Raw genomic sequence first — 48,733 nt, forward strand, 5'->3', positions numbered from 1 at the left:
CGCCGCCCGCACGTAGTCGTTGGCCAGCCCCACCGCCTGCGAGGTATCGACCGCCTGCGGCGAATCCATCTGCTGCGGTGCGGTGTCCGGCATCGGCACCTCGGGCATGTCGAGATCCTGCATCTCGCTGCCCCCGCCTCCACCGCCGCCCGCTTCCAGGTTCACCATGATTAGCTCGCGTCCGCGCTGCTCGTGCACCGTGATGATCAGGAACAGCAGCGCGAGCACGTGCAAAGCCACCGAGAGCGGAAACGGGCCTATCATGAGACGCAGCGCATCGCGGATGGACTGATACCGCGTCACGTCGGCCTGGTCTTCGTCGCCGTGCTTTTCGGCTTCCGCTTCCCGCTTCGACATCACGCGGTACAGAATCAGCGCGACGACGAAAGTTGAGATGATTAATAGAATTGCAATTAAGACGATCATAGAAAGGTGTGCTCCCCGCTCAGAACGCGCTCGCGCGCGGTCCCGGGTCGAGTTGCCGGCCTCCGTTCATTAGGCTCCTCCTCCGCTCGGCGCCCCGCCACCGCCACCTGAGGGCAGCTGTGACACCGCGATCGCGATCGCTTCCGCTCCCGCGCTCTTTGCGATGTCCAGGATGCGGACCATGTCACCAAGAATTACCTTGGGGTCGCCCTGGAAGATCACGATCTTATCGGAAGACTGAAGCGGTGCCAGCTGCTGCGAAAGCGTGGTCTGGAGTTCGGGTTCGGTAACCTGCTTGTCACCGACCATGATTTGGTGGTCAGCGGTATAGGTCACGATGATGCCCTTGGGCTTGTCGGTCGTCTGTGACGCCTCGGCCTTGGGCAGATCCACATGGGCCGCCGACTCGATCGTGACCGCGGTGGTGACCATGAAAATGATGAGCAGAACGAGGAATATATCGGTCAGCGGGGTGATGTTGATGTCGGCGAAGACCCCGCCGCCCCGTTCTTCTTTCTTCTTTGCCATTTACGATTCCTCTGGGCCGCGCGCTGACGCGTTTGCAACGCCGTGCCTATCCTCCCGACGCATGGTTAGCCAGCTGCGCCTCGGTAACCCGCTTCGCAGCGATCGCGATCGTTACCGCGCCGGCCGACTTGGCGATGTTCAAAATTCGCACCATGTCGCCCAGCAGTACTTTGCGGTCGCCCTGGAACACGACGATCTTCGCATCCACCTTGCCCAGCGCTTCGCGCAGGCTGGGCAGCAACTCGCGTTCGGGAACGTCCTTCGAGTTCACGAACAGTTCGTGTTGCGCGGTATAGGTGACAATTACGCCCTTGTTCTCGGGATTGGTGTTGGTTGCGTTCGGGAGATCCACGTGCGCGGCCGACTCGATGGTGACCGAGGTGGTCACCATGAAGATAATCAGCAGCACCAGGAATATGTCGGTCAGCGGGGTGATGTTGATGTCGGCAAATACACCGCCACTCTCACCGTGAGGGCCACTAATGGCCATGCGCCTGCCTCCCCTGGAGCGCCGCGTCGATCAGGCGATCGGCGTTGATATGGAGGATGGCGTTGATGTTCTCGACCTTGACCGAGAAGTAGTTGTAGAAAATAACTGCGACGATCGCGACCGCCAGACCAAGCGCGGTCGAAATCAGCGCTTCGGAGATACCGGCAGCGACGACTGAGAAACCGCCGGTGCCCATGATCGCCATCGACTGGAACGCGACCAGAATACCGACCACGGTGCCGAACAGCCCGATGAACGGGGCGGACGCGCCGGCGGTGGCGAGCACCCAGATATAGCGCTTGAGTTCCAGGCTTTCCTGGTAGCGCCGTTCGTCATCCAGATCGGCTAAATGTTCGCGGTCTAGCGTCTGGGAAGCGGAGATCAGCGTGTGATACACGCGCTCAGACGGGTTCGAGCGCGCTTGGGTCGCCTGCAGCGCTTCGTTGAACTTGCCGCCACGCAACTGTGGGATCAGGGAATCCGCGGTCCTTGCGGCCCGTGGTCCGATCCCCCGCAGCGCCCACAGGCGCTCAAAAATGATTGCCAGGCATACTACGGAGATGAAGAGCAGCGGGTATGTCGCATAGTAACCCTGCTGTATCATCGACAAAATGCCAAACTGAGTCTGCATCGCCTATCCTCACAATGTGGTTAGAATTTGAGCGGCGTAACTTGGTTCCGCTCGAACCTCGCTAACGGAGTCAAACTTCCTGCTGCGGTTCTCCCCTGAACCGGCCGCGCTATGCTTGTCCATTCCTTCTAGACTTCGGATCCCACCAGCCGGTTAAGATCCTTGGTAGCGGAGACGGCGCGGAGCCTTTGAATGCAATAAAGACCGATCTTTGTCAAGAGCGACCTACGCGGCACCAAACAACCATCTCCTCGGGAACGCATTTTGCGGGGCTCCACGACGTGATGGTTACGGTGTTTCGGTAAGCATGAGCTTAGTTCTGGGACTGGGACAACGCAATTCAAACTTTGGCGCACGGGCGGAGGCGGGGGCGCGACCATGCCCGCAGCTCGGCGGCGATAAACTGCCGCGCCAACTGCGGCAATTGATGACCACCAGGATTGTCTTGACTTCTCTTTCCTGCGAGTCTATCCACCACTTGACCGCCGGGCGGTCTTTTTTTCTGACTCGGAATCTTTCTGCTTACCATGCGGCCACTTAAAATGACGACGCGCACCCCTTCAATGTTCATTCGCCCGAAGGGCGCCCTGGTGTGCCATTACCTGCACTACTTGCTATCGGCTTGCGTGGTCGCATTTGTGCTGGTGTCTCTGGCTTCCTGCAAGTCTGCGCCGCAGCCTCCGCAGACCGCTGCCGTGCCCCAGGACACCCGCAGTAATCCCGACGAGCCGACCAAGAGCATTCCGCCCGATCTGTTCAAAGAACTGCCGATCTACCCGGGCGCGACCGTCGAACACGTCCACAAACCCAAAGGCGCGATGCGAGAAATCGCGTTTTCGACTCCCGCGCAGCTGAACGAGGTGGTCGAGTTTTTTAAGGAAGGGCTCAAGAAGAACGACTTTCACGTTACCTCATCGCTGATCATGCCGGCGCGCAAGACCTGGTCGTGCGATTTTCACAAGAACGGGCGGCCGGCGACCATTCTGCTGTACCCCGACGATCACGATAAATCCAAAATGGTGATCGATTTGATCTACGAGATGCCGCCAAAGGTTGACCCTTCGATGGAAGAAGCGGAGGAGACTTTTGACGTTATCGGGCCGGGCGAAGTCGCCCAGCAGGCCCCTGATTCGAACGCGAACGCAAAGAGGAACTAGTACGATGGCACTATTGGATGGAAAAGTAGCGGTTATCACAGGCGCCGGCCGCGGTATCGGCCGCGAGGAGGCCCTGCTGATGGCGAAACACGGATGCAAGATCGTGGTCAACGATCTCGGCGGACACTTCGACGGCACCGGCCAGTCCCGCTCCCCGGCGGAAGACGTGGTCAAGGAAATCCGCGCAGCGGGCGGCGAAGCGGTCGCCAATTTCGAGAGCGTCACCGACTTTAGGTCCGCCAAGCGCATCATCGAATGCGCGACCGACAACTTCGGCAAGCTCAGCATCGTGGTGAACAATGCCGGAATACTGCGCGACCGCATGGTCTTTAACATGAACGAAGAAGACTGGGACGCGGTGGTCGGGGTGCACCTGAAAGGCAGCTTCAACGTCGCGCGCCATGCCTGCGCTTATTGGCGCGAACAGCATAAGGGTGGCAACGTGCTCAACGGCAGGCTCATCAACACCAGCTCCGACTCCGGTATTCTCGGCAACGCCGGACAGTCCAACTATGGGGCCGCCAAAGCCGCGGTGGCCGCGATGGCGGTCATCGTCGATCGCGAGATGCAGCGTTATGGCGTGACCGCCAACGCGATCGCTCCGGTCGCACGCACCCGCCTCACGGTCGATGCGACTCCGCAGACTGCCGCGGGCATGCCGACCGCCAAGGCGGGCGAATGGGATGCGTTCACTCCCGCGCACGTGGCGCCTCTGGTTGCATGGCTCTCCAGCGACGACGCGAAGGATGTCCACGGCGAAGTGTTCCGCGTCGGGATGGGCACTGTGTGGCTGATGCGCGGATGGCATTCGGCGGGCAAGGTTGCCAAGAAGGGCTCTATGTGGGATCCGGCGGAGCTCGGCGGCAAGCTGAAGGAAGAACTTGCCAAGGGAGCCACCGCCAAAGAGAACATGGGCCAGGTGATGGCGGGCAACGTCTGAGCGCGTGAGTCAGCACACCCACAAGACCGCAAGCGCGGCTCCTCGAGAGCCGCGCTTTCGTTCCGTCCTGATAATCTGTGCGGCCAACACCGCGCGCAGCGTCATGGCCGAGCACATCTTGAAGCGCGAGCTGGCGCAGCGTGGCATGCTCGCGGTCGTGCGGGTTGCTTCCGCGGGAATCGCCCCCTACGCGCGCGACGGCGCCCTGGTATCGCTCGATACCAGGCTCGCGCTGCGGGAGGACGGAATTCACATCGACGAGGACATGACCTCGACCGATTTGAAACGGCACCCGGAGCTGTTGAATGAGGCCGATCTGGTACTCGCGATGACTGAGGAGCAGGCGCGCAACCTGATGGAGAAGTTTCCGTCCGCGGTCGGGCGCACCGTGCATACGCTGCGATCCTTTGCGGGTGAACGGGGCGACATCGAAGACCCCTACGAGAAGGGCGACCAGGTGTTTGCGGCCTGCCGCGAGGAAATCAAGCGTCTCGTCCAGGCGATCATCGACCGACTGTTCGAAGGGTGACAGCTTGTAAGGGAATCTGGGGGGGCCATGGCCACCTGGAACGAATTGACACCCGGGGTTGGGGCAGGCAGTGAAGTAGATAGAGGTGCTACTATGCCGTTCGCTAACCCACCGGACTCGGAGATACGCTCGATCCTCTCCAATCCCACCACGGTCGCTGTCATCGGATGCTCAGACAACCTCTCACGAGACAGCCTGAAAATTGCGGTCCTGCTCAAGTCGCGCGGGTTCCGCGTCATCCCGGTAAACCCTGCGCTCAAACCCGGCGCGCTGATGGAGGCGCTGGGCGAGCGCGTATATCCCGACCTGGCCTCGATCCCCTTTCCGGTCGAGATCGTCGACGTGTTCCGCCGGCCCGAGTTCCTGCCCGAGATCGCCGAGCAGGCAATTGCGAAAGGGGCTCGCATCCTCTGGGGTCAACTCGGCGTTGTCAACTTGGATGCCGCCCGGCACGCTCAAAAGGCTGGGCTCACCGTCGTGATGGATCGCTGCCCGGCGATCGAGTACGGCCGCCTGTTCTAGTCCGCGGTAAACCGAAGTCCCGACAGCCTTTCGTGTGGTGAGGGGGTTGCGGAGCCCAGAGTTGGACTATGGGACCCGTTCGCGTTGAAAGCTTGATCTGCTTCGCGCGCGGAGACCGGCTAGGAAGATCCTTTGCTTGCCTTCCAGCGTGAGACGACGTCGAGGTGCGACCGTCGTCTTTCCTCCAGCAGCCTGAACCATTCGTCACACATTTCGTGAATTCGATGTAGTTCCCGTCCGGGTCAGTGATCGCCGTACTTATGAAAAATCCCGTGTCGTGCGGCGGGTACAACGGTCTCACGCCTTTGCTTTCGAGCTTTTCGACCAACGCATTCAAGTCGAAGACATTGAGCGCCAGCTTTACCGCGCCCGCGGCCGTGCCGCCGATCCGGAAAGCTCTCGAGCGGATGAATCGCGAAGTGCAGGTCGCCGAGATTGCATCCGTAGTGTGCGCGGCTGGTTCCGTGCGCCTCGTCTTTCAGCGGAACGCCGACCACCTCTCGATAGAATTCGGCGAGCCGCGCCGGGTTCTCTGAAACGATCAAAACTGCGGACAAGAATTCGATTTGTTCCATCGCACTGCTCCGGCCGAAGGCATTTCTGAGCTGATGCCTTTATGGTTTATTTGTCCGGGTAATGAAACCTCGCCGCTGGAATCTGATCGAGACCGAAATCGTCTATCGCACTCCCATTTTCGATCTTCATCGCCGCCATAGCGGCCATCCGCATCGCGGCCGGCGCGACTTCTTTGTCATCGACGCTCCCAATTGGGTGAACATCATTCCGCTCACACCAGACGGCGCGGTAGTGATGGTCAAACAGTTCCGCCACGGGATCCGCGGGTTCACGCTGGAAATTCCAGGCGGCATGGTCGATGCCGAAGATGAAACGCCGAAACACGCGGCGCGGCGCGAGATGGTCGAAGAGACCGGCTACGACTCCAAGCGCGTCTCATTCCTCGGGCGAGTTCATCCAAACCCTGCTATAGAGGAGAACTACTGCTACACATTTCTCGCCCGCGAGGTCCGCATGGTTGGTAAGCCTAAACTGAGCGGGGCGGAAGAGACCGAAGTGGTGCTGGTGCCGCTGCGAACGATTCCCCGATTGATCGCTTCGGAAAAAATCACCCACGCGCTTGTGATCGCCGCATTTTCATTCTTTCACGTATACAATCCGCCACGCCAAGCCTAGACTTTCTTCGCGTAAATGGCCCTCCATACCACTTACGTACCAGTTACGTCTTTGAAGCACCCGAGACATTCCCCGAGGGTCAACGCAACGTCAGACCCGGTGAGCACCCTTATGTCCGGCGTGAGAGCGTCATCGCTTATAAATTCGGCGAGTTACTGCCGCCCCGTTACATCGAGCGGCTCAAGAGCCTTGCCCCGAGAGACCACGGACCGGTGACTCAGAGCTGCTACGGCGCATACAGCAGGCTGCGCTCGATTCCCCTGACACAATTCCTCGGCTACGAAAGATCATTCGAACAATTCTCCAGCCTTCTTAGAGATCCCGGGCTGCTCGCAGCGCATGGAAATAGAGCGGAACGCGGATTAGGCTTCTGAAATGACTTGGCTATTTTGCCGCTTCTCATTGTCGCATCAGACGCGCTTTTGCTCTGGATAACCTATAGCATCGAGGAGGGGTTCATGGAGTTGAAACGGCGCGCGAAGAGCCTCGAGTCCAGGTTAGAAGACCTGGAATGAAAAGAATCGCTCATCTTCTCGCCCTGTCGCTTCTCATTGTGGCGGTATACGAATCGCAGGCGGCGAAAGCCTACGGAGAAGAGCAGGCCATCCAAACAACGCCGGCCAAGCCGACGACAACAGTATCCTCGGTGATCTCATCGCGGCAGCCGGGTTCCAAGCCCGAATGGTTATTGATCGTCCCGCCCGAGGAACCACGCCCGTTTGGCCGGACCAGAGCGGTGACCGAGGCGCCACTAAGCCAGTGGATGGTCAAGGAGACCTATCCAACGGCAGCTGACTGCGATGGCGTGCTACACCCCAGACGTTCCCCCCAGGACACGCATTTCTTCATTCGTAGCACTCGAACTGCGCCAACGGGGCTCCAGTGCATCGCCAGCGACGATCCCCGCCTGAAGCAGTGAAATAGGGGTGGGTCTCGATCGGGAAGAGGACCCAAACCATGGTGACCAATCCGCACCACTTATCGTACCACTTAGAACGACGTACACGGCGGACACGACGCACAGGTTTGCCGTGCCCCATAGACCCGGAGCGCCCATAATTACGGAATTATGTAATAGATATGCGGCTTGCTCTCGGCGCCCATGCTCTAACTTTCACGTGTACAATCCACCCGCGATCAGGCGGGGGAATCGTTAACCGTAAAATCGCGCTGTCCAAGTTCTAGGCCCTCAGACCGCGGCGGACCCTGGAATCGGTCGAATTGTAAAACTTGCTATTCCGCCCGCGTAAACGAGACCCTGCAGCTCTCCAAAGGTGTGCTAATCTCGCCCTAGTTTTCCCTCCATAAACGGCACATGGTTTGCTGTATCGCGGGATTGATGTGCAACCTAGGCAGAACGCGAATTCGGAGGTAACGATGCCAACCAGCCACAATGTCCATGAGGCAGCAAAGCAACCTGCTATGCTGCGCGTTCTTCAGCTGATGCGAGGCGGGGGCATTGGCGGGCGGGATGGTCGTTTTTGGAACGCGGTCTCGGCGGTGGCTTGGATCTTCGGATCCGCGGTTTTGCTTTTTTCCGCCAATGGGTGCCTCGCCACCCGAAACTGGGTTCAGGCGCAGTTGAACCCTATCGGCGACCGGCTCGGCCAGCAGCAAGCCCAGCTGAAAGAGACCGACGCCAAGGCGGACCAGGCACTGACCGATTTGCAGAACCTCCACCTCGAGCGGAAGCTGGTTTTGGATGATTCAGGTCATGGGCCGACGTTTGCGACGGGGTCCGCAGTGTTGACCCAGACCGCCAAGAGCGAGATCGATGGATTTTTCCGAGACCTCGAGGGATCGGCCAACTCCGGGACGACGTCAGGGCGCCTCTTCGTTGTTGCCGGGCATACCGACAGCGTCGGCTCCGAAAGCTACAACTACGAGCTCGGACAGCGGCGAGCCTCGCGGGTCGCCGGATACCTGGTGAGCAGGCAAGGGGTCGACCCAACGCAACTTCGGGTGGTTTCCTACGGAGCGAGCAAGCCCGTTGCCGACAACAGCACACCGAGCGGGCGGCGAAGCAATCGTCGGGTTGAAATTCTCGTCTACCAGGAGAAGGTCGTAACCGGGAGTTGAGCGGCTTGCTAAAATGCCGTGTAAGTCACTCTGGTATAGCCGCTAGTCTTCCTGACGTTTCCCTCCTTCGGCAACCGGAATTCTTGCAGGCGTTCTAACCAGCTATGGGGTTAGGCCGAATTGCCGCGTCCTGTGTCAGCCGCGCGTCCGATCCCCGACGGCCATCTTCGCTGCGATCGCTGATTAACTGCGTGTCACGTTTGTCTTCGACCCCGCCGAAGAGTTCGCATTAATGCCGTCAAAGGGGTATTAGGCACGGAGTGGGGAGGGTATGAGTGCACCCTCCCAGCTTCTGGCGTCACGGTTAGGTTCTGGGGCCCCCAACCCTTTCCGTGACGCCTGCTTTTTTAGGAGTTCTTCTCTTGGTTCCCGAGCCCACCAAGATCCCACCTGGGGCAACGCCGGCAAGCCCCCGCTGCCGCGTGCACCATCACGCCTTGCGACCCGATCTACAACCCCCCCCCCTCGCCGCAGAAGTCCGCAGATTCTGCGGATCACGAAATTCAGTCCCCCAGTTCTGCTTGGGGTGCGGGTGTCTGATTCTCTATCCGATTAGTTCCAGCGCACGCGCGAACATCTGCGGCGCTGAAGGTCCGATTCGCTCCCACTCCGGGTCGTGTCGCTTGCCGCGTCGATGCAGCATCAGATTGAAGCAAGTGATCACACCAAAGCGAAAGCCGGCGAATGCGCGGAACCACCGGACCTGCTCTTCGGCGACTGGGTAGCCCGCGCTGGCGGTGTAGATGTCGACAATTTCGTCGGGGCTAAGCGGCGCCGGTGAGCTCTGCGAGCGGTCTTCAAGAAAGCTGGCCGGATCGGCGAAGAAACAGATCCATCCGAGATCGAGCAGCGTGGGCCCGAGCAGCGAGATCTCCCAATCGATCACCGCTACCACGCGACCAGGGTTGAACATGATGTTGGAGAACTGGTAGTCGCCGTGCACGATTCCAATGCGCGCATCCGGAATGCTCGCGCGCAGCTTCTCGCGCAACTCGGGGGCGCGCCCAACCGACACCGGATCGAGGGTCGGGCGATCGAGCAGATGGTCGAGGCGCCTCATCTCTTCCGAGAGCGGGGTCGGCGCACCATCGCCGCCCCACGCCTCCCGACGCGCTTTCCAATCCACCCGATGCAGCGCGGCGAGTTTTTCGACTCCTAGGCGCGCAAGCGCGCGCATCTCCTCACGTGGCATCCGTGGAACGTCAACCAGACGAAATCCTTCTACGAAACCCGCCACGAAATACGGCCGCGCAAAAAAATCCGTCTCCTCGCCATACCAAATGATCGCCGGCACCGGCACTTCGGTGCCGGCGAGCGATTCCATGATTCTCCCCTGCCGCACCACGTCGGCTGGGCCGGCGATGCGGGTCCCTTCCGGCGCGACCCGCAACACCAGCTTGCCGGCCACGCCCCCCGCCGTGGTGCGATCGAGAACGAAGCTGTAGCCGAAGCCCGCGTGACCCGGCAGCGGCGAGATATCGTGGACGGTCGCGCCAGCGTCCCCGGTTTTTGCGCGCACCAGCCTGGTAAGCTGGGGGGCAATCTGTTCGGTTCCAGAAGCCAAGCCAGCCCTACCCCTTCATCCCGGTCTGCGCGGATGCCGGATGCAAACTGGCCTTCGCGCTCGGACGCGCTTCGACTCGTTTGAACCACGCATTGACGTTCTTGAGCGAGGGATCAATTTTCTGCCCTACGCCGGCGCCGAAATCGAGCGCGCAGTAGAGGATAATGTCGGCCACGGTGAAGCGCTTGCCGGCGACAAATTCCTTACCCTCTAGCAGTCCGTCCAGCCATTTGAGATTGTCCTGCACGGTTGCTTTCATGCCGGCGGCTCCCTCCGGGATGAGGCGCATACGGTCCTTGAAAATCTGCGCACCTTCCGCGAAGCGGAACCCGTTATAAAGAAATTCCGTGATCTTAAGCTCGACCCGCCGCTGCCACTGGCGCGCCTCGGCGCGCTCCTCGACAGTGGCGCCGATCAGCGCCGGGGTCGGATGCTTTTCTTCGAGGTACTCCCAGATGGCAACCGTCTCGCCGAGACAGTTGCCGTTATCCAGCTCGAGCGCCGGCAACTGTCCGCCGGGATTCCGTTCCGTATATGGAGGACGGCGGTTTTCCGCTTTCATCAGATCGATCGGCTTTGAGGGAATCGTGATGCCTTTCTCGGCCAGGAACATCCGCATCGCGCGCGGATTAGGTCCAAAAGAATCGTACAATTGCATGGAGAGCACTCCTCGGAATTTTCCGCGATCGGTTCGGTCGCGCGACTATACAATATCGCAGGTGCGAGCATAAACCCGCGCCTAGGTGTGTTGCGCGTACGAGAGAACGTCAGCTAGGAATTTGACGATGAAATTCTGTCCGCAATGCGGTACGGCGCTGATCGCGGGGGCCAAATTCTGCGTGGAATGCGGTGCCGCGTTGGGAGGTCCGGGCCCCGGAATGCCCTCGGCCGAACCTGGGATTAATCAAACTCTGCGCAACTTGCCGATCACGACCGCGTTTGTCGGCGTCTTTCTCGCGATCATGATCCTTGGATTGCTCGCAGCCGGATGGGTGATGCTGCGCAAGCCCGAGACCGGCGAGACGGCGTCGCGGTCCGCGCCCGAAGTCGCTACGGGTTCCGCGGCGAATTCGATGAGCGGTACGGCGGGCAATGCCGCCCCGGGCCAGCTGCCGCCCGGCCACCCGAAAATTCAGCTGCCAGCGGAAGCACGCTCTTTTATCGACAAGCTGCAAAGCGACGCGACCGCACATCCCGGGGATATCGCGAAATGGAACAAGCTCGGCGGCGTGACCATGCGCGCCGCCATGTTCGATGAGTCGTACTTCGCGAAAGCCTCCGAAGCCTACGGACACGTTTTAAAAATCGACCCAGACGACCTCGAAGCGCTGCGTGGAATCGGCGACGTCGACTACGACAGCGAAAAGTACGACCAGGCGATCGCCGCGTACGAACACTACTTAAAAAAGAGACCCGAAGACCCCGAGGTGATCACCGATCTCGGCACCATGTACCTCTACACCGGCAACGCCGATGCGGCCGTCGCGCAATACCACAAGGCGCTCCGGCTTAAACCCGACATGTTCCAGGCGTACTTCAACCTCGGGGTGGCATACGCGCAGCAGGACAAGCCGGCGGATGCACAGGCGGCGCTCAAGAAGGCCGACGAGCTGGCGCCCGACGAAAATGCGCGCAACCAGATCAGGGAAGTCATCGCGAAAATCTCCGGGCGCGCCGCTCCGCAGAGCGGGTCGGGCGGCGAGAAGGCACCTACGGCGCCGACGTCCAGCTTTCAGGGTGAGGTCGAGCAGGTGGTGCGCGGGCTGCCTATCGCGGGACCAAAGGTCAGTGCGGTTCAATGGCCCGACAAGACCGTCGCGAAGGTCATGATGAACGACTTCCCGATGGACCAGATGCCGCCCTTCGCGAAAGAGAAATTCATGACCGACCTGAAATCCGGCATCGACTCGGCCAAAAAAAACTACCGAGTAACCGACAAGGTCCGGGTGGATCTGGTTGACGCAGCCAGCGGCCGGGTCATGGAGACCGTAAGCGAATAAGAATTGCGCAGATCGCGGAGACTTAAGTATTCGGGAGCTAACCTCGTTCTGCGGCAGCGTCCGGCGCAATCTCTGCTTGCGCCGGCGGAATACTCCACTTCGTGCCTCTAGACCGGTGCCTAGGGTTCGCCGGCTTCGGCTTTGCTCTTTAGGCTTTCGATCCAGTTCTGATGGCCACGTTTAAGCATCGGGCCGAGGTACCACCACGCGAGTCTGGGGACGATTCCATTCTGGGTTTCTTCGGTGATCACGCGACTTCCGGCACCATCCGGCTCGATGAGCCATCCGTGATACGCGGAGAGCAGCCCGTGTGCATCCCAGCCGAGTTCGTGGGGCGGCTCGAACACCAGCACGCAGCTGGTGATCATCGCGCCGAACGTCTTCCATCGAAACCGAATACCCGGCGCAAGGTCCGGAGGACGTCCGGAAAGGAAGGTCACGTTGGAACTGTTCGTGTACCAGTCCGGCCACCGCGCCGCGCGGATCAGCCAGCGCCAGACGCGGTCCGGCGGTGCAGCAATCGCGATCTCGTTGTGTGCAAAGACTGGGGATTGATTAGGCTCACAACCCGAGGGCCATTTCATAGAAAAGGTGGCTATCATTGTGCATGGCCAATACCCAGCAAGGCTACCAGCGGTGGGCGAGCCAGAGCTCGATTCGGTGGCAGGCGCGCAACCATCGGCACAGCTACACTCTCTTTCGTAAACTGGTGTGAACGCTGCAGAGGCTCGAGTGCGACCATCCTTCGAATGCCTTCGTTACCGGGCCCGAAATATTGGGAGGGGCGGTGTTACCACCGCCCCTCCCCGTCACCACATCCGCCACCCCACCACCACGCTGTGCAACGGAGCCCGCGCTCCGTTCGTCTTGGGTGGGCTCTTAAGGAACCTCAGCCTCCAGCTATGATCGGAACCTGCCTCAATCTCCTCCAGCCGCCACCGCCGCACACGATCCCGCCGATTCCTCTCCGGGACGCCGGTCCAATCAATTCTCTATCCTCCCCTTCCACAGAGCCCCTCGGTCGTCGAGCGCCCACTAGGCGCTCGCCACTGCCTTGTGTTCCGCCGCATGATCGAAACGATCCGAGCGAATCTTCTCTAGCAGATGCCATCCACCGTCACTGTGAAACTCGAAAGTCGCACCGCACTTCGAGCACTGTACTATTGCGCGATCCGGCTCCTCGCCACGTCCTGCGACGATCGTGAAGATGCTAAGCGCAGTGCCGCGATGCCGCTCCGCAAGAATCTCGAACGCCTCTGATTCGCACAGCTTCCCCGCCTGCTTCATAGCTTCCGCCCTCCCCGCTCATGAGCATCCGCTGGTCGCTCCGCAATTCATGCATTTGTAGCAAGCACCGTTACGTACCATTATCGAACCGCAATCCGGACACGGCGGCGCGTCGGCCTGGTTGATGAACGCCTGGCGCATCCCGCCGCCGTCCTTGCCGTCGTGCAAACTCGCTACCGGCGCGGGAGGATCCTTGCGTTCGGTCGACGGGCTGTCCTCCATCACCACTCCGACTTCGCGCTTGGCGTCCTCATCAAGGAACTTCGATGCCATCCACCGAAACAGGTAGTCGACAATCGACTTGGCGTATGGAATCTGCGGGTTCTTGGTGAAACCCGATGGCTCGAAGCGCATGTGCGCAAACTTGTCGACCAGGAACTGCAGCGGCACGCCGTACTGCAGCGCGTACGAAATCGCGGTCGCAAATGAATCCATCAGACCGGAAATGGTCGAGCCTTGCTTCGACATCGAGACGAAAATCTCGCCCGGCGATCCGTCCTCATACATCCCGACCGTGATGTAACCTTCGTGGCCTGCGATATCGAACTTGTGCGTGAGGGCCTTGCGCTCATCGGGCAGCTTGCGCCGCGACAACCGCTCGTCGGGCCCGGCCACCGATGCCGCTGCGCGGAGCGCCTCGCCAGCCGCGCGATCTTCTTTTTTGCCGGTGTTGAGTGGCTGCGTGCGCTTGGAGCCGTCGCGATAGATCGCGACCGCCTTGAGTCCGAGCTTCCACGCCGACACATACGCTTCCGCGACTTCATCGACCGTCGCTTCGGAGGGCATGTTGATGGTCTTGGAGATAGCGCCGGAGACGAACGGCTGCACCGCGCCCATCATCTTGAGATGGCCGTTGTAGTGAATGGTGCGCGAGCCGGAGCGCGGCTTGAACGCGCAATCGAAAATCGGCAGGTGCGCGTCGGACAGGTGCGGCGCGCCTTCGATGGTCTCGTGGTCGTCGAGGTACTCGACGATTTCCTGGATTTCCTTGGAGTCGTAGCCGACCCGCTTGAGGGCTCGCGGCACGGTGCCGTTGACGATCTTCAGCATCCCGCCGCCGACCAGCTTCTTGTACTTGATCAGCGCGATGTCCGGCTCAATGCCGGTGGTATCGCAATCCATCATGAACGCGATGGTGCCGGTCGGCGCGATCACGGTCGTCTGTGAGTTGCGAACTCCGCTCTGCTGGCCCAGTTTGAGCGCCTCGTCCCACGAGTCGCGCGCCGCGCGCAGCAGATCGAGCGGAACGTGGGCCGGTTCCAGACGATAGGCATAACTGCGATGTCGCTCGATAACCTTGAGCGTCGCGTCGCGATTGGCCTGGTAGCTCGCAAAGGGTTTCATGTGCTTCGCAAGCCGCGCCGATTGCAGGTACGCCTCCCCGGTCATCAGTGCGGTCACCGCGGCGGCGTAGCTGCGGCCCTGCTCGGAGTCATACGGCATCCCCAGCGCCATCAGCAGCGCGCCCAGGTTCGCGTAACCCAGCCCCAGCTCCCGGAACGCGTGCGCGTTGCGCTCGATCTCCTCGGTCGGATAGGAGGAATTTTCGACCACAATATCCTGCGCGGTGATCATCACATCCACCGCGTGGCGGAATGCTCGCGCGTCGAACTCGCCGCGATCGTCGACGAACTTCATCAAGTTGAGCGAAGCGAGGTTGCAGGCAGAGTTGTCGAGATGCATGTACTCGCTGCAGGGATTCGATGCGTTGATGCGTCCCGAGTTCGGGCAGGTGTGCCAAAGGTTGATGGTGGTGTCGAATTGCATGCCCGGATCGCCGCAGGTATGTGCCGCCTCGGCGATCATGTGCAGCAGATCACGCGCCCGGTACTCGGCAGCCACCTCCCCGTTGGTGACGAAGTGGGTCCTCCAGTTTCCGCCTTCGATCACCGCGCGCATGAAGTCGTCGGTCACGCGCACCGAGTTGTTTGCGTTCTGGAAAAACACCGAACTGTACGCCGGGCCATCGAGCGAACTGTCATAACCCGCATCGATGAGCGCCCAAGCCTTCTTTTCCTCCTCGACCTTGCACTTGATGAAATCCACGACGTCGGGGTGATCGGCGTTCAGCACCACCATTTTGGCCGCGCGCCGGGTCTTGCCGCCCGACTTGATCACGCCCGCCGACGCGTCCGCGGCTTTCATGAACGACAGCGGGCCCGACGCGGTCCCGCCCGAAGAGAGCCTCTCTTTGCACGAGCGCAAGGCGGAGAGATTGACTCCGGACCCGGAACCGCCTTTGAAAATCATTCCCTCGTTGCGGTACCAGCCGAGAATCGAATCCATGTTGTCGTCGACCTTGAGGATGAAGCACGCGGAGCATTGCGGCTTGGGGTCGATTCCGACGTTGAAGTAGACCGGACTGTTAAACGATGCCTTCTGGTTCAGGAGCAGATGTGTCAATTCGGCGCGGAAGGTTTCCCGCTCTTCCACCGCACTGAAGTAACCCTGGCGATCGCCCCATCCCGTGACGGTTTCAACCACGCGGCTGATGAGCTGGCGCACCGAGCGTTCACGCTGCGTCGAGGAGGGATGCCGCTTCTGATCCGCGACGCCGATCGGTCCGCGAAAGTATTTGGATACGACGACATTGGTCGCGGTTTGCGACCACCCGCGCGGCACCTCCACCTCCCCCTGTTCGAACACCACGCGTCCGTCTTCGCCGGTGATGACCGCAGTGCGCACCTCCCAGTCGACTTCGTTCATGGGGTCGCGACCGGTAGTGGTGAAGAATCGCTCGAGCCCAAGGGCCAGTTGCAAACTTCCCGGTCTGCGATCTGCGTTTTTCAGTGCCACGTTGTCCAAGTCCGGTGCTCCCCCAGCCATCGTCCCACCTCCCCTGGATTTCGTCCGCGTTACCTCAAGCGCTGCCCTTTCGAGTGCTTAGCGACCCGTTGTTGATATCCCACAGGAAAGGCAGTTCATCTGCACCAACGGGCGCCAATATGCTCGCAGCTTGTGGGGGATGTCAAGCCTCCAGACCCAATATATAGTGTTCATTACCTTGTGCACAACCCATATATTATGCTGTTGACAGGTTTTCGACAAGTCTTCGCTTTCGAAAAATGACTTCACCTATTCTCTCCAAAGGATTAGTTCGGCTTATGTCAAGTCGGTCCGACATTCGCGTCCGCGCATGAGTCGGCGCGGTCGTTTTGCGGCGTCATTCATGGGCAGAAAGATCCGCGCTATCGTGAGCACCCGATGCCATCGAAGATTTTGAAACCTCCAGTGAAGATCAGCGAGGCGTTGCAGCCGCTTCTTGATCGCTTCGACACCGAAGGGCAGTTTGGAATCGTACGGCTCACCCGGCTGTGGCCGGAGATGGTCGGCGAGACGATCGCGCGCCGCACCCAGGTGTCCTCGCTCAAGTTTCATACGGCTGTGGTTAAAGTGTCGGGCGCGATGTGGATTCAAGAACTCAACTTGATGAAGCCGCAGATTCTTGCGCGGCTGCACCAGAAGATCGACCCCGACATCGTACGCGATCTGCGTTTTGTGCAGGGTCGCCTCTCGCGTCGCGAGCATTCACAGCTGCACGTGGTGCCGCGCGCGACGCGTCGCGCGATCGAACTGCCGGAAATGAAAAATCCGGAATTGAAGCGCGCATTTCAACGATTGATAGAAGCCTGGGGCCGCGCTCCCAGGTGAAGGGCGTCCCCGACTAACCCAAATATCTGGACTAGACCATGGGGCCCCTGACCCAGAAGTCGGATCCCGGGGCAGCTTTTCCGACCTTCCTGCCGTGGTGGGTTCCGTGGTCGGGGTCCGATCTGTGTCTCTGCGGCTTGTGGATGGCCTCGAGATCGCGCATAGCGCTATTCTGTTTTCTTTGTGACAAGATTTCGGAACAGATATTTCTCCCAACACGGGGGCAATCAGCACGATGGCTCAAGAGATCAAAAGCAAAGCGCTCGACCTGGCGCTGAGCCAGATTGAAAAGCAGTTCGGCAAGGGCTCGATCATGAAGCTCGGCGAGCAGTCGATCGATGAGAATATACCCGTCGTGCCGACCGGCTCGCTTGGCCTGGACATCGCGCTGGGTGTCGGCGGTCTGCCACGGGGGCGGGTGGTCGAAATTTACGGCCCGGAATCGTCCGGCAAAACCACGCTGGCGCTGGAATGTATCGCCGAAGCGCAGAAGGCCGGTGGAATTGGCGCGTTTATCGACGCGGAGCACGCGCTCGACGCGTCTTACGCACGCAAACTTGGGGTCAAAGTCGAAGACCTGCTGATCTCGCAGCCCGACAACGGCGAGCAGGCGCTCGAGATCACGGAAACTCTAGTGCAATCGGGTGCGATCGACATCCTGGTGATCGACTCGGTCGCCGCCCTGGTCCCGCGCGCGGAACTCGAGGGCGAAATGGGTGAACCGCAGATGGGTCTGCAGGCGCGCCTGATGTCGCAGGCGCTGCGCAAACTGACCTCGGTGATCGCACGCTCCCACACCATCGTGGTGTTTATCAATCAGATCCGCATGAAGATCGGGGTGATGTTCGGTAATCCGGAAACCACCACCGGCGGCAACGCGCTCAAGTTCTATTCCTCGGTACGCATTGATATCCGTCGCATCGGCACCATCAAGACCGCAAACGACGTCATCGGTTCGCGCACCAAGGTCAAAGTCGTCAAGAACAAAGTAGCGCCGCCGTTTCGCGAAGCAGAGTTCGATATCCTCTACGGCTCGGGAATTTCCAAGGAAGGCGAACTGGTCGATCTCGGCTCTGAACTGGGCGTAATCGAAAAACTGGGCGCCTGGTATTCCTACGAAGGGGAACGCATCGGGCAGGGCCGCGAAAATGCCCGCGACCTGCTGAAGGCAAATCCAAAGCTCGCCGAAGACGTCGAGCAAAAGATCCGGGCCAAACTCCAGACCCGACCGGTCGCGCCCCCCGTAGCCTCCAACGGAGAAAAAGAACCACCCCTTCCCGCGCCCCCTGCAGCGAAGAAGAAGGGCTGAGAGCTGAACCGTGGCACGGACTCTCGGCTTGGTTACAGCGAGGGTCCTCGGCAATCTCTCCACTGTGCAAGCGTGCGTCGTCTTAGTGCCTTAAGGTTCCTTTCCCGCTCGGTGAAGACAGTGGGCAGCTTTGCGGCGCTTGGATAGAATGATTGTTCGATGCGCTGGACTACCGCCAACATACGGCAGTCGTTCCTCGACTTCTTCAAAGAACGCGGCCACACCATAGTTCCCTCCTTCCCGATGGTCCCCAAGGGGGACCCGACACTGCTATTCGTCAATGCAGGGATGGCGCCGATGAAGGATTACTTCCTCGGCGTCCGCACTCCACCAAGCCGCCGAGTGGTCGATTGCCAGAAGTGCCTGCGCATCTCCGGCAAGCACAACGACCTCGAAGCGGTCGGTCGCGATAGCTACCATCACACCTTTTTCGAGATGCTCGGCAACTGGTCATTCGGCGATTATTACAAGGCCGAAGCGATCGCGTGGCATTGGGAGCTGATCACCAAGCTTTGGGGAGTCGATCCCGGGCTCCTGTATGCGACCGTCCACAAAGATGATCAGGAGTCAGAACAAATCTGGCTCAAGCTGGGCGTCCTGCCCAGGGAGCGCATCATGCGCTTCGGTGACAAGGACAATTTCTGGGAAATGGGCGAGACCGGACCCTGTGGACCCAATTCCGAAATCGATATCGACCGCGGGGAGCGGGCGTGTGACGGTAGCGGGCATCGACCGCTGCGTTGCGGTGTGAACGTGGATGGATGCGAGCGCTTTGTCGAACTCGGCAATCTGGTGTTCATCCAGTACAACCGCGACGCCTCCGGAACGCTCACGCCGTTGCCGCACCAACACGTCGACACGGGTACCGGACTCGAGCGAATAGCCGCGGCGCTGCAGAGTCTCGAACGCGGCGACGGAAAAATTCTCGGCAACTACGACATCGACCTGTTCCAGACGATCATAAAAAAAATCGACACCGCGGCGGGCGAGCTGGGCGATGGAAGTCACTACGGGCAGAACCCGGCGGCGGACATCTCCTTTCGCGCGATAGCAGACCACGCACGAACCATGGCCTTCCTGGTCGCCGAGGGCATAAATCCCGGTAACACCGATCGCGAATACGTCCTGCGCCGCATCATCCGGCGCGCGGCGCGGCACGGCCGCTATCTGGGGATCCATCGGCCGTTTCTGGCGACCGTGAATGACGGGGTAGTCGCCGCGATGGGTGACGCTTATCCCGAGCTTCGCCGCCAGGCAGGCAAAATCGCCCAGGTGATTACTGCCGAGGAAACTCGCTTCGGTGAAACCCTGGACCGGGGTCTTGAACTGATCGACGAGGAGAAGGCGCGGCTTAGGCAGGCTGGTGGACGGACCCTCTCCGGCGCGATCGCATTCAAGCTCTACGACACCTACGGGTTCCCCCTCGATCTCACCCAGGACGTCCTGCGCAACGAAGGAATCGAGGTGGACCTGGCGGAGTTCGACCGTCTGATGGAGGAGCAACGCGAGCGCGCACGCGCGGCCCGCAAGGACGAGTCCGCGGCACCCGAGATTCAAATCGCCACTGGGACTTCCTCGCGTTTCACCGGGTACCACCGCTACGACGCGGGGTCCGAAATTCTCGCCGTGGGGACGCAGGATGGCGGCTCGGTCGCGATCGTCGTCGCGGAAACTCCCTTCTATCCAGAAGGCGGCGGCCAGGTCGGAGACCGCGGGGTAATCGAAACCGAATCGGGGGCGCTCGCGGAAATCAGCGAGACACGCAAAGCCGATGGCTCGATCGTCCATATCGGCCGTATCCTGCAGGGCGATGTCGCGGACTTTCGGCGGGGTGCGCATGTCGAACTCAGGGTGGATCGCATCCGGCGTGATTCGGCGATGCTGAATCATTCCGCGACTCACATCCTTCACTACGCGCTGCGCGATATCCTCAGCACACAAGTACACCAGGCGGGATCGCTAGTTACGCCGGAACGGCTTAGGTTCGATTTCAGCCATCAGGGTCCGGTCGATGCCAACGCGCTTTCCAGCATCGAAGAGGAAATCAACGCGCGCATCCGAGAGAACGCTGAAGTGACGGTCGAGGAGATGCCCTACGACGATGCCCTCAAGGCGGGCGCGCTCGCGTTCTTCGGCGACAAATACGGCGACGTAGTTCGGGTGGTGCGAATGGGCGATTTTTCCGTCGAGCTGTGCGGTGGAACCCACGTGAAACGGACCGGAGACGTCGGGTTCTTCAAGCTGCACGGCGAATCCGGGGTAGCTGCCGGAGTCCGTCGTATCGAGGCCGCAACCGGCCAGGGCGCGCTCGATGCTGTCCGCGAGCAGGAGAAGCTGCTCGGGCAAATCGGTGCGAAACTCGGCACCAACGACGCCGCTGCGCTCGAACGCCTGGAGAAAGTTCTTACGCGCGAAAAGGAACTGGAAAAAAGATTACGCGCTCTCGAGCAGAAGCTGGCGAGCGGCGGCGGATCCGATGGCAGCGCGGCGGAGACCGTCCGCGAGGTAAACGGAATCAAGGTGGTAACCCGTCGCGCGGACGGAATCGATCCGCGGGCACTGCGCGAGTTGGCGGATCGGCTGCGACAGAAATACTCCTCGGCGGTGGTCGTGCTCGGCTCCGATCTCGGCGAGGGCAAGGTCGCCCTGCTGGTCGCGGTCACCGCCGACCTGACGGACCGCATCAAGGCCGGCGATATCATCAAGCAAATCGCACCGATCGTTGGCGGCTCTGGCGGTGGGCGTCCCGACCTGGCGCAGGCGGGTGGCCGCGACGCAGAGCAGCTCGACGCGGCGCTTGCGAAAGTCGTAAGCCTGGTAGTTTAGAAACGGATTTTTCGTCACAAGACACCGCGCAAGTCGAAACCTCAGGGTCGCAATCCACGGTCCGGGTTTGCTGCCGCGTGCTGAACCTTCCGTAGTGCGGAGATTCGGCCCTGCCTTCCGCTTTCAAAGTCCGGCCGGTTTCGCATACGATGATTGGAGGCAACCCGAGGTATCGACGGCCATCAGCTCTTCACCCAGTCAGGCAATTTCCGAGCGACCCAGCGAAGACGCGCTGGAACTCCACTTCGACGATTCCCGCCTCATCACTGACCTGCTCGGTCAGCACGACGCGCACATCCGCACTCTGGAGCAGGCGCTTGGCGTTCGGATTGACGTCAACGGTACCGCGATGCGCATTGCGGGGCCTCACGCCGAACAGGCACTGGCAGGGAAGGTTCTCGGCGAGCTCTACGAACTGCTGAAACGCGGCTACCCGGTCTTTCCCAGCGACGTCGAGTACTCGGTCCGTATTCTGCGCGGTGATCGCAACGCCGAACTGAAGGACATCTTTCTCGACACGATCTATGTCTCCGCGCACAAGCGGGTCATTTCGCCCAAGAGCATCAATCAGAAGCTCTACATCGATGCGATCCGCTCGCACGACATTGTGTTCGGCATAGGACCCGCCGGCACCGGTAAGACCTATCTCGCGATGGCCATGGCGCTGGCGGCGTTGATGAAAAATCAGGTCACGCGCATGGTCCTGTGTCGGCCCGCGGTCGAGGCCGGCGAGAAGCTGGGGTTCCTCCCCGGCGACCTGGCGGAGAAGGTCAATCCCTACCTGCGCCCGCTCTATGATGCGCTCCACGACATGGTCGATTTTGATCGGGCGCGGCGGATGCTCGAGCGCGGCACCATCGAGGTCGCGCCGCTCGCGTTCATGCGCGGGCGCACCCTCAACGATTCCTTCATCATTCTCGACGAAGCGCAGAACACCACCTCGGAGCAGATGAAGATGTTCCTGACCCGGCTGGGCTACAACTCCAAGGCGGTGATCACCGGCGACATAACCCAGATCGATCTGCCGAGCGGCAAGCTCTCCGGACTCAAGGAAGCGCGTACCGTGCTTGCGAACACCGAGGGCATCAAGTTCGTCTATTTCACCGATCGCGACGTGGTGCGCCATCGCCTCGTGTCTGCCGTAATCACCGCCTATGAATCCTTTCAGCGCGAAGGCGTTGTACTCCCGGGCGACGGCAGCGGAAATTCCTGAGGACTGCTCCTGGTGACGGTCGCGCTCCGTGTCGCATGCGCGCGTGCTCGCGGCTATGCCCGGGGGCTGCGCGCCGATGCCGACCGCCTGCTCTCGGCGCTCGGCCTCAGGCGCGCCGAGCTTTCGGTGATCATGGTTGACGATCCGACCATCCAGGGACTCAATCGAGAGTTTCGCAGTACGGACTCCCCGACCGACGTGCTGTCGTTCTCCCAGATCGAGGAACTTGGCCCTAACGCCTCCAATCTTGATCAGCTATTAGTCGACCGTCCAGACACCATTCTGGGTGACGTCGTCATCTCGATAGACACGGCACTTCGCCAGGCATCGCAGTACCGAATGACACCAGCCGTGCGTCTGCGAACACTCCTCATCCACGGCACCCTTCACCTGATTGGCTACGACCACGAACGATCCCGCGGTGACGCGCGACGGATGTTCGCGCGCGAGCGCGAGCTCGCAAAGGCGCTCGCGCGAGGGGCCACAGGCCGCCGAGCGGCCAAAGTCACCACGCGCCGTTCCGGAAAGCGCGCCGAGCGGTGAGCCGAATCTTTCGGAATCGCCCTCGACAGGCGCTATGCTCGCAGTATGCGAGCTCTGCGGAAGCCAGCCCCGTGGCGCTAGACCGTCGCCCTCGTCAGAGCATTAGCGCATGAAAAGAGTGAAGATTGATAGAAGTCTGCCGCTCGACTCGACCTTCGAGCGCGAACGTAACTGGCGGGGTGGTCCGCAGGGTCACCCCGAGCCTTGCCTAGCGTCGGTTGAGGAGTGCCGTCCTCGGGAGCAAGTTTGTGCCGGCCGCCGCGGGCATCAGCCGGACGGGATCGCGCTTGGCGAGCCGCTCGGAACCGGAAGATGAACCTGTCCAGCTCCTTGACCCGCGCTGCGTTGTGCGTGGCCAGCGGATTAGCGCTAGCACTCGCGTTTCCAAAAATCGACTTCAACCTGTTCGCCTGGGTGGCATTCGTTCCGCTGTTCTATGCGATCGAGGGTGAGAGGCTCTGGCACGTCCTGGGATGGGCGTGGCTGGCGGGCTTCTCCTTTTTTGTCGGCTCGATGTACTGGATCGCGATTCCGTTGCACGATTTTGCGGATGTCCGCATGGCAATCGCGATCCTGCCCATGCTGCTGCTCGCCGCCGTGCTCGCGGCTTATAGCGCTATCGCGATTTGGGCAGGCGAATTCTGCGCCCGGCGACTCAGAATTCCGATGGTGGTCACGATGCCGATTGCGTGGGCTGCGGTCGAATGGGTCCGCACCTATTTTCCAATCGGGTTTCCGTGGAATCTGGTTGGATACGCTGCGTACAGTTATCTGACCATCATTCAGTTCGCCGAAATCACCGGGGTCTACGGAATCTCGGCGCTCATAGTCTTCTTCAACGCCGTCGCGTACGTGGTTTTCTTCCGGCGCGGCAATTCGCGCCTTCAGGCCATGAGCCTGAGCGCGCTAACCCTGGTCATGCTCCTGGTGTTCGGGTTCGGCATTTATCGACTGCAGGAACTCAAGAGCGCACCCCCGCAAGGCTCGTTCCGGGTCGCGATGGTACAAGGAAATATTCCGCAGAGCCTCAAGTGGGACCCGAACTTTCTGCCGCAGAGTTTCAAGGTCTACCAGGACGAATCAATCGCTGCTGCCAAGCATGGCGTCGACCTGGTCGTATGGCCGGAAGCGGCGGCGGCGTTTCCGTTTCAGCCCGACGATCGCTATCCAGCTTCCCTTGCCGAGGACGCGCCGTACCGCGATGCGCTGCTCAAACTCGCCATTGCGATCCGGGCCCCCGTCCTGTTCGGAGCCCCGGCGCTGGTGGTGCGCGACGGACGGTTGGGGTTCTTCAACCGCGCCGATCTGGTTTCGGCACAGGGCGAGCTGGTCGCGCATTACGACAAGATCAACCTGGTGCCGTTCGGCGAATACATTCCCGCGCACCGGATACTCGGCTACCTCGTAAATCGCGTGGTCGAGGGATTCGGCGACCTGATTCCCGGTACCGAGCAAACCCTGTTTGCGGAGAAAGGCGCTAGGTTGGGAGTGCTGATCTGCTACGAGAGCGTTTTTCCAAATCTCACCCGTCTGGAGGTGAACAAGGGGGCGGACGTGCTGGTGAACATCACCAACGATGCCTGGTACGGCGACAGCTCCGCGCCCTACCAGGCTCTGGCGATGGCGGCGATGCGCTCGGTCGAGACCAAGACCCCGATGATTCGCACCGCCAACACCGGGATCAGCGCAATTATCAGGCCTAGCGGAGAAATCACCGACCGGACTCCGCTGTTCAAGCGCGGCACTGAGATCGAAGACGTCTCGTGGCGCCCGGTCCGCACGGTGTACACGGTAGTCGGTGATGTGTTTTCGGAAATCTGCTTGGTGCTGACGATATTGGCGGTGCTGGCCGCCTGGTTGCGCCCGCGCCAGCCCAGTCAACTGGAAACGGTAGTCGAACAAATTCTCGCCGCCAACGGTAGCGGCTCGCGACGCGAAGCCTCCTGACGGGCGGCGAGCCGTTGCTTATATTCGTTGGGCTGCCGTCCCCGCCAAGGTCCTCCCCGCGCGCCTGCGTGCGGTCCCCGGCTCGCGGGTGGTGCGCCAACGGAGAAGCTTTCCTGACTGCAGTCCGCAGTTAAGTCGTTCCGCAAGTTGTGCCACAATGTCCGTCATGCTCAGCGATATGCGACAAGAACTATTCGATTTTGAACAGCGCAGCGACCAGCTCGGGAGGCGTCTTTGACCTTGCCAGCCTGACCGCCCGCCAGGACCAGCTTCTCGAACAATCAAGCAAGCCCGACTTCTGGGACCGGCCGGAAGCTGCGCAGGCTGTGCTCAAGGAGCAGGACCGGGTGCGCGCTCAGCTTGCAGGCTTCGATCGGCTTAAGAAAAGTCTAGAGGAGTCGCGCGTGTTCCTCGGAATGGCTCTGGAGGAGGGTGCCGAGGACTCCGAGGCTGCCGGCGAAACACAAGCTGCCCTAAACGCCGCGCGCGAGGAGCTGGAGCGCCAGGAGCTGCAGGTGATGCTCGGCGGCGAGTACGATCGCCTCGGCGCGATCGTGTCGATTCATCCGGGAGCCGGCGGCATGGAGGCCCAGGATTGGGCCGAGATGCTGCTGCGGCTCTACCTCCGATGGGCGGAGCGACGCGGCTTCAAGACCGACCTCGCCGACTTGCAACCCGGCGAAGGCGCCGGGATCAAAAGCGCCACCTTCGAAGTAGATGGCGACTACGCATACGGCTATCTGAGAGCTGAGGCCGGCATCCATCGCCTGGTCCGTATCTCGCCATACGATGCCAACGCGCGTCGCCATACCTCGTTCGCCTCAATGTTCGTGTTCCCGGCGATTGACGACAAGGTCGAGGTGGTGATCAATCCCGCGGACCTGCGCGTCGATACCTTTCGCGCCTCCGGTGCCGGCGGGCAGCACGTCAACAAAACCGACTCGGCGGTGCGGATGACGCATATCCCCACCGGGATCGTGGTGAGCTGTCAGAACGAACGCTCCCAGCACAAGAATCGCGCGATGGCGATGAAGATCCTTCGGTCGCGGTTGTTCGAGCTCGAGCAACGCAAGAAAAAGGAAGAGCTGGAAAAATTTAGCAAGGACAAAAAAGATATCGCGTGGGGCAGCCAGATTCGATCCTATGTGCTGCAACCCTACCAGCTCGTGAAAGACCATCGGACGGGTGTCGAGATCGGCAACACTGCGTCGGTGCTCGACGGCGCGATCGATCCATTTATTGAAGCTTTCTTGATGGGGGTTCGCAAAGGCGACGCTGACAAGGAACCCGAATAAGAGGTAGCGGTCGCATTTGCGACCAGTTTGATCCCTTGAGGCCGGTCTTCCGACACTACAGGTGCTCTAAAGTTCCAATGCCCAACCACGGAGTCCATCGATGATCGACGTATATTTCTGGCCCACGCCCAACGGTTACAAGGTGAGCGTGATGCTCGAAGAGCTCGGGCTCAAGTACAACATCGTTCCGGTAAACATTGGTAGGGGTGATCAATTCAGGCCCGAGTTCCTGAAGATCAGCCCCAACAACCGCATGCCGGCAATCATCGACTCAGAAGGCCCCGGCGGGAAGCCGTTTGCGATTTTCGAGTCGGGCGCCATCCTGATGTACCTGGCCGAGAAGTACGGCAAGCTCATGCCAAGCGAAACACGCGGCAAGTACGAAGTGATCGAGTGGCTGATGTTTCAAATGGCGAGCGTCGGTCCCATGCTTGGGCAGGCGCACCACTTCCGTCTCTACTCGCCCGAAAAGCTGCAGTACGCGATCGACCGCTACACTAACGAAGCGCGCCGCATTTACAACGTAATCGACAAACGTCTGGGCGAGGCAGCCTATCTGGCGGGGGAGTACTCGATTGCGGACATAGCCGTGTACCCGTGGCTGGTGCCGCATAACATGCAGGGTCAGAATCTCGACGATACTCCCAATCTCAAGCGATGGTACGAAGAGGTGCGCAACCGCCCCGCGGTGCAGCGCGGCTTTGCGGTCATGGCTGAGGAAGTCGCGAAGATGCGCGAGGCCGCCGCGGCTCGCCAACGGCCCCACGATCAAGAGTCGTGGAACAATCTGTTCGGGAACAAGCAGTTCGAAAAGAGATAGGAAAAGGTCCCCGAACGACACAGCTTAACAGAGTGCGATCGCCGCTGGACTGGGGAGCTACGCGGTCCGCGTACCGTCCAGCAGCCTGAGCAGCGCGTATACCGCTTGCATCGCGGGCATCTGAAGATGGTGTCGCCGCGCCGCCCGCACCACCGCGCCGGCCAGCGCTTCGTATTCGAGCCGCTTGCCCCGCTCGAGGTCTAGCTGGGTTGAGGTTTTGAGCTCGCGCAAATTCTTCCGCGAGTGCTCTAGATAGCTGTCTATGCGCTCGTACCCGATCTGATAGTCTTCCGCCCGCGCAGCATCGATGATTTCGCGCATCAGCTGGCATACCAGCCGCAGGCCTTCCGGGTCATCAAGCAGAGCCCCAACCCTTCGCCGGGTCAGCGTCGTGACGGTATTGAACGCCCCGTTCCACACTAGCTTGTCCCACCTAAGCAGCATGATGTTGTGGCTGAGCTCGCCCATTATTCCCGCCCGGCGGAAGATTTCTGTGATCGCCTTGGCGCGATCGGATTCGCGGCCGTCGAGCTCGCCAAAGTCGATATGACCTCTGCTCGGATGGACCAACTTGCCGGGCTCGACTATTTCGACCCTGACCCGCGCGTTGCCGCCCAGGACTCGTTCGCGGCCGAAAATCTCGCTCAGGCGCGCTTCGTTCTCCACCCCATTCTGCAGGGTCAGAATCGCGCCGCCTTCTGCGAGACATCCGCGCATCGCGGCAGCGGCCTGGTCGGTGTCATAGGCCTTCACGCAAAACAGGCTCAGATCATACGGCGCGCAGTCACACGGACGCTCTGTAGCGCCGCGACCCACACGTCGCCGCTAATACTTTTTACCGCAAGCCCCTGCTCGCGCATCGCGCGAAGGTGATCGCCACGCCCGCAGAGAGTCACGATTTCGCCCGCAGCCCCAAGCCGCCCGCCAAAATAAGAGCCCACCGCGCCAGCACCCATCACCAGGATCTTCATCGAAGATTTCGCTCCTAGCCGCGGCGGAATCCTAGCACGACCGGTCACCGACGGCCGCAGCGCGTTCCGAGGGGTTGTGGGATGTGTTTAAACTGGTTTTCCGATCTTATGCAGTCTGAACCCGACGGCCGACAGTCTTCCGCGATTGGGTCCGGTTACGAAGTCTTGCTTGCCCTGGCGACCCTGACCCTGTGGCCGATCCTCGATGAGCGCGCGGTTGGAAGTCCCGCGCAGCGCGCGCGAGCCCTGGTTTTCACGCCCATCATCGGATTCTTCGCTGGCGTGCTGCTGGGCCTATTCGATCACGCACTGGCGGGGAAAGTGACTGTGGGGACGCGCTCGTTTGCAATAGTCACCGCCGCGTCGCTGGCGATGCTATTTCTGCAGTGGCGCGGAATTGCGGACCTCTTCGAAGCATTGCGCGCCGGAGCCCGGCCCGCTTCGACCGGACTCGCGCGGATCGGCCCTGGTGGCGTCACCGTGGCGATGGCGGGCTTTGCACTTGAGGTATTGCTACTTACTAGAATCAGAGAGCCCGCGAGCCGGACGGCAGCGCTGGTGATGTCCTCTATGCTCGCGCGATGGTCAATCGTCCCCGTAGCCTATGGTCTCAAAGCTGGAGAGCGGTGGGGGCTGGGCCTGCCGTTCGAGGGCGGTATCGAGTTCCGTGAATTCGCGATATCTAGCGTAATCGCTCTCGGCTTGACGCTCGCACTCTATGCGGACGTCGGACTCGTTGTAACCGTGGTGGTCGCGGTGGCGATTCTTGGACTGCGGTTCCTCTTAAGCCGCCGGTTCGGGGGCGTTCCTGGTTTCGCGCTGGCCGGGGCCAGCGCGATTATCGAGATCGCAGTGATTATGACAATTGCCACGCTATCTACTTGATTCACCGAGGCCGAACTATCCCCCAGATTTAAGCGGAGTGCGGGAGCCCGCCTCCCTCGATTGGAGAACAGATTGGGCCTTGCGCTCAGATTCGGAGAGGCTGCTATGGTTGCCAGCCGCCGCCGCGCAAGTGCATGGGCCACTACCCGTCGCGGCGCAGCGCATCCCTCCACTGCCGGCTCACCTCCGCGCGCAACTCGTCGAGCGTTCCGGCGTTGCGTATCACGACCTTCGCATGACGGATGCGTTCCGAATCCGGGAGTTGCGCCCGTATCCGTGCTTCGGTCTGTTCGGGCTTCATTCCGCGGTCGCGCTCGACGCGGGCGATCACGCGATCGCGTGGCGCGGTGACGAGCCAAATCTCGTCGAACAATGGCATCCAGTTCGCCTCGATTAGAATTGCCGCCTCGACCACGATGGGGAGCTTTTCGCCTTTGGCGCGCATCTCGGTCGTCAGCTCACGGATCCGATCCATGGTGCGGGGCCACACGATAGAGGTCAGCTTCTTCAACTGGGCGGGATCTGCGAACACCAGAGGTCCGAGCTTGCTCCGATCGATTGTCCCATCGGGGGCGACGATTTGCTCACCGAACGCCGCCACAACCTCGCTATAGGCGCCCGCCCCCGGCGTGTAAGTTGATTGTGCCACCTTGTCCGCATCGAGAATCTGCGCGCCCAGCTCCGCCAGCATCTTCGCGACTACGCTCTTGCCCGAACCAATTCCCCCTGTGAGCCCAATTGTCAGCATCGCTTCCTACCTCTGAGCAGCTAATCGAAAACCCGGAACTTGCGCAACGAAACCCCGAGACGATTGTGGCCGTCACCCGGTTTTGGGGATGCTTGACTGACCCGCCTTCTAGTCGGGACAATTCCTCGGTGATGGCGGCGGGGGGCCCCGCCGACCGCTCCGCCGCGCGGTCACTCGCTTGAGCAACTCTCAATATAGCTGGCTGGGAACCGCCACGCGGCGGTTCGAAGAGCAGACCCGAACGCATGGCTACATTTTCGCGCCGTGGCGCGTGCTGGTTAACTCGGTCCAGAACTTTTTTGAGAATGACGACTTCCTGCGCGCATCCGCACTGACCTACACCTCCACGTTATCCATCGTTCCGATCCTGGCGCTGGCCTTTTCCGTGCTAAAGGGTCTGGGCGAAGCTGATCAGGTTCGTCCGTTGGTATCGCGCTATCTCGCGTTGGGCTCACAATCCACCTCGGATCAGCTCATGGGTTTCGTCGAGAACGTGAATGCCACCGCGCTCGGCGCGGTAGGCGCCGCGTTTCTACTGGGCACCGTGATCTCCACGCTCGGCAACATCGAGCAGGCGTTCAATGGAATTTTTCACGTGCCTCGCAGCCGGAGCTACCTGCGTCGCTTTTCGGATTATTTGAGCGTTCTTTTCACCGTGCCGCTGTTGGCCGCAGCAGCTCTCGCGTTCACCGCGATGGTACAGGTACGGGTGTCCATGTTTCCGGTTATCATCCATCTCGTTCCCTATGTCTTCGTTTGGGCGGGGTTCTTCTTTCTATACGTTTTTTTTCCTTACACGAAGGTGCGCTACACTCCCGCATTGCTAGGGTCGGGTATAGCCGCGATCCTCTTCCAGCTTGCGCAGTGGGGGTACGTCAGGTTCCAGGTCGGGATGGCCAACTATCGTGCGATCTACGGCGCGCTCGCGACGCTGCCGATTTTTCTGCTCTGGACCTACATCGCGTGGGCGGTGATTCTGTTCGGTGCCGAAATAACCGCTGCCGCGCAGCGGGGCGGAAACATTCCGCTGCTTCGTCCAGCCTCTCCCGATTTCCCGTGCGCTGCCACCTTGCACATCCTGGTAATGCTCGCCCGTCAGCAACTCCTGCGTGGCCGCGGCGTCACCATGTTGGAACTTGCGCACTGGCTCGGCGTTTCGGTGGGGGCAATCGATCCGCTTCTGGTCCGGCTAAAGGACGATGGGCTGGTGGTCGAGGGTTCCGAGGAACATCACGGCGGACACGGTGGCCCGCTTCACCTGGTGCGTGCGCCGGCTTCGATAACACTGTCTGAGGTAGTTCGCACGCTTCTCGAAGAAGATCCGGCGGATGCAGGAGAGTCGCGCGTCGCGGAGCTGATGCGTTTCATCAGAAAGGCGCAAGTGGAAGCCGTCGGTCAAACGACCCTTGCGGATCTGGTCACCGACCAGACCTCGCACGCGCAGATCGCGTCAGCTGCCCGCGGCCAGCTGAATCCCGCCAGCTGAGAGGCCGGCAGCGCAGGTCCGCACCGATTTCTTTCGGATCCCAGCTCGCCTATCATCGGCGGACATTTGCTCAAGGGAATCACAGCGTGCCTGAAAGCGGCGATCTGTCGATCAACGGAATAAGGATTCGCTACTACAACTGGGGCGGTAGCGGTGATCCGATCGTGGTACTCCATGCGACCGGTTTCCACGGCCGCGTGTATCGTCCGATTGTAGAGGCGCTCACGAAAATCGGACACGTATGGAGCTACGACCAGCGCGGACACGGCGACAGCGACACGCCCGACGAACTGGAGAACTACAACTGGGCGTTGACCATGGAGGACCTGGGCGGGTTCATCACGGCTAAGGGGTGGAACGGTGTGCGCGCATTCGGCCATTCCGCGGGTGCCACCGCCATAGGTTCGCTGGCCTACGAGCGGCCCGAACTGATTTCGCGCGCGGTGCTTGCCGAGCCCGTCATCTTCGAGTCGCCCGACGCCCCGGAACTCGGATGGCGCAACCCGTTTGTCGAGCGAACCCTTCGGCGCCGCCCGACTTTCGACAGCGTCGATGCCATGTTCGCCAATTTCTCTGGTAAACCCCCCTACGATACCTGGGACCGAGCAATGCTGCGAGACTATTGCGACTTCGGCACCCGGGAAACCGGCGACGGTAAGCGGGAGCTTAAGTGTCCCCCAAAGGTGGAAGCGCGCTTGTACGAAACGGCGCGTGACTTCGATGGCTTGGGCAGAATCCTCGCGGCCAAGTCCCCGCTGTTGATCATGTTCGGCACCCGCAGCGACTCTCTCGGCACGACCTTATCGCCCCGCGTTGCGCGCGAGCGCAAAGCCGGCCGAGTCATCGACGTGCCCGACTCCGGCCATTTCCTGCCGATGGAAAAACCTGCTCTCGTATCACAGCTCGCGGTTGACTTCCTGAAATAGGAAGCCGCAGACAGAGCATGACCCTGGAACCTTCTGGAAACGGCGGCTACCTCCCTCAACTGGATGTCCCGTTGACAAGCGACCCCGTCTCAGACCCGCCCCAATAGGGTTCGCACCTCCTCCGTGTAAACACCCGCGCGCTCTTCCAGCGCGAGTGGCGGTTCGATCGTTACCTCGATACCGCCGTTGGCGCGCGCTTCGATCATCACCGATGACGCTGGCAGCTCCGTGCGCGGATGGACGAAGCGCATCCGTTTGGGTTCCAGCCGGTTCGCGCGCAGTGTCGAGATCAGTTCGGTGCTGCGCGCGGCGGCGAAGATGGTCGCGACTCTTCCACCAATTGCGCACCTAGCGGCGCGCCGCCGCCGCGAATTCGGCCAGGGACGCGCCGGTGTCGCCGCGAGCGTGCCCGCCGGCTTCGATTGGGGCTTTGGCGTCCCGCGCCGCGCGCGTGAAATGGCGGGTTGCAGACCACCAGGTCGAAGCTTCCCTGGTGGACCCCCGGAATGTGCGCGGCGCGAATGTCCGCACACTTGCAGTGGAGGTTCGGAAACCCGTTACCGGGCGCGTTGCGCGCCGCCAGTTGTGCCATCCGCGGCTGAATCTCGAGTGCAATGGTTTCGCGCGGTCGCGCGATCGCCGTGATAACCATCGAGATCACGCCGCATCCCGCGCCTAGCTCCAGAACCCGATCGCGACTGCGTATGGTCGCGAAGCGCGCCAGCAGGATCGAGTCGACCGAAAACCGATAGCCGTCGCGTGGCTGGACGACGCTGAGCGCGCCACCTAGGATCGGGTCGAGAGTCTCGTCACTGCGGATCGTCATCATGAACGCTTCAGAAAAAGGTCAGCGCTACGCGCGCATCTTTCGCAAAGCGGGAATCTTTCTTGGCAAAGGCAACATAGCGCGCGCCGTAGACGTCCTGAAGCAAGGCCAGTCACTGGCCGAGCAGCTCGGCGACAGCTCAATGGCGCGGAGATTTGCGGCGGAAATCGTGGCCGCGGCAAAAGCCCCATCCCCGCGCTAGCCGCCGCTTGAGTGTCCGAAGCTTTTCCCTTCCCTATGCTGCAACTTGACGTCGGCCGAATCGTACTTACGTTTGGTCACGTGGGAAGCGTGGCAACGGGACGAAACCTGAAAACTCCGCGGCCGCGCGAACCCGTAAATTTGGAATTCGTCCGGCGCTGATGCCGGCAGGAGGGTTCGGATGGAACTGAGGGTTACTAACGGATACACGCCGAACGGATGGCTTTATCGGCCATGGAATCGACTTTGGGAAGAGCTCGAGAACAGCCCCCAGAGTCTGGCGCCGCGGGCGGATGTCATTGAGGACAGCGAGGGGTATCACTTCACCTTTGAGATGCCCGGACTGAAGAGCGAGTCGGTCGATGTACGCATCGATGACCAGTCTTTGATCGTGGAAGCGGAACGTTCGCGCCCGGAGCGGCCGGAAGGCGTTTCGGTTCATGTCGCGGAGCGCAGTTATGGCAAGCTCCACCGCTCGTTCACTCTTCCCGAGGACGCTGTGCAGGACAATATCCGCGCCGCATACAAGGATGGCGTGCTGGAAGTGACGGTACCCAAGCGCCCCGAGGCGAAGCCCGTAAAGATCAAGGTCGAGCTGAACTAACGGCGTAGTTCGAGGCGGCTTATCACTAAGCGAGGAAGCAGGGCCGGCACCGCGAGGTGTCGGCCCGTGTCGTTTCAGGGGGGGACCAAGCGCGCCGAGGAGAACCCTATGGGTTACATAATGCTGCTCATAGTCGCTGCGATCGTCGTGTGGGCCATCGTCGCGTACAATTCGCTGGTACGGCTGAGGAACGAGATCGATGGTTCCTGGCGGCAAATCGACGTCCAGCTCAAACGCCGCCACGATCTGATTCCCAACCTGGTTGAGGCCGTCAAGGGCTACATGCAATACGAGCGCGACACCCTGAACCAAGTGGTCGAGGCCCGCGCCAAGGCGCTCACCGCTTCCGACCAGGGAAGCCGGATCGCCGCCGAGAATCAACTCAGTTCCGGGATCGGGCGGCTGCTTGCGGTAATGGAAAATTACCCGCAGTTGAAAGCCGACGAAAACGTGCTGCGCTTGCAGGAAGAATTGACTACCACCGAGAATCAGATCGCGTTCGCGCGCCAGTCCTACAATGACGTGGTGCTTTCGCTCAACACCCGAATCCAGACCTTTCCCTCCAACCTGATCGCCGGCAATTTCGGTTTTCACGCGGCCGAATATTTCAAGGCCGCGCCGGAGGATCAGGCGGTTCCCAAAGTTGACCTCGCGATGGGCGCGCCGCGCGTACAGCAGTGACCCGGGGCGGACCCAACACGGACTGACGAACCATGACTGCGGCGAGCGACTTCCGCGCCCTGGAAGCGACCAATCGTCGCGAGACCGCGGTGCTGGTCGCGGCGATGATCGCCATCCTCGCCGCGCTCGGATTCGGTCTGGATGTGTGGTCCGGCTCGATTCGAATTACTGACGGCAGCGTCAGCGGCTTCCCGCTGCTCACGATCTTCGCGCTCATATTCGGAGCGGTGCAGGCGCTTATTTCCTTTTATGGGGGCACCCGACTGGTACTGCTTTCGGTTCACGCGCATCCGCTTACCGCCGACACGATTCAGCATCAGAGAGTACTCGACACCATCAATGAGATGGCCATTGCCGCGCGAATGCCGACCCCGCGCGCTTACCTGATGGACGACCCCGCGCCAAACGCGTTTGCGACCGGACGTGACCCGGCTCACTCGGTCATCTGCGTGACCCAGGGACTGGTCGACACCATGGATCGCGAAGAGATGCAGGGCGTCATCGGCCACGAGATGTCACACATCCGCGACTACGACATCCGCACCATGATGATGGTCGCGGTGATGGTCGGCGGCATCGCGATGCTCAGTGACTTTTTCTTCCGGATGATGTTCTACTCGGGCGGCAGACGACGTTCGAGCAATGACAAGAACGGCGGCGGTGGCGGGATCTTGGTAATATATCTGGCGACCCTCATCCTAGCCGCCGTCGCTCCCATTGTTGCGCAGCTCGTCGCGATGGCTATTTCGCGTCAGCGCGAATACCTGGCCGATGCCTCCTCGGTCGAATTCACCCGCAATCCGCACGCTCTGTTGCGCGCGCTGGAGCAAATCGCCAAATCGGAATCTCCCCTCAAGGCGGCGACTTCCGGTACCGGCCACCTTTTCATCGTGAATCCGCGCGAGGGCGTGCGAGAAGACCGGGAGCGGTTTTTCGATAATCTGCTGTCAACCCACCCGCCCCTCACTAAGCGAATCGAGCGCCTGCGGGCGATGTTGGGCGCGCCCGGCCAGGCGACGGCTGTTCGGCAATCCTGAACGATCGCTTGTGCACGGCGCGCGAGCAATCGCGTACGAAAAGGGCACCGTCTCCAACTTTAGTTGTACGCGCCGGTGGGCTTTTAACCCACCATTCTGGCGTTGTATTTGCACTACAGAGCCCGGTTTTTCCGCGCCGCGGGCAACTCTGGCCTTGCCCGAGTCGGCGTGAAAAAGTCGTGAGACTATGAGGGCGAGGGATTTCACGGAACTCGATGTTAATGTCGCGCGCGGGCGGGTGGTGCTGTCGCTGGTCGCCATTCTCTCGGTCTATATCGACCCTGCGGCCGGGGGGATCTTCTATCTGAGCCGCTATGCGCTGATCACCCTGAGCTCGCATCTGGTCTACAGCATCGGCGCCTATCTCGCGGTGAGCCGGCGCTTGGGGCTCAAGTACCTGCCCCTGCTGTCGACCACCCTGGATGTGTTGTTCGCGGCAGCGGTGGTTCTGGTGACCGAGGGTCCGACCAGTCCTTCGTATATCTTTTTTGTGTTCGCAATAATCGCGGTAGATTGCCGGACCGGGTTCCGAGACACGGTTACGGTCACGCTGTGTAGCGGGGTACTTTATTTCCTGCTCCTCGCGTTTTCGGCGGGGGGCGCAAAACACCTTTACGCAATGCGCGCGGCCTACCTGACCATCACTGGATATCTGATCGGCTTCATCGGCCAGCAGCGGGCCAAATTCGAAGTACGCATCCGCGAACTCGAGACCAGCGCCGAACGCCATCGCATCGCGCGCTCGCTGCACGACGGCTACGTACAGGCGCTGGCCGGTGTCACCCTGCGGCTAGAGGCCTGCCGCGAATTGCTGGCGCGCAATCGCGGTGCGGAAGCCTTGACCCAACTCACTGAATTACAGGGGGGAGTCTCCCGAGAGTTCGACCAGGTGCGCGCCTACGTGCGCTCGCTCGCGGATCTCGATCAGAGTCTCGGCGGCTCGATCTCCGCCGTGCCGGATACGCGGTTTCGAATCGAAGCCGGGTTTGCGGCCAACGGTCTCATCGTTGAGCAGATCATCCAGATTATGCTGGAGGGAATGCGCAACGCGCTCCGCCATGGAAAAGCGCGCAACGCCCTGATTAACGCCCAGGAGAGCGACGGACACATTCGAATTACCATCGAGGACGATGGCGTTGGTTTCGCCGCGGCGGCAAAAGCGCCTTGGGCGATCGCGTCGCGAGTTGAGGAATGCGGAGGAAGCCTGCGGGTCGCAGCAGGCCAACATCCAGGTGCTCACCTGGAAATTGAAATGCCAGCGGGATAAATGATGCCGATTCGATTGTTGATTGCCGACGACCATGCACTGTTTCGCCAGGGTCTCAAGTCACTCCTGATGCTCCAGCCGGATATCGAGCTGGTCGGCGAGGTCGAACGTGCAGCAGATCTCGAACCTGCCCTGAACCAGGCCGCAGTCGATGTGGTGCTACTCGACCTCCAGATGGATCGCTGGATGGGCAACGATATTGAAGCGCTTGCCCAGCGGGTCAGCGTGGTAGTGCTGACCGCCAGCGAACGCATCGAAGATGCGCTCGCGGCGATACGCAAAGGAGCACGTGCGATAGTCCAGAAAAGATTCGCGGTCGAAACCCTGATGGAGGCGGTTCGCAGCGCCGCCAACGGCTTGGCTTGGCTGCCACCCTTGTTGCAAACCGAGCTGGCAGCGCAGATGGGAAGCGCATCCGACCAGCGGCTGACCGCGCGTGAACATGAGATCGCCCGCTACGTCGCTGAGGGCTTGCGCAATGCGGAAATCGCGCAACGTCTCGCGATCAGCGAGAGCACAGTCAAAACGCACCTGAACAACATCTTTCAGAAACTGCACTTGCGCGATCGCGTTGAGCTTGCGCTTCATGCACTTCGGGTTGGTCCGGCCTCTCGCGCCTGAGGCGCTTCGCGCGTGCGGCGTTCCGAAACGATTTCGGCGGAGTGTCGCGGCCGGTGAATTCCCGGCACCGCCCGGCGAGCGCCGCTGTGTGACAGGTCACCAGTGCTCGCCGGGGGCAAGGGAATACGATAGTTTCAGCGGTCCTTAGGTACGCAGCTTGAAGACCCAGCCCATCACCGATTCTATCGACCGGCACAGGCGGACGCTGTCAGGCATCTTCATCGGGCCGCCCCGCGACGTGAAGGATCCCAGCATCCTTCATTCAATGTCGCTGGTGGCGTTTCTGGCCTGGGTCGGACTGGGTTCCGACGGACTCAGTTCCTCGTGCTACGGCCCCGAGGAGGCATTCCTGGCCCTGGGGCAGCATCAGTACCTCGCGGTGTTTCTGGCGATGCTGATGGCGCTGACCGTCTTCGTCATTTCGGCGTCATATTCGCAAACCATCGATGAGTTTCCCTCGGGCGGCGGCGGTTACCTGGTCGCGACCAAGCTGCTCGGTCGTCATGCCGGTCTGGTTTCCGGATGCGCTCTAATCGTCGACTACGTTTTGACCATCTCGATCTCAATCGCCAGCGGGGCCGACGCGATCTTCAGTTTTCTGCCGGCCGCGTGGTTCGCCTACAAGCTCCACTTCTGCATGGTAATCGTGCTCTTGATGGTCGCGATGAATCTGCGGGGCATCAAGGAATCGGTGCTCACGCTGCTGCCGATCTTCCTGTCATTCGTTGTAATGCACGTCATCCTGGTGACCTATGCATTCCTCTCGCGCGCTCCGGAGTTACCCGTGATCGCGCACGATGCCGTGCGCGAGGTGCACAACGGAGTCAGCACGCTGGGTACGGTTGCACTCGCGATTGTCTTCCTGCGCGCCTACAGCATGGGTGGCGGTACCTATACGGGTATCGAGGCGGTCAGTAACGGACTGCCCATCCTGCGCGAGCCGCGTACCGTGACGGGGAAACGCACCATGCTCTACATGGCGATTTCGCTCGCTTTCGTGGCGGGCGGAATTCTGGTCGCCTACCTGCTCGCCGACGTTCATGCGGTGCATGGCAAAACCCTCAACGCGGTGCTGTTCGAAAAGCTGACCGCCAACTGGCAGGTCGGCGGAGTCAGGGTCGGCCTGCCCATCGTGACGTTCACGCTGATTACTGAAGGTGCGCTGCTATTTGTCGCCGCGCAAACCGGGTTCATTGACGGTCCGCGGGTGCTCGCCACGATGGCGACCGATCGCTGGCTGCCGCGGCGCTTTGCAAACCTGAGCGCTCGGCTGGTCACTCAGGACGGGCTGCTCGCGATGGGCCTCACGGCCGGCGCGATCCTGCTTGGAACCCGTGCTCGCGTCGGTCTGCTGGTGGTGCTCTATGCCATCAACGTGTTCGTGACCTTCACGTTGTCGCAGCTCGGGATGAGCGTGCACTGGTGGAAAGAGCGCAAGCGAGAGCCGCGCTGGATCCACAAGCTGGCCGTCAACGGGATCGGCTGTCTGTTTACGGCGCTGATCCTGGTGGTAACCGTCACGCTCAAGTTCGACGAGGGCGGATGGGTCACGATCGCGATGACGGGAGGCGTGGTGACCGCCTGCTACCTGGTGCGCCGACATTATGAGCGAGTTGCACGCGCGATCGATCAGCTCGAGGTCGAGATTCTTCCGCAGCTTTACAACGCCGCCGCCAAGGAACCATCGCCGCGCGATCCTCACGCTCCTACCGCAGCGTTACTGGTCAATGGCTTTAACGGGCTCGGTCTCGCAACGCTCACCACGCTCTCGCGGCTATTCGACAATCAGTTTAAAAACGTGGTCTTCATAAGCGTCGGCGAAGTCGATTCCGCGCTGCTCAAGAGCCCCGCCGAAGTGCAGCAGCTCGAGTCCAAAGTCGCCGACGATCTGATCGAATACTGCCGGCTTGCGGCCGACCTGGGATTCTCCGCCGAGTTGCGGACCGCGATCGGCACCGACGTGGTGCTGGAGCTGAAACGGCTCTGCTTCGAGGTCGCTTCGCAATTCACGCACACGGTTTTTTTCGCCGGTCAGCTCGTTTTCGGCGAAGAGATTAACGGCTTCGTCAGTCGCTTTCTGCACAATCAGACCGCTCTCGAAGTCCTGCAGTGGTTGCAGTTGCACGGCCTGAGCCTGGTGATCCTGCCGGTCCGCGTCTCGGCGGCCCAATCTCCCCCGACGCGCGAAAACGCGCCCAAAACGATCGCCGCCTGACCTGGGTCGGGCCGGCGGCTTCGGGTTTCCGCCTTGTTTGAGAGAAATCTGTTGATGTTGCCGGAGGTCAGAAACTCGGGCCCGCCGTCGATTTACTGGCCGGAAGCCCGGTTTTTCTTCAGCCGGAGAGCACGTGTGTCACTAAGATTTTAAGTCGAACTGCTAAAACAAACATGCCTATTGAGCAGTGGCTAAGAAGGCACTCCCGGAAGCGGGCGAGACGGTAAAGGCGGTCGACGGACCGTTTCCGGACTTTGAGGGCACCGTCACAGAAGTAAAGCCGCAGGAAGGCAAGGTACGGGTCTTGATCTCGCTTTTAGGACGCGCGTACCCGCTGGAACTGGATCTCGCGCAGGCCGAGAAGACCTGACTCTGGTTTTCCGCGGGATCCTCCGTCTCATTCCCGTTTTAATGCACGCCGGATCTCCTGCAGGTCTTCGCGCCGCTTCTTGTCGACTTCCGGATACCGCAACATCAAGCCTTGCAGCGTCTTGATGATGATGCCCGCGACCGCGATTCGCGTGAAGGGCTTGTCATCGGCGGGAACGACGTACCAGGGCGCCCACTCCGTGCTGGTGTGATTGAAACAATCCTCGAATACCTCACGATATTCCTTCCAGAATTTGCGCTCCCGGACATCGCTGGGCGAAAATTTCCAGTTCTTCTCCGGACGATCGATGCGAGCGAGAAAGCGTTGCTTCTGCTCTTTGCGTGAAAGGTTCAGAAAGAATTTGAGTATGATGATGCCGTTCTGAAACAGGTATTTCTCGAAATTATTGATTTCCTCGAACCGCCGATTCCAGATTTTTTTGTCCTTCCATTGCCGCGGCATCTTCTGCCCATCGAGGATTTCCGAATGTACCCGAGTAATTAGTACTTCCTCGTAGTAAGAGCGATTGAATATTCCGATTTTGCCACGCTCCGGCAGTCTCAGCATGCATCGCCATAGATAGTCGTGGCGGAGCTCCGCGGCCGAGGGTTGCTTGAATGAATACACGTCGCAGCCCTGCGGATTCACTCCCGACATCACGTGTTTGATGGTGCCGTCTTTGCCAGCTGCATCCGCGGCCTGTAGGACGATCAAGAGCGCATACTCACTCTGCGCATAGAGCTGATCTTGGTACTCGGCCAGCAGCTCCACGCCCTCTTGGAGCAGCTGCTTCATTTGCTTCTTATTGTATTGCGACGGCATGAACCCGGGATCGTAGTCCTTGCCCAGTGAGATCTTTTTCCCCGGCGGGACCATGAGCAGGTCTTTCAGTTCCTCGACATGTTTCAACGAAGCCTTAAGATCGACAGCCATAAGCGACCCTCCCCTGGTAAGTGCAGAACGCACAAAATGCGGCCCTCAGCCTGCGTTATTTCGCGCTCATTGTCCAAGTGCAAAGTATCCGGCGCAGGAATCAGTCCGCCCGATCCGCGCGGGCCTCGCTATTTTCCTCACTTGCGCCACGTAGAGACGGCGATATAGTTGGCCCCGAAACCGGAGCACCGACCGGTGGGGTCCTTTCAAACCCCGGAAAAGGAGTTCTTATGGCCGAATTCACGATGACGATAAACGGCAAGGCGGTCGCCGGATCCAAGACCGTCGGTGTAATCAACCCCGCTACTGGCAAGACCTTCGCGCAGGTACCCGACTGCAGCAAGGCCGAGCTTGACCAGGCGATGGACGCAGCACAGAAGGCCTTTACCACCTGGAGCAAGGACATCAACCTGCGCCGCAAAGTGCTCGGCGAGTGCTCTGCAGCGTTGATGAATCCGCCCGAGGGACTGGCGCGAACCCTCACCCAGGAGCAGGGCAAGCCGCTCGACAAGGCCGGCCAGGAAGTCATGGGGACCGCATTTTGGGCGCAATACACCTCCACGCTCGAGCTGCCGGTGGAGGTGGTGCAGGACAACGCGCAAAGCCACATCGAAGTGCGGCGCAAGCCGCTCGGCGTGGTCGCGGCGATCACACCCTGGAACTACCCGATCATGCTGGCGATGTGGAAAATCGCGCCGGCTCTGTTGGCCGGCAACACGGTCGTACTCAAGCCGTCGCCGTTCACGCCGATCACGACCCTAATGCTGGGTGAGATTCTGCGCGACATTATTCCGCCCGGTGTGCTCAACGTCGTCTCCGGCGGTGACGACCTTGGTGCGATGATGACCTCGCATAAGGTGCCGCGGAAAATTTCGTTCACCGGTTCGGTCGAGACCGGAAAGAAGGTGGCGGCGGCTGCGGCACCCGACTTGAAGCGCGTGACGCTCGAGCTTGGCGGTAACGATGCAGCTATCGTGCTCCCCGATGTCAATCCGAAAGAAGTTGCGCAGAAGATTTTCTGGGGCGCGTTCGAGAATTCCGGCCAGATCTGCAGCGCGATCAAGCGCGTTTATGTTCATGAGAAAGTGTATTCAACCGTGCTCGAGACCCTGGGCGAAATCGCGCAGGGCGTGAAGGTCGGCAATGGCCTCGATGCGGGAACCCAGCTTGGGCCTCTGAACAACAAGCCCCAATTCGAACGCGTAACCGAGCTGGTGGAAGACGCGAAGAAACACGGGGCCAAAATCGTCACCGGCGGCAAGCGTATCGGCAATGAAGGCTACTTCTACGCGCCTACCATCGTCAGCGAGATCTCCGACGGCGTACGGCTGGTCGACGAAGAGCAGTTCGGCCCGGCCTTGCCGGTCATGCCCTACAAGGACGTCGACGAGGCGGTGCGGCGCGCGAACTCGACCACCTATGGGTTGAGCGGCTCGGTATGGGGAACCGATTCGGACCAGGCCGCCGAGGTTGCCAAGCAGCTCGAATGTGGCTCTGCGTGGGTAAACCAGCATCTGGCGATCGCACCTAACCTCCCCTTCGGCGGCGCCAAGTGGTCAGGCATCGGCGTGGAAAACGGACCGTGGGGTCTGCTCGGCTTCACCGAAATCCAGGTGGTGAACGTCGCAAAGCAATAGGTAGATTGTTTCCGCCTTAGCGGGCTGCCGGAACTGCTGTTCCGGCAGCCTGTTTCTTTTGGACTCCACCGCTTCGCACTCGCTCCCGAGAGTGGGTGTCGCCGACTTGTTGAGAAAATGACCTGTCGTCATTCCAAACGAGGCTTCCGGCGGAGCCGAGGAATTTCACGTACCGACGCGCACTCGGTCAAAGAAGAGTTGCTATCCTCAAAGGCAACGGGCGGCTTGATCGTCTTCGAACGGCGGACTAGAGGCATTCTCATGGGCAAGATCAAAGCGTGGGGACCGGAATTGCTTGCGGTTGCCGTGCTCACCCTTTCCCTGATTGCCTGCGCACCGCAACCGCCATCACCACAACCGCAAGAGCAGCCGACGCCCTGGCGCACTCCTGGAGCGCTAGTCCCGCCTCCGGGGGCTCGTTACGCGCCGGCGCCCCCGCCAGGCGGTGGGCCCTAGGCGCCAGCCTTCTGCAAGCTGCTGCCGCGGTTTAGCTTCCCCGACCTCTATAGGTCGACTCAGGGCTGCTGTACGCAGCAGTTTTGAATCTCCGACTGCGCTTGGTCGTCATCGACTGGGTTCAACTCCGGGCGCCCCACCAGCAATCCCCAACCCATGCGCTCCCGCACGTAGTAGACGCGTGGGTCGGCATCGATATCGAGCAGATCAGCGGTCTCGGTACTAGTGCTGCAGGTTACACGGCCCGCTGGGACGACAAACGCGTGATAGCCGCCCGGTTCGATTACCGCGCTTTCGTTTCCGCAACGGACGGTCGGATGCATCAGCGACCCGAAAAAGCTGTAGGGGCGGTATACGTAGATGGTCGCGCTATTGGATGGCGCATTCGCACGTTCATACGGCTTCCCCTGAGCCGCGCATCCCGCGGTCAGCAAGGACAGGCCCAGCAACACCATCCTCGCACCGCACCGTTCATTCGCTTTGACCAGATGCCGCCGCCAGACGCGCCGAATCAGCATAGAGCTCCCGATCGATTTTTTCGCGCACCGCGACCCGCACGGCGTCGTCCAGCTCCCGGTGCGTCGGCTGCGCATACATACTGTATGGTTTCGTGACACGACTCTGGGCCTTGTAATCGCCAATCAGATGGCGGCCAGAGAAAATTGAGAGTGATGCCACCGCAGTCACGCCGTATTCGCCCATCGGATACCCGGCGTAGGTGAGCGGATCGATCGCCGACAGGATCATCGGGACGTGATGCTCCTCGTGGGTTAGTTCTTCGCGGTAGGAGAACGTTATCTGCGACTGGTCGGTAAGCGACATCGCCACCACCGGCGGCAGCTGAGCGGGATTACCATCGAGCAGCATTCCTTTGAAGGGCAGTGGCCGCGCCGGCGTGGACGATTGCGCCGCAGGCACTCCAGCCGGGTTACCCGCGTAGGCCGTCGAAGTTGCTGACGCCGCTCCAGGAACAGCCGCCGGCTGCACGGCACAGGCCTCAAACGCCACCGCTAGCAGAGCGGATAGCGCCAGCGTACGCGAGCCTGTGGCGCATCGACGAAACCCGGAGGTGGGAGATAGGCCGGCGATCACAGGTTCTATTTCAGCGCAGCTGTCTGACCCTTCACAAGTTCGGCTGGGTCTTTTTTGCGACTCACGGTTTATTGATCGAGAGGGCATAATCATTGCGCTTGAGAGTGACTTAGCTCACGATGCTTTCGCTCGCCATGGCCTTCTTACGCATGTGGCGCGGACCGGATCTTGGTTCGCAGAGCAGCAGATGATCGCCGATTGGATCTACAACAATCCCACCTGGCTGTGGGGCACTATCCTGGTGGGTTTGGCCGCGGTAATTGGCGGCCTTGGACTGCTGGTCGTTCACCGGCTGGTGCATATAGAAGTTCGCCGCGCCCACAACGAGCTCGCGGGGTTTCTGGTCGCGGTGATCAGCGTTACCTACGCGGTGCTGCTGGCTTTCATCGCGGTCGCCACCTGGGAATCGTTCAGTCACGCGCAAGATATCGTAGACAGCGAGGCGGACTACGTCGGCAGCATCTATCGCGACACACAGGGACTGCCTCCCGCCGTGGGCCAGTCGATCCGTGACGACCTGCAGGAATACGTCACAGCCATCGTCAACCAGGAATGGCCAGTGCAACGCGAGGGGAACACTCCTGACCAGGGCTGGGCGCCACTGCGCAAACTGCACTCCTCCATCGTAACCATTGAGCCGACGACGATGGGCCAGGAGGTCATACAGGGTGAGCTGCTTAAGGTGTTGAACGAACTCTATAGCGCGCGGGCCAGCCGCCTCTCGGCCGTGCAAGGGCACATTCCGGACGTCGTCTGGTGGATCATTTTTTTCGGCGGCGTCATTACGGTTGGTTTCACCTACTTGTTCGGCTTTCACGATTTTCGCATGCATGTGGTAATGACGATGACAGTCGCAGCTTCGCTAGCGCTGGTAGTGGTACTGATCGTCGCGCTGGATTGGCCCTTTCGCGGCGAGGTCAGCATTTCTCCGGATGCGTATATCAAAACTCAGAAGTCGTGGGGCGATTTGCCGTTCAAGACCCAACTGGGCCGAACCGGCGATGCTCCAGAAGCGGTGAGAAAGTAGCGTGGAACCGATCAGAAAACTCAGTCGTTCAGTGGCAGAGCGAGCCGTGCTGGTTACTGGCGCGGCCAGTGGGATGGGCCGCGCGACGGCTCACCTGTTTGCGCAGGAAGGTGCCCAAGTAGCGGTCACCGACATAAATGGTGCGGGAGTATCGGCGGTGGTCGATGAAATCAGTTCGGCCGGTGGCAAAGCGGCGGGATGGCGGCTCGACGTCTTCGATCGCACGCAAATCAAGCGCGTGGTTGAAGAAGTTGCGGGGCGTTTCGGACGTCTCGACATCCTCATCAACAACGCGGGCTTCGGTGCCTTTCGCCGAATCGATGAGGACGGCTACGACGAGGTTTGGACCCGTGCGCTGGACGGACTCCTGACTGCTCAGCAGCTTCTCATTCGCGCCGCGCTGCCATATCTGCGAAAGTCCGACGCGGCGCGCATCGTCAATATCGCGTCCACCGAAGGTTTGGGGGCTACTCCGGGCGACAGCCCATACGTCGTCGCCAAGACCGCGGTCATCGGTCTCACCCATGCTCTCGCGGTCGACCTTGGCCCCGAGGGCATAACCGTCAACTGTATCTGCCCGGGGCCCATTCGCACCGCGCTCACCGCGGAGATTCCTGACGAGCACAAATTAATCTTCGGCAAACGCCGGACCGCACTGAAGCGCTATGGGTATCCGGAAGAGGTCGCCCATATCACCTTCAGCCTGTGCCTTCCCGCGGCCTCCTACATCACCGGGGCGGTAGTTCCGGTAGATGGCGGCCTAACCATCAGAAACGCCTGACCAAGAGGAAAGAGCGGGAGCAAGTTATGAGTATCACCGAAAACAAAGAACTGGTCCTTGGCTTCTTTGATGACATCGCCAAGGGCAACATTCAGGGAGCGCTCGACCGGATGGCGGAAGACCTGCGCTTCACGCTGATTGGCACCACTAGATTTTCGGGCGTCTGCAAAAGTCGCAAGGAATTTGTCGATCGCATCCTGGCGCCGTTGGGAGCCCAACTCGAAGGTCCTCTGACCATCACGACGGACAACCTGATCGCGGAAGGCGACTTCGTCGTGGTCCAGTCGCATGGCCGTTCTACCACGCGCAAAGGCGTGGCTTACGACAATACCTATTGCCATGTGTTTCGAGTCGTGGGCGGAAAGATTCGTGAGGCCAGCGAGTATCTGGATACTGAACTGGTCACCAGGGCCTTTGGCCTGAAGTGAAAATTCTCTTCCACGCAGCTGTATGCTGACCGCTGCCGTGGAAGCAAGATTTTCAGAGTTCCGTGTCACCCTTGAGGAGCCGTTGCACCACCGTTCGATTCAAGATCTCGTTGGTGCCGTCGGCTACATTCACGATTCGCAGCGCGTGCCATGCGTGGTAGAGGCCCAGCTCGTTGGTAAAACCCAGCGCGCCGTGGGTCTGCATCGCGCGGTCGACGGCCTTAAAGCCCACCTGCACCGAGTAACCCTTCGTCATCGAAAGCTCTTTCACCGCCGGCAGGCCCCTGTCGAGCAAAGTAGCGGCGTTGAGTCCCATCAGGTGCGCCGCGTGGAGTTCCGCAGCTGACTCGGCCAGCGGAAAAGTGACCCCCTGATACTCCGCGATGGGGCGGCCGAATGCTTGCCGCACTCGCGAATATTCCAGCGCGCGCTCGAGCGCCCATCGACCGTAACCCACCGCGCGTGCGGAGTTGTAGATTCGGCCCAGCGACACGCCATACAAGGCGGCGTCGAAGCCGCGATTGAGTTCCCCGACCAGCTGCCATCTCTCGACATTAACGTCCTCGAGTCGGAGTTCCGCTTCGTCTCCCCCGATGTGCCCGAATAGTCGGATTACCCTCTGCACCTCAAAACCTGGAGAAGCAGTCGACACCAGGAAAGCGGAGATTCCGCCCGCGCGCGTCGACGCCAGCGCGGCATCGGTGACCGCGAAGATGATGCAGTAGTCCGCAATTGGTGCATTGCTGGTCCAGATTTTGCGCCCGGAGATGCGCCATCCATCCCCATCTTGCACAGCCTTGGTGGACAGCGCCGCGGCATCGGAACCGGCTCCTGGCTCGGAGAGACCGAAACACATCGATGCGTCCCCGGCCATCATGGGTCCCAGGATTCGTTCGCGAGCCTGCTCAGTGACCCGTTCAAGCAGCCGGCTCGGACCGAATGCCCAGTGACTGATTACATAGAGCATTAGCCAGTTCTGCGGACCACATAGATGGAATAGTTGCTCCCAACCTGCGTAGTAGGCCAAGTGACCGAGTCCGCCTCCTCCCAGCGCCTGAGGAACGCACATCGAATAGAATCCTGCCTTCGCCGCGGCGCGCCGCACCTCGCGAATGAGCGCGACCGCCTGGTCCGAAAAGCGTCCGTCCTCGCGGTAGAGCCTACGCGGATCCTCCAAGAGGGCGCGATGTTTTTCATGGCGGGGCATCACTTCGGCGCGCGCAAAGGCCTCCAACCCCGCACAGGCTTCGCGCACCTCCGGCGGCAACTCGAACGCGATCGCGGACATATCAAGCACCAGCCTCTTGTGAATCTGGATTCGCGTGTACACTGGCGACGCCCGGTTTGCAAACCGGGTGGTCAACCCGTTGAGTCAATGGGCGCTTGCCGTGGCGCTGGCGTGCGACAATATTTGGAAGAGGAGAACCGCAATGAAGGTAATTTTCGAAAAACACGGCCCGGTGGCACGCGTGACTATCAACCGCCCTGAGCGGCTCAATGCTTGCGATTTTGAAACCTACACACGCCTGACAGAAATCTGGACTGAATTTCGCGACGACCCGACCCTGCGAGTCGCGATCTTCACGGGCACTGGCGACCGCGCGTTCTGCGCGGGCAGCGACATCAAGGCCAACTACGTGGAGAAGATTGGCGTGGAGGGGGCGCGCACCCCGTATACCGTGATGCTGGAACTAACCAAGCCAATCATTGCTGCGATCAATGGACATGCCAATGGTGGCGGCCTCGAACAAGCGCTCGCCTGCGACATACGGGTAGCTGCCGAACATTCCCAGTTTGGCCTCGGCGAAGTTCGCCTCGGCTGGCTCCCCGGCGGGGGCGGCACTCAGCGCCTGCCGCGACTTATTCCGCTTGGCCGCGCACTGGAGATGCTGTACACGGGCAAACGCATCAATGCGCAGGAAGCGCTCAAGCTCGGCCTGGTTGATTACGTGGTGCCGATGCCGGAGCTAATGAGCAAGTGCGAAGAAATCGCCGCAGAAATCTGCAAGAGCGCGCCGCTCGCGATCCAGAAAATCAAGGAGGTCGCGCTGCGCGGGCTCGATCTCCCGCTCGCCGGCGGTCTGCGCCTCGAGCGTGATGCGTACGAGTGGCTGACGAAGACTTATGACGCAAGCGAGGGCGCGAGAGCCTTCGCAGAAAAACGCGCCCCGGTCTGGCAAGGTAAATAATGCGGGGCCCCAAGTAACCGCTTGCACGCGGCCAGGTTGCCGTGAGGTTGACTACCAAACCGTCGAAGGAAGCAGACTCGGTTCGAGAAAGAAGCCAATCTAAGGAGACTGACGTGGCGTTTGATAAGCAGAGCCAGAAGAATGCCGGGGCGCGACGCCCCGGGCCCCAGACGCCGGCCGACTCCCGTCGTGCCCGCCCGCTACGCATCGCCCAACTGGCTTCGCTCTACGAACGAATCCCGCCTAACTTTTACGGCGGCACCGAGCGCGTAGTCTCATACCTGACCGAGGAACTGGTGCGCCGCGGTCACGAGGTGACCCTGTTTGCGTCCGGCGACTCGATTACCTCCGCGCGGTTGGTATCGGGTTTTCCACGCTCACTACGGCTGGCCGGTTTGTCGTCT

At 60.7% G+C, this 48,733-nt stretch carries 52 protein-coding genes; 33 read left to right on the forward strand and 19 right to left on the reverse strand.

What is annotated here, in order from left to right; genetic code table 11:
- The 4 genes from VGI36_04905 to VGI36_04920 all read right to left on the reverse strand — a co-directional run.
- Positions 1 to 426, reverse strand: a 426-nt coding sequence (locus tag VGI36_04905; protein HEY2484462.1) for a hypothetical protein, incomplete at its 3' end; no start/stop codon positions are given.
- 69 nt (positions 427 to 495) lie between these two features.
- Positions 496 to 954: a biopolymer transporter ExbD gene (locus tag VGI36_04910; protein ID HEY2484463.1), complete on the reverse strand. Its 459-nt coding sequence runs from the start codon at positions 952 to 954 to the stop codon at positions 496 to 498.
- Between the two features lie 46 nt (positions 955 to 1,000).
- Positions 1,001 to 1,444, reverse strand: a complete 444-nt coding sequence (locus tag VGI36_04915) for a biopolymer transporter ExbD (protein ID HEY2484464.1) — start codon at positions 1,442 to 1,444, stop codon at positions 1,001 to 1,003.
- Entirely contained in the window at positions 1,434 to 2,075 is a 642-nt protein-coding gene (locus VGI36_04920) for a MotA/TolQ/ExbB proton channel family protein (protein HEY2484465.1), read from the reverse strand. Before VGI36_04920 ends, VGI36_04915 begins: the two co-directional genes overlap by 11 nt.
- A 542-nt stretch (positions 2,076 to 2,617) precedes the next feature.
- Here VGI36_04920 and VGI36_04925 point away from each other — a divergent pair.
- The 4 genes from VGI36_04925 to VGI36_04940 all read left to right on the forward strand — a co-directional run bounded on the left by VGI36_04925 (position 2,618) and on the right by VGI36_04940 (position 5,223).
- Positions 2,618 to 3,232, forward strand: a complete 615-nt coding sequence (locus tag VGI36_04925) for a hypothetical protein (protein ID HEY2484466.1) — start codon at positions 2,618 to 2,620, stop codon at positions 3,230 to 3,232.
- Between the two features lie 4 nt (positions 3,233 to 3,236).
- Positions 3,237 to 4,172 (forward strand): SDR family oxidoreductase, encoded by a 936-nt coding sequence (locus VGI36_04930; GenBank protein ID HEY2484467.1) that lies wholly within the window; start codon positions 3,237 to 3,239, stop codon positions 4,170 to 4,172.
- A gap of 4 nt (positions 4,173 to 4,176) precedes the next feature.
- The gene (locus VGI36_04935; protein ID HEY2484468.1) at positions 4,177 to 4,701 is read left to right on the forward strand and encodes a hypothetical protein; all 525 of its coding nucleotides are present in this window, start codon (positions 4,177 to 4,179) and stop codon (positions 4,699 to 4,701) included.
- 93 nt (positions 4,702 to 4,794) lie between these two features.
- Positions 4,795 to 5,223 carry a CoA-binding protein gene (locus tag VGI36_04940; protein ID HEY2484469.1) on the forward strand — a complete coding sequence of 143 codons (429 nt, stop codon included), beginning with the start codon at positions 4,795 to 4,797 and terminating at the stop codon, positions 5,221 to 5,223.
- 242 nt (positions 5,224 to 5,465) lie between these two features.
- Here VGI36_04940 and VGI36_04945 read toward each other — a convergent pair whose 3' ends face one another.
- Positions 5,466 to 5,798: a hypothetical protein gene (locus VGI36_04945; protein ID HEY2484470.1), complete on the reverse strand. Its 333-nt coding sequence runs from the start codon at positions 5,796 to 5,798 to the stop codon at positions 5,466 to 5,468.
- Positions 5,799 to 5,859: 61 nt separating this feature from the next.
- Between VGI36_04945 and VGI36_04950 the strand changes: the two genes are divergently transcribed.
- From VGI36_04950 to VGI36_04960, 3 genes are all read left to right on the forward strand, one after another.
- Positions 5,860 to 6,414, forward strand: a complete 555-nt coding sequence (locus VGI36_04950) for an NUDIX hydrolase (GenBank protein HEY2484471.1) — start codon at positions 5,860 to 5,862, stop codon at positions 6,412 to 6,414.
- Positions 6,415 to 6,925: 511 nt separating this feature from the next.
- Positions 6,926 to 7,333 (forward strand): hypothetical protein, encoded by a 408-nt coding sequence (locus VGI36_04955; protein HEY2484472.1) that lies wholly within the window; start codon positions 6,926 to 6,928, stop codon positions 7,331 to 7,333.
- 458 nt (positions 7,334 to 7,791) lie between these two features.
- Entirely contained in the window at positions 7,792 to 8,493 is a 702-nt protein-coding gene (locus VGI36_04960) for an OmpA family protein (protein HEY2484473.1), read from the forward strand.
- A 544-nt stretch (positions 8,494 to 9,037) separates the two neighbouring features.
- Here VGI36_04960 and VGI36_04965 read toward each other — a convergent pair.
- Positions 9,038 to 10,057 carry a phosphotransferase family protein gene (locus VGI36_04965; protein ID HEY2484474.1) on the reverse strand — a complete coding sequence of 340 codons (1,020 nt, stop codon included), beginning with the start codon at positions 10,055 to 10,057 and terminating at the stop codon, positions 9,038 to 9,040.
- A gap of 7 nt (positions 10,058 to 10,064) precedes the next feature.
- Entirely contained in the window at positions 10,065 to 10,715 is a 651-nt protein-coding gene (locus VGI36_04970) for a glutathione S-transferase family protein (GenBank protein ID HEY2484475.1), read from the reverse strand.
- A gap of 127 nt (positions 10,716 to 10,842) precedes the next feature.
- Between VGI36_04970 and VGI36_04975 the strand changes: the two genes are divergently transcribed.
- Positions 10,843 to 12,057, forward strand: a complete 1,215-nt coding sequence (locus VGI36_04975; GenBank protein HEY2484476.1) for a tetratricopeptide repeat protein — start codon at positions 10,843 to 10,845, stop codon at positions 12,055 to 12,057.
- 119 nt (positions 12,058 to 12,176) lie between these two features.
- Here VGI36_04975 and VGI36_04980 read toward each other — a convergent pair whose 3' ends face one another.
- From VGI36_04980 to VGI36_04990, 3 genes are all read right to left on the reverse strand, one after another.
- The gene (locus tag VGI36_04980) at positions 12,177 to 12,641 is read right to left on the reverse strand and encodes an SRPBCC domain-containing protein (protein HEY2484477.1); all 465 of its coding nucleotides are present in this window, start codon (positions 12,639 to 12,641) and stop codon (positions 12,177 to 12,179) included.
- A 451-nt stretch (positions 12,642 to 13,092) separates the two neighbouring features.
- Positions 13,093 to 13,344 (reverse strand): hypothetical protein, encoded by a 252-nt coding sequence (locus VGI36_04985; protein HEY2484478.1) that lies wholly within the window; start codon positions 13,342 to 13,344, stop codon positions 13,093 to 13,095.
- 18 nt (positions 13,345 to 13,362) lie between these two features.
- The gene (locus VGI36_04990) at positions 13,363 to 16,170 is read right to left on the reverse strand and encodes a vitamin B12-dependent ribonucleotide reductase (protein HEY2484479.1); all 2,808 of its coding nucleotides are present in this window, start codon (positions 16,168 to 16,170) and stop codon (positions 13,363 to 13,365) included.
- Between the two features lie 378 nt (positions 16,171 to 16,548).
- Here VGI36_04990 and VGI36_04995 point away from each other — a divergent pair, with 378 nt between their 5' ends.
- The 8 genes from VGI36_04995 to VGI36_05030 all read left to right on the forward strand — a co-directional run bounded on the left by VGI36_04995 (position 16,549) and on the right by VGI36_05030 (position 26,948).
- Positions 16,549 to 16,995: a DUF721 domain-containing protein gene (locus VGI36_04995; GenBank protein ID HEY2484480.1), complete on the forward strand. Its 447-nt coding sequence runs from the start codon at positions 16,549 to 16,551 to the stop codon at positions 16,993 to 16,995.
- 235 nt (positions 16,996 to 17,230) lie between these two features.
- Positions 17,231 to 18,304: a recombinase RecA gene (gene recA / locus VGI36_05000; GenBank protein ID HEY2484481.1), complete on the forward strand. Its 1,074-nt coding sequence runs from the start codon at positions 17,231 to 17,233 to the stop codon at positions 18,302 to 18,304.
- Between the two features lie 159 nt (positions 18,305 to 18,463).
- A complete protein-coding gene (gene alaS, locus VGI36_05005) occupies positions 18,464 to 21,130 on the forward strand; it encodes an alanine--tRNA ligase (GenBank protein HEY2484482.1) in 2,667 nt (888 codons plus the stop codon).
- A gap of 94 nt (positions 21,131 to 21,224) precedes the next feature.
- On the forward strand, positions 21,225 to 22,343 hold the full coding sequence (locus VGI36_05010; GenBank protein ID HEY2484483.1) for a PhoH family protein: 1,119 nt from the start codon (positions 21,225 to 21,227) through the stop codon (positions 22,341 to 22,343).
- Positions 22,344 to 22,355: 12 nt separating this feature from the next.
- Positions 22,356 to 22,886: an rRNA maturation RNase YbeY gene (ybeY, locus tag VGI36_05015; GenBank protein HEY2484484.1), complete on the forward strand. Its 531-nt coding sequence runs from the start codon at positions 22,356 to 22,358 to the stop codon at positions 22,884 to 22,886.
- A gap of 312 nt (positions 22,887 to 23,198) precedes the next feature.
- Positions 23,199 to 24,833, forward strand: a complete 1,635-nt coding sequence (gene lnt, locus VGI36_05020; protein HEY2484485.1) for an apolipoprotein N-acyltransferase — start codon at positions 23,199 to 23,201, stop codon at positions 24,831 to 24,833.
- A gap of 200 nt (positions 24,834 to 25,033) precedes the next feature.
- Positions 25,034 to 26,128, forward strand: coding sequence for a peptide chain release factor 2 (gene prfB, locus VGI36_05025; protein ID HEY2484486.1), 1,095 nt, complete (start codon positions 25,034 to 25,036; stop codon positions 26,126 to 26,128).
- Positions 26,129 to 26,228: 100 nt separating this feature from the next.
- Positions 26,229 to 26,948, forward strand: a complete 720-nt coding sequence (locus VGI36_05030) for a glutathione S-transferase N-terminal domain-containing protein (GenBank protein ID HEY2484487.1) — start codon at positions 26,229 to 26,231, stop codon at positions 26,946 to 26,948.
- A 57-nt stretch (positions 26,949 to 27,005) separates the two neighbouring features.
- Here VGI36_05030 and VGI36_05035 read toward each other — a convergent pair whose 3' ends face one another.
- Positions 27,006 to 27,701, reverse strand: coding sequence for a ketopantoate reductase family protein (locus VGI36_05035; GenBank protein ID HEY2484488.1), 696 nt, complete (start codon positions 27,699 to 27,701; stop codon positions 27,006 to 27,008).
- Positions 27,702 to 27,712: 11 nt separating this feature from the next.
- A complete protein-coding gene (locus tag VGI36_05040; GenBank protein HEY2484489.1) occupies positions 27,713 to 27,919 on the reverse strand; it encodes a 2-dehydropantoate 2-reductase N-terminal domain-containing protein in 207 nt (68 codons plus the stop codon).
- An 81-nt stretch (positions 27,920 to 28,000) separates the two neighbouring features.
- Here VGI36_05040 and VGI36_05045 point away from each other — a divergent pair, with 81 nt between their 5' ends.
- Complete coding sequence (locus VGI36_05045; protein ID HEY2484490.1) at positions 28,001 to 28,804, forward strand: adenosylcobinamide-GDP ribazoletransferase; 804 nt, start codon at positions 28,001 to 28,003, stop codon at positions 28,802 to 28,804.
- A gap of 142 nt (positions 28,805 to 28,946) precedes the next feature.
- On the opposite strand, the gene coaE is transcribed toward VGI36_05045, so the two are convergent.
- Positions 28,947 to 29,552: a dephospho-CoA kinase gene (coaE, locus tag VGI36_05050; protein ID HEY2484491.1), complete on the reverse strand. Its 606-nt coding sequence runs from the start codon at positions 29,550 to 29,552 to the stop codon at positions 28,947 to 28,949.
- 178 nt (positions 29,553 to 29,730) lie between these two features.
- Between coaE and VGI36_05055 the strand changes: the two genes are divergently transcribed.
- Together VGI36_05055 and VGI36_05060 are read left to right on the forward strand one after the other, a co-directional pair.
- Positions 29,731 to 31,038 carry a YhjD/YihY/BrkB family envelope integrity protein gene (locus tag VGI36_05055; GenBank protein HEY2484492.1) on the forward strand — a complete coding sequence of 436 codons (1,308 nt, stop codon included), beginning with the start codon at positions 29,731 to 29,733 and terminating at the stop codon, positions 31,036 to 31,038.
- A gap of 86 nt (positions 31,039 to 31,124) precedes the next feature.
- Positions 31,125 to 31,964 carry an alpha/beta hydrolase gene (locus VGI36_05060; GenBank protein HEY2484493.1) on the forward strand — a complete coding sequence of 280 codons (840 nt, stop codon included), beginning with the start codon at positions 31,125 to 31,127 and terminating at the stop codon, positions 31,962 to 31,964.
- 89 nt (positions 31,965 to 32,053) lie between these two features.
- Here the strand turns inward: VGI36_05060 and VGI36_05065 are convergent, their stop codons facing one another.
- Positions 32,054 to 32,215, reverse strand: coding sequence for a hypothetical protein (locus tag VGI36_05065; GenBank protein ID HEY2484494.1), 162 nt, complete (start codon positions 32,213 to 32,215; stop codon positions 32,054 to 32,056).
- A gap of 38 nt (positions 32,216 to 32,253) precedes the next feature.
- Positions 32,254 to 32,790, reverse strand: coding sequence for a methyltransferase (locus VGI36_05070; protein HEY2484495.1), 537 nt, complete (start codon positions 32,788 to 32,790; stop codon positions 32,254 to 32,256).
- Position 32,791: 1 nt separating this feature from the next.
- On the opposite strand from VGI36_05070, the gene VGI36_05075 reads away from it, so the two are divergent.
- From VGI36_05075 to VGI36_05110, 8 genes are all read left to right on the forward strand, one after another.
- Positions 32,792 to 32,992 carry a hypothetical protein gene (locus VGI36_05075; GenBank protein ID HEY2484496.1) on the forward strand — a complete coding sequence of 67 codons (201 nt, stop codon included), beginning with the start codon at positions 32,792 to 32,794 and terminating at the stop codon, positions 32,990 to 32,992.
- A gap of 180 nt (positions 32,993 to 33,172) precedes the next feature.
- Positions 33,173 to 33,595 (forward strand): Hsp20/alpha crystallin family protein, encoded by a 423-nt coding sequence (locus tag VGI36_05080; GenBank protein ID HEY2484497.1) that lies wholly within the window; start codon positions 33,173 to 33,175, stop codon positions 33,593 to 33,595.
- Positions 33,596 to 33,661: 66 nt separating this feature from the next.
- Complete coding sequence (locus VGI36_05085; GenBank protein ID HEY2484498.1) at positions 33,662 to 34,276, forward strand: LemA family protein; 615 nt, start codon at positions 33,662 to 33,664, stop codon at positions 34,274 to 34,276.
- A 32-nt stretch (positions 34,277 to 34,308) separates the two neighbouring features.
- Positions 34,309 to 35,313, forward strand: coding sequence for a M48 family metallopeptidase (locus VGI36_05090; GenBank protein ID HEY2484499.1), 1,005 nt, complete (start codon positions 34,309 to 34,311; stop codon positions 35,311 to 35,313).
- 187 nt (positions 35,314 to 35,500) lie between these two features.
- Complete coding sequence (locus VGI36_05095; GenBank protein HEY2484500.1) at positions 35,501 to 36,580, forward strand: histidine kinase; 1,080 nt, start codon at positions 35,501 to 35,503, stop codon at positions 36,578 to 36,580.
- A 3-nt stretch (positions 36,581 to 36,583) separates the two neighbouring features.
- Positions 36,584 to 37,201 carry a response regulator transcription factor gene (locus tag VGI36_05100; protein HEY2484501.1) on the forward strand — a complete coding sequence of 206 codons (618 nt, stop codon included), beginning with the start codon at positions 36,584 to 36,586 and terminating at the stop codon, positions 37,199 to 37,201.
- Between the two features lie 157 nt (positions 37,202 to 37,358).
- Positions 37,359 to 39,416 carry an APC family permease gene (locus VGI36_05105; GenBank protein HEY2484502.1) on the forward strand — a complete coding sequence of 686 codons (2,058 nt, stop codon included), beginning with the start codon at positions 37,359 to 37,361 and terminating at the stop codon, positions 39,414 to 39,416.
- A 187-nt stretch (positions 39,417 to 39,603) separates the two neighbouring features.
- Positions 39,604 to 39,786: a hypothetical protein gene (locus VGI36_05110; protein ID HEY2484503.1), complete on the forward strand. Its 183-nt coding sequence runs from the start codon at positions 39,604 to 39,606 to the stop codon at positions 39,784 to 39,786.
- 27 nt (positions 39,787 to 39,813) lie between these two features.
- Here VGI36_05110 and VGI36_05115 read toward each other — a convergent pair whose 3' ends face one another.
- Entirely contained in the window at positions 39,814 to 40,719 is a 906-nt protein-coding gene (locus VGI36_05115) for a polyphosphate kinase 2 family protein (GenBank protein HEY2484504.1), read from the reverse strand.
- A gap of 230 nt (positions 40,720 to 40,949) precedes the next feature.
- On the opposite strand from VGI36_05115, the gene VGI36_05120 reads away from it, so the two are divergent.
- Entirely contained in the window at positions 40,950 to 42,356 is a 1,407-nt protein-coding gene (locus tag VGI36_05120) for an aldehyde dehydrogenase family protein (protein HEY2484505.1), read from the forward strand.
- A gap of 515 nt (positions 42,357 to 42,871) precedes the next feature.
- On the opposite strand, the gene VGI36_05125 is transcribed toward VGI36_05120, so the two are convergent.
- The gene (locus VGI36_05125) at positions 42,872 to 43,267 is read right to left on the reverse strand and encodes a hypothetical protein (protein ID HEY2484506.1); all 396 of its coding nucleotides are present in this window, start codon (positions 43,265 to 43,267) and stop codon (positions 42,872 to 42,874) included.
- Between the two features lie 16 nt (positions 43,268 to 43,283).
- On the reverse strand, positions 43,284 to 43,799 hold the full coding sequence (locus tag VGI36_05130) for a hypothetical protein (protein ID HEY2484507.1): 516 nt from the start codon (positions 43,797 to 43,799) through the stop codon (positions 43,284 to 43,286).
- A 292-nt stretch (positions 43,800 to 44,091) separates the two neighbouring features.
- Here VGI36_05130 and VGI36_05135 point away from each other — a divergent pair, with 292 nt between their 5' ends.
- From VGI36_05135 to VGI36_05145, 3 genes are read left to right on the forward strand one after another with little or no spacing between them, the layout of a single operon-like run.
- Entirely contained in the window at positions 44,092 to 44,931 is an 840-nt protein-coding gene (locus VGI36_05135) for a DUF4239 domain-containing protein (protein ID HEY2484508.1), read from the forward strand.
- 1 nt (position 44,932) lies between these two features.
- Complete coding sequence (locus VGI36_05140; GenBank protein ID HEY2484509.1) at positions 44,933 to 45,712, forward strand: SDR family oxidoreductase; 780 nt, start codon at positions 44,933 to 44,935, stop codon at positions 45,710 to 45,712.
- A gap of 26 nt (positions 45,713 to 45,738) precedes the next feature.
- A complete protein-coding gene (locus VGI36_05145) occupies positions 45,739 to 46,140 on the forward strand; it encodes a nuclear transport factor 2 family protein (GenBank protein ID HEY2484510.1) in 402 nt (133 codons plus the stop codon).
- A gap of 52 nt (positions 46,141 to 46,192) precedes the next feature.
- Here the strand turns inward: VGI36_05145 and VGI36_05150 are convergent, their stop codons facing one another.
- Positions 46,193 to 47,470, reverse strand: a complete 1,278-nt coding sequence (locus tag VGI36_05150) for an acyl-CoA dehydrogenase family protein (GenBank protein ID HEY2484511.1) — start codon at positions 47,468 to 47,470, stop codon at positions 46,193 to 46,195.
- 100 nt (positions 47,471 to 47,570) lie between these two features.
- On the opposite strand from VGI36_05150, the gene VGI36_05155 reads away from it, so the two are divergent.
- Complete coding sequence (locus VGI36_05155; GenBank protein HEY2484512.1) at positions 47,571 to 48,329, forward strand: enoyl-CoA hydratase-related protein; 759 nt, start codon at positions 47,571 to 47,573, stop codon at positions 48,327 to 48,329.
- Positions 48,330 to 48,442: 113 nt separating this feature from the next.
- Positions 48,443 to 48,733 (forward strand): glycosyltransferase (locus tag VGI36_05160; GenBank protein ID HEY2484513.1); only part of this gene is annotated, 291 nt, incomplete at its 3' end.

This window comes from Candidatus Binataceae bacterium (genome assembly GCA_036495685.1).
Taxonomy (GTDB): Bacteria; Desulfobacterota; Binatia; order Binatales; family Binataceae; genus JAFAHS01.

Excerpts from the sequence above, each read along its gene's own strand:
- lnt (HEY2484485.1), top strand. The coding sequence starts at position 23,199 with ATGAACCTGTCCAGCTCCTTGACCCGCGCTGCGTTGTGCGTGGCCAGC.
- VGI36_04940 (HEY2484469.1), top strand. The coding sequence starts at position 4,795 with ATGCCGTTCGCTAACCCACCGGACTCGGAGATACGCTCGATCCTCTCC.
- VGI36_04970 (HEY2484475.1), bottom strand. The coding sequence starts at position 10,715 with ATGCAATTGTACGATTCTTTTGGACCTAATCCGCGCGCGATGCGGATG.
- VGI36_05095 (HEY2484500.1), top strand. The coding sequence starts at position 35,501 with ATGAGGGCGAGGGATTTCACGGAACTCGATGTTAATGTCGCGCGCGGG.
- VGI36_04950 (HEY2484471.1), top strand. The coding sequence starts at position 5,860 with ATGAAACCTCGCCGCTGGAATCTGATCGAGACCGAAATCGTCTATCGC.
- alaS (HEY2484482.1), top strand. The coding sequence starts at position 18,464 with ATGCGCTGGACTACCGCCAACATACGGCAGTCGTTCCTCGACTTCTTC.
- VGI36_05125 (HEY2484506.1), bottom strand. The coding sequence starts at position 43,267 with ATGGTGTTGCTGGGCCTGTCCTTGCTGACCGCGGGATGCGCGGCTCAG.
- VGI36_05040 (HEY2484489.1), bottom strand. The coding sequence starts at position 27,919 with ATGAAGATCCTGGTGATGGGTGCTGGCGCGGTGGGCTCTTATTTTGGC.
- coaE (HEY2484491.1), bottom strand. The coding sequence starts at position 29,552 with ATGCTGACAATTGGGCTCACAGGGGGAATTGGTTCGGGCAAGAGCGTA.
- VGI36_04930 (HEY2484467.1), top strand. The coding sequence starts at position 3,237 with ATGGCACTATTGGATGGAAAAGTAGCGGTTATCACAGGCGCCGGCCGC.
- VGI36_04995 (HEY2484480.1), top strand. The coding sequence starts at position 16,549 with ATGCCATCGAAGATTTTGAAACCTCCAGTGAAGATCAGCGAGGCGTTG.
- VGI36_05115 (HEY2484504.1), bottom strand. The coding sequence starts at position 40,719 with ATGGCTGTCGATCTTAAGGCTTCGTTGAAACATGTCGAGGAACTGAAA.
- VGI36_05030 (HEY2484487.1), top strand. The coding sequence starts at position 26,229 with ATGATCGACGTATATTTCTGGCCCACGCCCAACGGTTACAAGGTGAGC.
- VGI36_05070 (HEY2484495.1), bottom strand. The coding sequence starts at position 32,790 with ATGACGATCCGCAGTGACGAGACTCTCGACCCGATCCTAGGTGGCGCG.
- VGI36_05090 (HEY2484499.1), top strand. The coding sequence starts at position 34,309 with ATGACTGCGGCGAGCGACTTCCGCGCCCTGGAAGCGACCAATCGTCGC.
- VGI36_05135 (HEY2484508.1), top strand. The coding sequence starts at position 44,092 with ATGATCGCCGATTGGATCTACAACAATCCCACCTGGCTGTGGGGCACT.
- VGI36_05065 (HEY2484494.1), bottom strand. The coding sequence starts at position 32,215 with ATGCGCTTCGTCCATCCGCGCACGGAGCTGCCAGCGTCATCGGTGATG.
- VGI36_04910 (HEY2484463.1), bottom strand. The coding sequence starts at position 954 with ATGGCAAAGAAGAAAGAAGAACGGGGCGGCGGGGTCTTCGCCGACATC.
- VGI36_04990 (HEY2484479.1), bottom strand. The coding sequence starts at position 16,170 with ATGGCTGGGGGAGCACCGGACTTGGACAACGTGGCACTGAAAAACGCA.
- VGI36_05155 (HEY2484512.1), top strand. The coding sequence starts at position 47,571 with ATGAAGGTAATTTTCGAAAAACACGGCCCGGTGGCACGCGTGACTATC.
- VGI36_04980 (HEY2484477.1), bottom strand. The coding sequence starts at position 12,641 with ATGAAATGGCCCTCGGGTTGTGAGCCTAATCAATCCCCAGTCTTTGCA.
- VGI36_05080 (HEY2484497.1), top strand. The coding sequence starts at position 33,173 with ATGGAACTGAGGGTTACTAACGGATACACGCCGAACGGATGGCTTTAT.
- VGI36_04985 (HEY2484478.1), bottom strand. The coding sequence starts at position 13,344 with ATGAAGCAGGCGGGGAAGCTGTGCGAATCAGAGGCGTTCGAGATTCTT.
- VGI36_04975 (HEY2484476.1), top strand. The coding sequence starts at position 10,843 with ATGAAATTCTGTCCGCAATGCGGTACGGCGCTGATCGCGGGGGCCAAA.
- VGI36_04945 (HEY2484470.1), bottom strand. The coding sequence starts at position 5,798 with ATGGAACAAATCGAATTCTTGTCCGCAGTTTTGATCGTTTCAGAGAAC.
- VGI36_04920 (HEY2484465.1), bottom strand. The coding sequence starts at position 2,075 with ATGCAGACTCAGTTTGGCATTTTGTCGATGATACAGCAGGGTTACTAT.
- recA (HEY2484481.1), top strand. The coding sequence starts at position 17,231 with ATGGCTCAAGAGATCAAAAGCAAAGCGCTCGACCTGGCGCTGAGCCAG.
- VGI36_05075 (HEY2484496.1), top strand. The coding sequence starts at position 32,792 with ATGAACGCTTCAGAAAAAGGTCAGCGCTACGCGCGCATCTTTCGCAAA.
- VGI36_05100 (HEY2484501.1), top strand. The coding sequence starts at position 36,584 with ATGCCGATTCGATTGTTGATTGCCGACGACCATGCACTGTTTCGCCAG.
- VGI36_05045 (HEY2484490.1), top strand. The coding sequence starts at position 28,001 with ATGTGTTTAAACTGGTTTTCCGATCTTATGCAGTCTGAACCCGACGGC.
- VGI36_05145 (HEY2484510.1), top strand. The coding sequence starts at position 45,739 with ATGAGTATCACCGAAAACAAAGAACTGGTCCTTGGCTTCTTTGATGAC.
- VGI36_04925 (HEY2484466.1), top strand. The coding sequence starts at position 2,618 with ATGACGACGCGCACCCCTTCAATGTTCATTCGCCCGAAGGGCGCCCTG.
- VGI36_04915 (HEY2484464.1), bottom strand. The coding sequence starts at position 1,444 with ATGGCCATTAGTGGCCCTCACGGTGAGAGTGGCGGTGTATTTGCCGAC.
- VGI36_05120 (HEY2484505.1), top strand. The coding sequence starts at position 40,950 with ATGGCCGAATTCACGATGACGATAAACGGCAAGGCGGTCGCCGGATCC.
- VGI36_04955 (HEY2484472.1), top strand. The coding sequence starts at position 6,926 with ATGAAAAGAATCGCTCATCTTCTCGCCCTGTCGCTTCTCATTGTGGCG.
- VGI36_04960 (HEY2484473.1), top strand. The coding sequence starts at position 7,792 with ATGCCAACCAGCCACAATGTCCATGAGGCAGCAAAGCAACCTGCTATG.